Origin of the sequence: Enterobacter quasihormaechei (genome assembly GCF_004331385.1) — a bacterium.
Classification (GTDB): domain Bacteria; phylum Pseudomonadota; class Gammaproteobacteria; order Enterobacterales; family Enterobacteriaceae; genus Enterobacter; species Enterobacter quasihormaechei.
This window is the reverse complement of the sequence record NZ_SJON01000021.1, coordinates 1-57671: the sequence shown is the minus strand read 5'-3', so window position 1 is coordinate 57671 and position 57671 is coordinate 1. Positions and strand designations below refer to the sequence as shown.

Below are 57671 nucleotides of genomic sequence, written 5' to 3'. Positions count from 1 at the left end.
GAGCAAAATCATCCCGCACATCTACAGTTCAATTATCGACAAAGCCAGCGGTGATACGCGTCCGGAAGATGTGCGTACGCTGCTGGAAATGACGAAGAAACTGGTGAAGTAAAAGCCTGTCCCCTCACCCTAACCCTCTCCCCTTTGAGGAGAGGGCCGGGGTGAGGGGTGAAACACCGCACACACCCAAAGGAGCCACCATGCACACCCGTAACCTGCTCGTCGCTTCACTCTCAATGCTCGCCACCGCCGCTGTCGCCCAGACGCAATACGCCTGGGTGGGTACCTATAATCCGAACGGTGAAGGGCTGTACCGTTTTACCGTTGACCCGCAAACCGGCGCGCTCGATAACAAAACGCTGGTGAGCAAACTGCCGAATGCGGCGCAGTTGACCCTTTCGCAAGACGGTAAAACGCTGTATTTGGCAAGCGAAGTGGAGCAGGGCGTGGTGCAGGCGCTGCGCATCGGCGATGACGGCGCGCTGAGCGAACTGAATCAGGTGGCCTCCGGCGGCGCCGGGCCGGTGTATCTCTCCCTGACGCCGAACGGCAAGCATCTGCTGGTGGCGAACTACGTCAGCGGAACCGTCGCGGTGCTCCCCGTTAACGCAGACGGCAGCCTGGGCAACGCCACGGACACGCATCAGGATCGAGGCGAACCGGGCGCGGCGAAGCCGGAAGCTGCCGTTGAGGGCAGTTTCGCGATCAGCGATCATAACGGCCCGCATGCGCACATGATCGCCGCCGATCCGAGCGGGAAGTACGTTTTTTCCACCGATCTTGGTCTGGATCGTATCTATCAGTACCGTTTTGACGATCGAGCAGGAAAGCTGATCCCGAACGATCCGCCGTTTATCAGCGCCTCTTCGAAAGGCGCTGGCCCGCGCCACTTCGTCTTTACGCCGAAAGGCGATGCCCTGTGGCTGATTAACGAAGAGGCCTCTACGCTCACCCATTATGCGCTGGACAGCAGCGGCAGGCTAAAAGAGGGTAAAACCGTTTCAGCTCTGCCGGACGGTTACAAAGGCACCAGTTTTGCTGCCGGGCTGGCGCTAAGCGCCGATGGTAAACAGCTGTATGTCGCTAACCGTTTGCATAACAGCATCGGGCACTTTACCGTAACGGCAGAAGGGACGCTGACGCATCAGGACGATGTCTGGACGCGGGGTGACTATCCGCGCACCCTGACGCTCGATAAGCAGGGGCGCTGGCTGTACGTCATGAACCAGCGCAGCGACAACATTACCCGTTTCCGCGTGGCGCCGGACGGCAAGCTGAGCGCCGAGCCAGACTATACCCCGGTCGGCAGCCCATCCCAGATGGTCATTTCACCCTGAGCAGTAAGAGGACAACGACGTGCGATTTCCGAACCAACGTTTAGCGCAACTTTTCGATCTGTTGCAAAACGAGACGCTGCCGCAGGACGAGCTGGCGCAGCGGCTGTCGGTCTCCACGCGAACCGTCCGGGCGGACATCACTGCCCTTAACGCGCTGCTGGCAGGCCACGGGGCGCAGTTTATCCTGAGCCGCGGCAGCGGCTATCAGCTAAAAATTGATGACGCCCAGCGCTATCAACAATTGCAGGCCTCCCACCCGCGCGCGCTGCGCATTCCGCGAACCGGGCCGGAGCGCGTGCACTATCTGGTGGTGCGTTTTCTCACCTCGGCATTTTCCCTTAAGCTGGAGGATCTGGCCGACGAGTGGTTCGTCAGCCGCGCCACCTTGCAGAGCGACATGGTGGAAGTGCGCGAGTGGTTCCATCGCTACAACCTGACGCTGGAAACCCGCCCGCGCCACGGCATGAAGCTGTTTGGCAGCGAGATGGCGATCCGCGCCTGCCTGACCGACCTCCTGTGGGAGCTGGCGCAGCAGGACAGCCTGAACCCGCTGGTGACCGACGTGGCGCTGAATGCGGGCGTGGCGGAAAAGATGGTGCCGGTGCTGCACGATGCGCTGACGCGCCATCACATTCGTCTGACCGACGAAGGCGAGCTGTTCCTGCGCCTGTACTGCGCGGTGTCGGTGCGGCGCATCAGCGAGGGGTATCCGCTGCCGGAATTCCACGCGGAAGACGTGGAAGAGAACGTGCGCGAGGCGGCGAAGGATATCGCGGTAGCCATCCAGGAGCTGGCGGGCAAGGCGCTTGCGCCATCGGAAGAGAGCTGGCTGTGCGTGCACATCGCGGCGCGGCAGATCCAGGAGATTGCCCCCAGCGCGATTAACGCCGACGACGACGAAGCGCTGGTCAACTATATCCTGCGCTACATCAACACCCACTATAACTACAACCTTCTCAGCGACGCGCAGCTGCACGCGGATCTGCTCACGCACATCAAAACCATGATCACCCGCGTGCGCTATCAAATCATGATCCCCAATCCGCTGCTGGACAACATCAAGCAGCACTACCCGATGGCGTGGGATATGACCCTCGCGGCGGTGTCGAGCTGGGGGAAATACACGCCGTATGCGATCAGCGAGAACGAGATTGGTTTTCTGGTGCTGCACATCGGCGTGGGGCTGGAGCGCCACTACAACATTGGCTACCAGCGCCAGCCGCGCGTGCTGCTGGTGTGCGACGCCGGTAACGCGATGGTGCGCATGATCGAGGCGGTACTTCAGCGTAAATACCCGCAGATTGAGGTGACGCGCACGCTCACTCTGCGCGAGTACGAGCTTGCGGATGCCATCGGTGAAGACTTTGTGATCTCCACCGCTCGCGTGAGCGAAAAGTCCAAGCCGGTGGTGATAATCGCCCCGTTCCCGACCGATTATCAGCTGGAGCAGATCGGCAAGCTGGTGCTGGTGGACCGCACCCGCCCGTGGATGCTGGAGAAATACTTCGACGCGACCCATTTCCGCATTCTCGACAAGCCCGTTGATCGGCAAACGCTGTTCCGCGAACTGTGCGGGCAGCTTGAAAGCGAAGGCTTTGTCGGCGCGGAGTTTCTGGATTCGGTCATCGAGCGTGAAGCAATTGTCAGCACCATGCTCGGGGACGGCATCGCGCTGCCGCACTCCCTCGGCCTGCTGGCGCAAAAAACGGTGGTCTACACCGTGCTCGCCCCGCAGGGCATTCAGTGGGGGGATGAAACGGCGCACGTCATTTTCCTGCTCGCCATCAGCAAAAGCGAATACGAAGAGGCAATGGCGATTTACGACATTTTCGTCACTTTCCTGCGCGAGCGCGCGATGGCGCGCCTGTGCCAGTGCGAGGATTTTGCAGCGTTTAAGGCTGAGGCGATGGAGAGTTTGAGCCGGTTTTGAAGCCAGGCGGATAGAGGATATCCGCCTTCATTTACCGCAAATGATGCACAACCTGGTTGCTGCTGCCGCGCCAGATCAGCATAGGGTCTTTTAAATCCTGCACGAACTTGCCGTCCACCAGCACGTTAATCAGAGCCACCACTTCCTTCTGCTGCGCATTCAGCTCATCCAGCTTATAGCCCGTCCAGACCCAGATATCTTTTCCCGCGCACTCGCGGCGGATGCGCTTCACCAGCTTCAGTATATCCGGCACGTTTTGCGGATGGAGCGGATCGCCGCCGGAAAGGGAAATCCCCTGGCGTTTGATGCGCGTGTCGTTCAGGTCGTCGATGATGCGGTCTTCCATTTCAGCGGTAAACGGCATACCCGAGTTGAGGCGCCAGGTGCTTTTGTTGTAGCAGCCGGGGCACTCGTGAACGCAGCCTGAAACGAACAGGGTGCAGCGGGTGCCGGGGCCGTTGACGATATCGACGGGGTAGTACTGATGGTAATTCATAGCGGTTAACCAAGCCGGGTACAGTGTGAGTGCGGATTGTAGGCCCGGTAAGCGTAGCGCCACCGGGCATAAATATGGCAGTGGCTCAACCGATCTGCCCATTCCCCAGATGTTTCACCCGGCGCTTCACCTCTTCCTGCTTGCCGGCGTTAAACGGACGGGCATCCGGGCTGCCGAGATAGCCGCACACGCGGCGGGTCACGGAGACGCGGGCCGCATCGTGGTTACCGCATTTCGGGCAGGTGAAGCCCTTACTGGTGCATTCAAACTCACCGGTAAAGCCGCACTCATAGCACTCGTCGATTGGCGTGTTGGTCCCGTAATACGGCACGTGCTGGTAGCTATAGTCCCACACGTCTTCCAGCGCCTTCAGGTTGTGCTGGATGTTTGGGTACTCGCCGTAACAGATAAAACCGCCGTTCGCGATAGGCGGATAGGCCGCTTCAAAGTCAATCTTGTCGTACGGGTTCACCTTCTTCTCCACGTCGAGGTGGAAGCTGTTGGTGTAGTAACCTTTATCTGTCACCCCTTCAACAATGCCAAATTCGGCGGTATCCAGGCGGCAGAAGCGGTCGCAGAGGTTTTCGCTTGGCGTGCTGTACAGGCTGAAACCGTAGCCGGTTTCCTCTTTCCACTGGTCTACCGCATCGCGCAGGTGCTGCACAATCGCGATACCTTTCTCGCGCAGGGCCTCGCTGTCATAGATGTGCTTGTCGCCGAACAGCGCGTTGATGGTTTCGTGAATGCCGATATAGCCCAGAGAGATCGACGCGCGTCCATTTTTGAAGATCTCAGACACGTCATCGTCCGCTTTCAGGCGCACGCCGCAGGCACCTTCCATATAGAGGATGGGCGCAACGCGGGCTTTGACCCCTTCAAGGCGGGCGATGCGGGTCATCAGCGCCTTACGCGCCAGCTGCAAGCGCTCGTCCAGCAGCGTCCAGAAGGCCTCTTCATTACCTTTGACTTCCAGGGCGATGCGCGGCAGGTTAAGGCTGATCACGCCCAGGTTGTTGCGCCCGTCGTGGATCTGCTCGCCGTTTTCATCCTCGTACACGCCGAGGAAGCTGCGGCAGCCCATAGGCGTTTTAAACGAACCGGTGACTTTTACCACTTGGTCGTAGTTCAGGATGTCCGGGTACATGCGCTTGCTCGCGCACTCCAGCGCCAGCTGTTTGATGTCGTAGTTCGGATCGCCAAACTTGTGGTTCAGGCCGTCGCGGATGGCGAACACCAGCTTCGGGAACACCGCGGTTTTACGGTTTTTGCCGAGGCCAGAGATGCGGTTGCGCAGGATAGACTGCTGAATCAGGCGCGACTCCCAGCTGGTGCCCAGGCCAAACCCGAAGGTGACAAACGGCGTCTGCCCGTTGGCGGTGTGCAGCGTATTCACTTCATATTCCAGCGACTGGAACGCGTCGTAGCACTCTTTCTCGGTGCGGGAACGCGCATAGCCGTCCGCGTCCGGGATCTGCCACTCTTCCGCCGTCTTACGGTGCTTGTTGAAGCTCTCGGTCACGAACGGGGCCAGCACTTCATCGATGCGGTTGATGGTGGTCCCGCCATAAATGTGGCTGGCTACCTGGGCGATGATCTGCGCCGTAACCGCCGTCGCGGTAGAGATGGACTTCGGCGGTTCAATCTCGGCGTTACCCATTTTGAAGCCGTGGGTCAGCATGCCTTTCAGGTCAATCAGCATGCAGTTAAACATCGGGAAGAACGGCGAATAGTCGAGATCGTGGTAGTGGATCTCACCGCGCTCGTGCGCCGAGACCACGTCGCGCGGCAGCAGATGCTGACGGGCATAGTGCTTGGCGACGATACCGGCCAGCAGGTCGCGCTGGGTCGGGATCACTTTACTGTCTTTATTGGCATTTTCATTGAGCAGCGAAGAGTTGGTCTGCTCCACCAGGCCGCGGATCTCCTGGTTCAGGCGACCGCGTTTCTCTCGCTGGACGTCACGATCGTGGCGGTACTCAATGTAGGCGCGCGCCAGCTGCTTGTATGGCCCCGCCATCAGCTGGTTCTCAACCGCGGTCTGGATCTCGTTGATATCGACCTGGCTGCGTTCATGCATCTGGCTGCTAACGACTTCTGCGACGGTGGCGCAGTAATCTGCGTCATCGACTCCCGCTGCTTTAGCTGCACGCAGGATGGCTTCCTGAATGCGCTCTGATTTAAACGGCACTTTACAGCCATCACGTTTCATCACATGCGGTGTCATGATCACTCCATTTTAAAAACAGGTTATCCACAAAGGTGGGGAAGTATTCACCGGGCGTATTTCCCGCCGCGCCAAAGGCTTCCCGCGTTCCCAGCGTGTGTTATCCACAATTCCGGCCAGCGTAAGCGCCGTCTTGTTGTTGGAATTGTAGACGATAGATACAATATGTTGGGTTGGGACGCATTTTAAGTGCTACATATAGTGATTTGCATCAAACATGTTTGCGATTTTTTTGATTCAGAACAAAGTAAAAAGACGAGAGTACAAACGGCGGGCGTTGGAGCAATTGTAAATACGTGCAGGAAAAATCTGATTAATTATTCAACAAAAACAAGCGCTCAGCACGGCGTGTGCTGAGCGCTTCACGGTCAACTCGCCCCGCAGATCCAGCTCAACCCTGCCTGTAAAAAGGCTGCGGTAGCGATACTGCCCAGCACCACGGGGATGAGAAAGGAGCGGTCGGGGCCATCGTCCTGTTCTGGCGGTTCTTCAGCATTCAGGACGGACAATGCCTCTTCCCGGGTGCGCGCCGCCAGAAGCTGCTCCCGCACCCTGTCTTCCGTCAGCAGGCTGGTGAGCGACGTCAGCAGCTGCATATGGGTACTGCCTGCTTCCGCTGGCGGAATGGCGAGCAGAAAGACCATTCTCACCGCTTCATCACCGTCCAGGCCCGGCCAGCTTATCGGGTCGTCAAAGAGCGCCAGACAAAACGCCGCCTGCTGCACCGTCTCGGCTTTTCCGTGAGGGACCGCGAGCGCCTCGCCCAGCGCGGTAGGGCCTTCACTTTCGCGTTGTAAAACGCTCTGGATAAATGCCGCTTCATCGTTAATGATTTTTTGCCTGGCAAGCGGCTCGGCCAGCCAGCGGATCAGCGCTTCAGGCGTACGGTGCGGCGGATTGATAAAAACCAGATCGGGGTGCGTCAATGCAAGCAAGTTCATATTAAGCCTCAATCAAAAAATCGCATGTCGCGGAAGGGGAGATCGCCGTTACCGGTTGCACGGGCTCTTCCAGATAGTTGATCTGACGAAGCCCCGCCAGACTTGTCGGGACGGGAACCGACTGCGTGCCGGCGTTAAACACCCGGACGACCGTGCCAGAGGCCTGCTGCGCATGGGGCAGGGCAGAGAGAATGAGCGGCTCCGGCAGGCTCAATAATGAGAATTCTGCCGGAAGCCTGCGGTCGGGCAGACGCAACGAAAAGCGCTCAAGGCGGTGATCGAGCGTGTGTAGCGTTTGCCGCTGATAGGTGAAAGGCTGTCCCGCAGCCTGGTTTTCCAGCTGGCGAAGCGTGAGATGATCGGCGCTGACGGCCAGCGCGACGGTGAACGAGAAGCACAACGGTTTCAGCAGCTGCGCATCGGGGGTCTCGACCACCGTATTATTGATGCCGGACGCCCGGCCCGGTCGCCATTCGAGATCGTTGCGCCCGAGCACGCCCGTGGATTTAAACAACGTCAGGGCAATGGCAGCCGGCGCGCTGCCGATTATCTGAAATTCCTTCATGCCGCGGCTATTCACCACCAGCGCTTTGCCCGCTTCCGCAACAGCAATAATGCCTTCGGTGGTTTCGATATCCACGGGCATTTCGCGATAGTACTCTCGCCAGTTTTCTTCGTCATACCCCGTTTCGCGCTGGATTATCGCGAAGGGCTGCGAGGCGATAGCATGCCGGGTGTGAATATTGCTGCCGATCAGTAAACGTAGCCGGTGATCGCAGTGGCTGTTTTCCAGCGAACTGTCCACATACAGGTTCGGATCGTCTTCGCGTAATGTGCATTCCAGACGAAGGGATAGCGGCGTTCGGGCAGTATCCTGGCGTCCGGCGAGATCCGGCGGAAGAAACAGGGTGGCTTCAACGATCAGCTTTTCGATAAGCGGCGTTTTCAGGCAGTCGACAAGCGTGAAATGGTCGCATCGCGTCGGCGTATCGCCCGCAAGCGGTGAGAAATCGTAGCTGTCGCCCGCATCCGCACAGTCTTCAAGGGTAAAGAACGAGGGGATGCATCTGCCGCTGCGTTTGTCGTGCAGGGTGAGCGTTCCGTCGTCCAGCGTTAATCGATAATGCGCATTCTCTATCTCGCTGCCGGTTGTCTGTTCAGGCTGCCGGAAAGGCGCCGGGTCATCTTCAACGTTAATGCTGAGATAGCCGACCGGCGGCAGAACCGGTGTTTTCACAGCAACGTGCCAGCGATAATAAGGGGGAAGGGGCGTTTCACACTCGCCTTCGGCGTTAAGGGAGACTGCCGTTCCGCCTGGCAGAATGTCTCTTTTGAGGACGTCGAAGGGGATAGGCTGCCCCTGATATCTCAGGGCGATATTCTCAGCCCGGCTATAAAGTGTGGTTATCACCACGCGTCGCGTTGGGGTGCCCAGCGGGTTGAAAATCAGCAGGTCGCCTTCCCGAGCGCAGGCGGCGCTCAGGGTTTTTACCACCAGGTTCCACAGGCTGTGGCACAGCTGTTCGGTTTGCTCCAGCCGATGCAGAATATCGCGGTTGGTGGTATCGCTATTACAGCCGCCGATGGAGTCATGGGCATGGCTTCGCAACAGCTTCTTCCAGAGCGTATCGACCACCGAGAGGTTCACCGGGAGCCCCTGATGACGCGCCATGGCGATTGTCGGCTCCAGCTGTCGCAGGATGAACTGCTCAACATCATCATTTTTCTTTTTGATGTCGTAGCGCACGGATCCGATCGTTTTATGGATGCGGGTATAGCGCGGCGATTTCAGCTCTCCTTCCCAGCGTTCAAACTGTTCACGCTGCGCGCGCAGAATGTCGACGTAGCGCTCCAGCGAACTGATAACGTAGCGGTCTTCATTGGGGGAGTGTGCGCTGGCGATCTGTAGAATTTTCGGCAGAGCCGGGTCGATACTGACCTGATCGCCGCCACAGGGCAGCAGCAGGTCATTTATTCCGGCCCGCGAGCGCAGGAGATTGACCATCGGAAAGATTTTTCCCTGCAAATGGCTCGCGTCTGAAGAGATGTTTTTAGCCGCGCCGTAACCGAATGCCATCGCGCAGGCGATAACGGTCGCACCTGACGGCGCCCGCCACAGGAACTGGCTGCTTTTCGCCTGTCTGTCGTGATCGATGCCGCGCCAGAAGACGATGTTGTCGATATTGCAGCCCTGCAAAATCGTGGGCATTTGCGCATTGTGGCCGAAGGTGTCCGGAAGATACCCGACCTGCATGGCATGCCCCAGCTTACGGGCGGCGAAGATGCCGTACTTGAGATTGCGAATAATGGATTCGCCATGCACGTTGTAGGTGTCCGTCTGGGTATACCACGGCCCTACAAAGATCCTTTTTTCTGTGACCAGTTTTTCCAGCCTGGCGCGATAATCGGGATTGATGGCGAGAAAATCCTCCACTACCGCCATCTGCCCGTCAAGGTGGTAGCAGCTGTAAGCGGGGTCCTGCTCCAGCGTGTCGATGACGTCCGCAAAGTTATATGACGCCAGCACCATGCTGTCCTGATGGGTGAAATACCACTCCTGATCCCAGTGCGTATGGGCAATGACGTGGATCTGATTCATGACCTTCCCCTTAGCTGGCGTTCTTTGGGCTGACATAGAGCACGCCCAGAGCGCAAATCAGTGCGCCAGTAAAGACGCTCGCCAGGTAGCCCGCCACGTTGGTCGCCAGCGGCCAGCCCCAGATGGCTGGCAGCGGCAGCGTCTGCTTCACGCCAAGGGTGATGGCGACCAGCGCGCCGGCGACGGCACCGGCCATGAACACCGGGATCAGGCGTGGGTTTTTCAGGATGAACGGGATAGCGCCTTCCGAGATCCCAATCACGCCCAGCAATAACGAGGTGCTGCCAACGGTTTTCTCTTCCTGGCTAAAGACATCCGGTAGCCCAAAGCGGCCGTTAAGAAAAGCGGCAAAGCCGACGCCAATGGAAGGGATCACGATGGAGAGTTCGCGGGCGGTTAAATCAAACGTCTCGCTCATGCCATTCAGGCCGAGCGCGACTGAACCCGCCGCCTTATTGACCGGGCCGCCCAGGTCGAACGCGGTGCCTGCGGCGATCATCGTGGAATAGAATCCGCGCCCGGTGTCACCTGCCGAGGTAAAAAAGACCACCATCAGCTGGTTAAGCGAGCCGAAAATCGGGTTAATCAAATATTCCATGACCATCACCAGCGTTATCCCGGTGATCAGCGGGACGACCAGCATAGTTTTGATGGTGGTGAGCTGCTGGCGGACGTGAATGGAATCATTCAGCCAGCGCACCAGATAGCCCACGAAAAAGCCGATGCCAATCGCGCCGAAAAAGCCGGACGGCATAAAGCCTTCAATATCAAAGAAGCGTTTGTAGACCTCGTCTGACATGATGCCGCCGATAAGTCCGGGGATCAGCGCCGGTTTGCCGGCAATGGAAAACGCCAGATACATGGCGAAAACCGGATACATGAACTTAATGGTCATAAAGCCCACTTTATCCAGCACGCTGAACGGCGAATGGTCGATGTTGATAAATTGTCCGGTAATTTTGGCCGTCGCCATCATCAGCCCGCCCATGACCACAACCGGCAGCATATAGCTGATGGCCGCCATAATATGGCCGATAAAAATCTGGTAAGCCGAATGCTGGCGCTCGTCGTCGTCTGCTACGGAGGAGGCGGTGACGTTTTTTTCCATGGCCAAGGCCTGACGCAGATAGCGATCGGTATGCTTGATCAGCGCTTGCGTGCGGGTCTGAAGATGGGGAATGTTTTCAAAACGCTCGGCATCCTGAATGGGAACGTCGGTGGCCAGAATAATGGCCGTGGCGGAGGCGATATCCTGTTTTGTTAAGCGATTTTTTACGCCGTCGCTGCCCTGCGTTTCGACCTTAACCTCAATATTGTGCTCTTTAGCCCATGCAATAATTTTATTCGCGGCCATGAAGGTGTGTGCGATACCTGTCGGGCAGGCCGTCACCGCGACAACTTTTTGTTTCGTCATTGTCATAATTCCCTGGATGTGAAAACCGGGAAAGTATAAAGAGAACCTAAAACAGTTTTTAATGTTTGCTAATACTAATTACGTATCGTGATACGCGGCGCTGCATTATGTGAAGCGTCTTCCAGAGGCTATTTTTCTGTTATGTTAATATCATGCCGGGATTAAACAGGGTGTAATATATGAATTCATTTCAGGGAAGTGAACGTTTGATATTTGAATACATTCAGTATCATGCGTCTAATATTTCTAATATATCGGCAAAAGAGATTGCCCGGGATACCTTTACAACGACAACATCCGTTAATCGAGTGTGTAAAAAAATGGGCTATAAAAGCTATACCGAGCTTCGGTATCGTTTTTTACGCGATCATTTTACCCCAGCGCCTGCCGCCCCCGACGCTGGGCCGCACGCGGACGATATTGTGGCGGAGGTGTCCAGGCTGCTCACCCATTCCAGCCATATTTATCTGTACGCGCGCGGTGCTTCACTCACCAGCCTCAACTACCTGTCGCGTTTTTTATCCCTGGCGAGTCTGCCGCACCTCATTTTGAATGATATGCACCAGCTGACACGGGTATCGAAGGGGACGCTGGTACTGATCAGTAAATCCGGGGAGACGCAGTCGCTGATTGAAATGGCGCGTAACGCGCTGCGAAAAGGGTTAAAGATTATTGCGATTACCCGCGAGGGGTCGACGCTGGCGGCGATCTCATCGCTATGCTGGCCGCTAGTGATCGACATCAACGCGGTATCGCTGTATCAGCGGGAAGGACAGCTTGAACTGTTAAGCGCCGTGGACCGTATCGGCTGTAGGTTGCTACAGCACGATACGGTGTAGTCGGGCCGTCAGAGTTGCTTCACTATCCCCAGACGTACGGCATAATCATTTTCATGGTTGCCGTCATTGTTGATATAGGTTTTATCCAGTGACACCAGCTCAACGTAAGGCGTCCAGCCGTCGTCAAGGCTGTAGTTGAACGCGACGGTATGCTCCCAGTAGGTGTCATCCCCGGTTCCCTGATCGACGTTATCCTGCCAGCGGAAGCGTGGGTTATAGGATATACCGAATTTGCCAATGTTATAGGCGAACCAAATGTCGAACTGGTGTGACTGACGGCGGGTATAGCCGCTGCCGTCGAGTTCTTTGTCGCTGTGTGCGTCATTGATGGTGTTATAACGATAGCGGGCAGAGAGGTTCAGACCGTTATCGAACGCTTTCCAGCCCTGAATGAAGGGGCGATAGTGGGTATTACTGGGGGTGAAAACCGTCACCATGCCAGGCGCAACGGCAAAGCCATTGCCCAGATTGAAGCGCCAGCGCGTTTCAATCTCCTGTGCCGCCTCCGTTAATCCTTTGTCATCGGGGTTATTTCGGTCGGTATCACCAAAAAAAGTATCGTTGTGGTTTTGTGCAGCTTCAACGGAAAAGTAAAAACCGTTATCCGCCTGATGCATAACCTTAATACGTGAATCATTTACGTCAGAGCGCGTATTATGGCCAAAGCGAAGGTCGACGGACGTATTTCCGCACCATCCCTGTGTGCTCAATAATAATGCGCTAATACACGTTACTTTAATAATTGTCTTTTTCATCATGTCCTGCCGAGGTTATTAATTAGCAGGGCTATTTTTATTTTTGGCACGCCATGATGTAAAAGCTATCGTCGTACATTTAGCGTATCGCTAAACATAAAAAAAAGAGAGACAGCATGCTGTCCCTCCTGATATTTATTCCTGCACCCACCAGATGGCTTCAAACGGGCGCAGTTGCAGCGTATCGGGTCGGGAGGGAACCTCTTCATAGTTACTGAGCGCCACCCGCCATGCTCCCTCTACCGGGGCCGGCTGCCACTGCTGGCGCTCGCGGCTCAGGTTCGCCACCACCATCAGCGTTTGCCCCTGCCACTGGCGGCGATAGCACCACAGGGAAGGGTGCTCAGGCAGGAGATCCTCATAATCCCCCCACGTCAGCACCGACAGAGATTTGCGCAGGCGAATCAGCGACTGATAGGTGTAGAACACCGAACCGGGGTCGTCCAGCGCCGCGCGGGCGTTCACCGTTTCGTAATTATCACAGACGCCAATCCACGGTTCGCCTGCGGTAAAGCCCGCGCCGTGCGAGGCATCCCACTGCATCGGCGTACGGCCATTATCCCGGGATTTACTCGCCAGAATCGCCAGGAGTTCATCGGTATCGCGGCCGTTAGCCCGCTGTTCGGCGAACATGTTCAGGCTCTCCACGTCGCGGTAGTCGGTGATGCGGCTGAAGTGCGGGTTGGTCATACCCAGCTCTTCACCCTGATAGATGTACGGCGTGCCCTGCATGCCGTGCAGCACCATGCCGAGCATTTTCGCCGCCGCCACGCGGTGTTCACCTTCGTCGCCAAAACGCGACACGATGCGCGGCTGATCGTGGTTACACCAGAATAGCGCGTTCCAGGCTTTGTTGTGCATTCCCTGCTGCCAGTGGTGGAAGAGGGTTTTCAGCGCCACGAAGTCCGGCTTCGCCAGCGTCCACTTTTCGCCGCCGGGATAGTCCACCTTCAGGTGGTGGAAGTTAAAGGTCATCGACAGCTCGCGCCCGTCGAGCGCCGCGTACTGCTGGCAGTTCTCCAGCGAGGTGGAAGACATCTCGCCCACCGTCATCAGGTTGCGCGGGGTAAAGACGTCGCGGCTCATCTCCTGAAGATATTCGTGAATGCGCGGCCCGTCGGTGTAGAAGCGACGACCATCGCCGAAGGGATCGTCCGGGAAGGTTTGATCTTTCGAAATCAGGTTGATGACGTCGAGACGCAAACCGTCCACGCCGCGATCGGCCCAGAACTCGCACACTTTTTTCAGCTCGGCGCGCACCGCCGGGTTTTCCCAGTTAAGATCCGCCTGCTCCGGCGCGAAGAGATGCAGATAATACTGCTCGCTTTCGGCGTGCCAGCGCCAGGCGTTGCCGCCAAATTTCGAGCGCCAGTTGTTGGGAAGCACGTCCGGCGTGCCGTCGCGCCAGATGTAAAACTGGCGGTACGGACTCTCTTTGTTAAGCGATTCGCGGAACCAGGCGTGCTGCGTGGAGGTATGGTTAAAGACCATATCCAGCACGATGCGGATGCCGCGACCGTGCGCCTCGGCAACCAGCTCGTCAAAGTCGTCCAGCGTGCCGTAGGTCGGGTCGATGGCGGTGTAGTTCGCCACGTCGTAACCGTTATCCACCTGCGGGGAGATGTAGAACGGCGTCAGCCAGATGGCGTCAATGCCGAGGGTTTTCAGGTAGTCCAGGCGCTGCGTCACGCCGCGCAGATCGCCCGTGCCGCTGCCGGTCGTGTCCTGGAAACTCTTTGGGTAAATCTGATAGATAACGCCGTTCTGCCACCAGTGAGGAAGGGTATTCATAGTGCTTTCCTGCAAATGCGAAGGGGCGCAACTGCGCCCCGAAAGAGGGAATTAAACAATCTGCAACGTGCCCTGACGGAACTTACGCTGGTAAACCACGGTGGTCAGCACCATTGGGATGATAATCGCCACCGCCATGGCCAGCGCAAATACCTGCCAGAAAGCGGGCTGAATGGAGAGGATTCCCGGCAGGCCACCGACGCCAATCCCGTTCGCCATCACGCTATTCAGACCGCACAGCAGGCCCGCCAGACCAGAGCCGATCATCGCGCAGAGCATCGGGAAGCGGTACTTCAGGTTGATGCCGTACATCGCCGGTTCGGTGACGCCGAGGTAGGCGGAAATAGCCGCCGGAACGGAGATCTCACGCTCGTTGTGCTTACGGCTGACGATAATGATGCCGGTGACCGCAGACGCCTGCGCGATATTAGACAGGGCGATAATCGGCCAGACCGGCGTACCGCCGAGGCTTTGAATCATCTGCATATCGATGGCCAGCGTGGTCTGGTGTACGCCGGTGATCACCAGCGGAGCGTACAGGAAGCCGAACAGCGCGGCACCGATTGGCGCGAAGCTGCCGGTCATCAGGTGACGGACCGCGAAGGCCACGCCGTCGCCAATCATCCGGCCAAACGGACCGATAAAGGCATGCGCCAGGAACACCGCCAGGATCAGCGAGCAGACCGGGACCACCACCAGATAGAGGTAATCCGGCACGATGCGCTTCAGGCGCGTTTCAATAAAGCCCAGCGCCAGGCCCGCCAGCAGCGCCGGGATCACCTGCGCCTGATAGCCCACCTTGGCGATGCTAAACAGGCCAAAGTTCCACACCTCCGGCACCTGCTGACCAAGTAAGTAAGCGTTCATTAACTGCGGAGAGACCAGCGTAACGCCCAGCACGATGCCCAGAATCGGCGTGCCGCCCATCTTGCGCACCGCCGACCAGCAAATCCCGACCGGCAGATAGAAGAAGATCGCCTCGCCAATCAGCCACAGGAAGTCATAGATGCTTTGCAGCGCCGGGTACATCTGCGCCAGGGTTTTGCCGTCGCTCATCGGCACGTCGCCGATGACGTTACGGAAGCCCAGAATTAAGCCCCCGCTGATCAGCGCCGGCAGCAGCGGGAAGAAGATCTCCGCGAAGTGGGAAATCAGCTGCTCGTGCCATTTCATATTCTGGCGCGCCGCCTTCTTCGCCTGCTCTTTATCGGCGGAAGCGTGCCCGGTAGTCGCCAGCAGAGCCTGATAGTAATCGCCCACTTCGGTACCAATCACCACCTGGAATTGCCCGGCGTTGGTGAAGCAGCCTTTAACCATCTTGAGCTCTTCAATGGCCTTCGGATCGGCCTTGGCCGGATCGTTCAGCACGAAGCGCAGGCGGGTAATGCAGTGGCTGACGGTGGCGATGTTTTCGCGTCCGCCGACCAGGACGATAAGCCGATCGATATCTGCTTGTTTGACTTTACTCATCATGAAACCTCATGACCGGTTGATAGGGGTAATGACCTGAGCGCAAGCCTACTCTTTCAGCGTGACGGCGAAAATGGGAACGTTCCCGAAATCGGGCGGAGATCACAATAATCCCTTTAGCGGGGGCTATCTGGATGCGTTGCTTGATATGTGTTCAAGCGCGTGTATGCCCTTTGAGATTTATGTCTGTAGCTTACGGGCCTATGAGGAGAGTGATATAAAAAGATTCTCAATTCATGAGCTTAATTGTTAATGTTTTGAAGAAATACCGGGTCAATATCTTAAAAATACGTTTCCCAGACCTAAACGTGATCTGGTTGGAACATTCATATCGCGTACAGGCATAGGCTGCTTTCAAATGGTTAAAAGTCTGGGGCGCGTATGTACGGAAACAACGAGATCATCAGTTATCTACAGGCCAATAAAATACTTGCGTTAAAACTCGACCATGCTATTACAGGTGTGAGTGAGCAGGTTAAAAATCAGATAGATACGATAAGTAAAGGCGCGACTCGACTGTTGTATTACACCTCATGTTTCACCGATGAATACAATGAGGTTTGCCAGAGACAAAAGACTGAAGATATACGTTTCAGGGATGCCGTTTATAAGGTACTCAGTGGCGTTGATGTCGCCTATAACATGCTGCAAATCTACTTTGAGGAAATTTTCAAAAACAAAACCTCAGACCAATTAGAATACATCAAGCAGCGCCTGATGGCCGTAAATGTTCATGTTGCAGCAGTTACTCTTACAGGTGCCGGATTTACATTAGCTGTCGCCTCTTACGTTCGACTTGGTTTAAACCTCAGTCTCGAACTCAGCGCCATTGCAGGAACATGGGCATCCCGGGGTATTGCCCTTATAGGTTTTTATGGTGTAGTGCAGAAAGCCGCAGACAGTGCTTATCGCCTGCATGTTGAATTCCCTGCCTATTATTCTGCACTTTATGCGCAAGGACTGGAAATGCTCTATTTTCTCATTGAGCCGATATTTCATCAGGCGAACGCGATGAAAGCGCAATGGGCGTCGAATGACCAAATTGCAGACATCATTAGCAGGATGATCCAATAGTCATGCTGAACTACATAAAACGTTTTTTATGTTGGCAAGGGAGAACTTTCTTTTCAGTCTACGGCCCAACCGTGCTAACAATTATATTCGCCCTTATTCAGGCTCATTTCTTCCCTGGAAGCCCAGTCTGGCCAATCGGTGTTTTCTTCATTGCCGTAATGATTATTTTTGGCCGTTATATAAAAGGCTGAACACGCCAATAGTGATATCAACTAATAAGGAAATTACATGTCTACTCCCGCACACTTATGGCTTGAAGATGAGAACGGTTCGCCGGTTGTCGGTAGCTGCCTGATACCGCTGCGCCTGGGCTCTATTGAATTAAAATCATTCTCTCACGGTGTGACCATCCCGGTTGACCCCAGTTGGGGAAAACTCACTGGTACTCGTGTTCACCGCCCAATCACAATCATTAAAGAATTCGATCAGACAACGCCCCTTCTGTATCGTGCGGTGTGCGAAGGGCGAATAATGAAGAAAGCGACAATCAAAATGTACCGTATTTTGGATTCAGGGATCGAAGCCGAGTATTTTAATATCATTCTTGAAAACGTGAAGTTCACAACGGTTGCGCCATATCTGTCACCCAACGGCACGAGCAGTACTCATCTCGAAACGCTCGAATTGCGCTATGAGGCGATCACATGGAAGTATACGGAAGGCAATATCCTGTATCGTGATTCATGGAACGATCGCTGTTGTGCTTAATATCGAAAGAGATGGCGCAGGAGACGTTGATTCGCTTATTGATTTTCTTCTCCCTGCGCTTATTTTCCTTCCTGACACTTTCTACGACAGATGGGCAGGAATAACGATCTGACGCGGCTCTGCACGACCGTTGATCTGCTCGATCAGCTGCGCGGCAGCCTGACGGCCAGACTCGCCGTAGCCGGGGTCAACGCTGATAATCTCCGGGTGTAAGAACTTCATCAGCGGCGTGTTTCCCACGCTCGCTAATTGCAGCTCCCCGATGCGCTGCTCCTGCAAATATTTGCTCGCGCCTAATGCAAGGGTATCCGTGGCGCACACCAGGGCGGTGGTGTGCGGGGTTAGCACGCTGGCGACCTGCTCATATCCCTGCTTCATGCCCAACCCCGGCAGCGCGGCCACGGCAGGGAGGTTGTTTTTTTTACAAAATGCCAGATACGCTTCATGGCGACGCTTGCCGGTGGTGACGTCGGCATGCGGTACGCCGAGATAGCTGATATGCCGATGGCCCTGTTCATACAGGCGCTGCATCAGGATCACTATCGCTCCTTCGTCATCATAACAAACGGAGGCAAACCCGCTGGCGTCGCGCGCCAGCAGCACCAGCGACGGCTGCCAGGGCTTCAGCACGTCCTCTTTCAGGCCGGTAAACCCGAACAGCACCACGCCGTCAATGTTGCGGCGCTGAAGCATACCCAGATGCTCCTCCACCATTTGCGCGGAGAACTGGCTCTCCATCATGATCGGATCGTAGCCCTGCTCGTAAAAGGCGGGAAGCATGGTTTGTACGGCGAGGTTTTCGGAGAGGGAATCCAGACGCGAGACAATAATGGCGACCACTTTATCGCTCTGCCCGCGCATGGCGCGCGCGGAGCGGGAAGGGGAAAAACCGTGCTGATTCATCACCGCCTCGACGCGCTCGCGGGTGCGCTCGCTGACACCGCTTTCGTTGTTCAGCACGCGTGAGACGGTCGATTTCCCCACGCCGCTTAAACGCGCGATATCTTTAATCGTAAGGCGGTTCTGCATGCTGTATTCCCTGTAACAACGATAAAATGGTCAATTGAGCCTAATGCTATCCTGCGAATTCGCTATGGGCAAAGTCTGGTTTACGTTTGGTTTATTTGCAGGGCGTTATAATACCGCCCGATTAGCCACAAACGGTATGGTTAAATCTCTATACTGCGTGCCGAAACTCTACTTTTTACTTACCGGAGGCCACATGGATCCCGATCCCGTACCTCTCCTGACCAGGAGAAAACCTTCTTTCCGGTAAGCCAGCCTTTTGCTGTCTCACCGGCGTGAGGCAGCAACGTTCATACGTTCCTGCTTGTTAAATTAAGTGCCTGACAGGTAAGGCTTTGCCACGCCTGCGGGAAAGACTGCGTCCGCCTTTGCGGATGCGGGGGAATGACTATGCTGAAAAATATCACCCGGCAGCTGTTTACGCAGCTGAGCCGCCATCTGCCACGCCGCCTGATTGCGCGCGATCCGCTGCCAAATGCCAACACCATGGCGGGAGCGGCGATTCCCGCTTCCCTGACCGAGCGCTGCCTGAACGTGGCGGCGATGGATGAAAACGAAGTCTGGCGCGCCTTTGGCGGCCACCCGGAAGGGCTGAACGCGCAAGAAGTGTTAAAAAGCCGCGCGGAACATGGCGACAACCAAATCCCGGCGCAGAAACCCTCTCCCTGGTGGGTCCACCTGTGGCTCTGCTATCGCAACCCGTTCAACCTGCTGCTGACGGTGCTCGGAATTATCTCTTACGCCACTGAAGATCTGTTTGCCGCAGGCGTGATCGCCCTGATGGTGGGCATCTCCACGCTGCTTAACTTTATTCAGGAAGCGCGCTCCACCAAAGCGGCAGACGCCCTGAAGGCGATGGTCAGCAACACCGCGACCGTCTCGCGCGTGATTAACGATCTCGGCGAAAACGCCTGGGTTGAGCTGCCCATTGACCAGCTGGTGCCGGGCGATCTGGTGAAGCTGGCGGCGGGAGACATGATCCCGGCGGATTTACGCATCATCCAGGCGCGGGATCTGTTCGTCGCCCAGGCCTCACTGACCGGTGAATCCCTGCCCGTGGAGAAGGTCGCGCGGACCCGCGACCCGCAGCAGATGAACCCGCTCGAGTGCGACACCCTGTGCTTTATGGGCACCACGGTGGTCAGCGGCACGGCGCAGGCGATTGTCACCGCCACCGGCGGTAACACCTGGTTTGGGCAGCTGGCTGGGCGCGTCAGCGAGCAGGAGAGCGAGCCGAATGCGTTCCAGAAAGGCATTGGCCGCGTCAGCATGCTGCTGATCCGCTTTATGATGGTCATGACGCCGATTGTCCTGCTGATCAACGGCTACACCAAAGGCGACTGGTGGGAAGCGGCGCTGTTCGCGCTCTCCGTGGCCGTCGGCCTGACGCCGGAAATGCTGCCGATGATCGTGACCTCCACGCTGGCGCGCGGGGCGGTCAAACTCTCTAAACAAAAGGTGATCGTCAAACACCTCGACGCCATCCAGAACTTTGGCGCGATGGACATTCTCTGCACCGATAAAACCGGCACCCTGACCCAGGACAAAATTGTGCTGGAGAATCATACCGATATTGCCGGGAAGACCAGCGAGCGCGTGCTGTACAGCGCGTGGCTGAACAGCCATTACCAGACCGGGCTGAAAAACCTGCTCGACGTGGCGGTGCTGGAAGGCGTGGATGAAGAGTCTGCCCGCATGCTCTCTGGGCGCTGGCAGAAGGTGGACGAAATCCCGTTTGACTTTGAGCGTCGCCGCATGTCGGTGGTGGTCAGCGAGCAGCCGGACGTGCATCAGCTGATCTGCAAGGGGGCGTTGCAGGAGATCCTGAACGTTTCAACGCAGGTGCGCCATAACGGAGAGATCGTGCCGCTGGACGACACCATGCTGCGCCGCATCAAGCGCGTCACCGATAGCCTGAACCGTCAGGGGCTGCGCGTGGTGGCAGTGGCGAGCAAATTCCTGCCCGCGCGCGAGGGTGACTATCAGCGTATCGACGAATCCGACCTGATCCTCGAAGGTTACATCGCCTTCCTCGATCCGCCGAAAGAGACCACCGCCCCCGCGCTGAAGGCGCTGAAGGCGAGCGGTATTACCGTCAAAATCCTGACCGGCGACAGCGAGCTGGTGGCGGCCAAAGTGTGCTCCGAAGTGGGGCTGGACGCGGGCGACGTGGTGGTGGGGAGCGACATCGAAACGCTTTCTGACGACGAACTGGCGCAGCTTGCCCAGCGCACGACGCTGTTTGCCCGCCTGACGCCGATGCACAAAGAGCGCATCGTAACGCTGCTGCGTCGTGAAGGGCACGTGGTGGGCTTTATGGGCGACGGCATCAACGATGCGCCGGCGCTGCGTGCGGCGGATATCGGCATCTCCGTGGACGGCGCGGTGGATATTGCCCGCGAGGCGGCGGATATCATCCTGCTGGAAAAGAGCCTGATGGTGCTGGAGGAGGGCGTCATCGAAGGGCGTCGCACCTTCGCCAACATGCTGAAGTACATCAAAATGACCGCCAGCTCCAACTTCGGTAACGTCTTCAGCGTGCTGGTGGCGAGCGCGTTTCTGCCGTTCCTGCCGATGCTGCCGCTGCACCTGCTGATCCAGAACCTGATGTACGATGTCTCTCAGGTAGCGATCCCGTTTGATAACGTGGACGACGAGCAGATCCAGAAGCCGCAGCGCTGGAACCCCGCCGATCTGGGGCGCTTTATGCTGTTCTTTGGGCCGATCAGTTCTATCTTCGACATTCTGACCTTCTGCCTGATGTGGTTTGTGTTCCACGCCAACACGCCGGAACACCAGACGCTGTTCCAGTCCGGCTGGTTCGTGGTAGGGCTGCTGTCCCAGACGCTGATTGTGCACATGATCCGCACCCGCCGCATTCCGTTTATCCAGAGCCGTGCCGCGTGGCCGCTGATTGTGATGACGGGCATTGTGATGGCGCTCGGGATCGCGCTGCCGTTCTCGCCTCTTGCAGGTTACCTGCAACTTCAGGCGCTGCCGCTGAGCTACTTCCCGTGGCTGGTGGCGATCCTCGCGGGCTATATGGTGCTGACGCAGATGGTGAAAGGATTCTATGCGCGCCGATATGGGTGGCAGTAAGCTCATTTTGCCACAATCCAGACGTAGGCCGGGTAAGGCGAAGCCGCCACCCGGCATCTGGCTTTCCTCCCAAATTCAACAACCTGTGATCTCCGTCGGCGCATTCGCTTGACGACAATTTGTACGCATGTTAACAGAATGTTTTGCCTGTATTTGGCCCGTCAGATAAGGAACATTCATGTTACGGTACAGTCTCTTAACCGCCGGGCTTATGCTCGGCGCCTCCGCTTTTGCCGCGCCGGCAGGCGACCTTCCCCTGATGCCCTGGCCTGCGAAGGTTGAACGCCCGACGACTCAGGGCGCGCTGGTGCTTAACAATCAACTCTCCGTGAGCGTCAGCGGCGACGATCTGGGGGATGCGGTCAACCGCCTGCGCCAGCGCATTGCGCTGCAAACCGGCTGGACGCTACAGCCGCAGGCCGAAAAACCTGACAAGCCGACCATCCGCATCGCCATCGCTAAAAAGGTGAAGCCGCAGCCGCTGCCGGACAGCGATGAAAGCTATACCCTGAAGGTCGATGCCAACGGCGTGAACATCTCCGCCAACACCCGCTTTGGCGCATTGCGCGCAATGGAAACTTTGCTCCAGCTGATGCAGAACGGTGCCGAAAACACTTCGATTCCGTGGGTTACCATCGAAGATTCGCCGCGCTTCCCGTGGCGTGGGCTGCTGCTCGATTCGGCGCGCCATTTCATCCCGTTACCCGATATCAAACGCCAGATCGATGGTATGGCCGCGGCTAAGCTCAACGTTCTGCACTGGCATCTGACTGACGATCAGGGCTGGCGCTTTACCTCGAAGCGTTATCCAAAATTAACCCAGCTTGCCAGCGACGGGCTGTTTTACACCCCTGAGCAGATGCGCGAGATTGTGCGTTACGCTGCCGAACGCGGCATACGCGTGGTGCCGGAGATCGATATGCCGGGCCACGCCTCAGCGATTGCCGTCGCCTATCCGGAACTGATGAGCGCGCCGGGGCCGTACGCCATGGAGCGCCACTGGGGCGTGCTGAAGCCAGTGCTGGATCCTACCAAAGAGGCGACTTACACCTTTGCCGACGCGATGGTCAGCGAACTGGCGGCGATCTTCCCCGATCCGTATCTGCATATCGGCGGCGATGAAGTGGACGACAGCCAGTGGAAAGCGAACGCGGCGATCCAGCGATTTATGCGCGACAACAAACTGGCGGACAGCCACGCGTTGCAGGCGTATTTCAACCGCAAGCTGGAGACGATCCTTGAGAAGCATCACCGGCAGATGGTCGGCTGGGACGAGATCTACCATCCCGATCTGCCGAAAAGCATTCTGATCCAGTCCTGGCAGGGGCAGGACGCGCTGGGGCAGGTGGCGCAGAACGGCTATAAGGGCATTCTCTCAACCGGCTTCTACCTCGACCAGCCGCAGTCCACCGCCTATCACTACCGCAACGAAATTGTGCCGCAGGGGCTGAATGGCGTGGACGTGATAGCGGACACCGACAGCGTCCAGAGCTGGGCTTTCTCCATGCCGCGCCTGAAGGGCAAGCCGGTGGAAGGCAGCTTTACGCTGGTGAAAGGCGACGCCGGATGGCGCGGATTCATTGATTTTGCCGGGAAATCGCGTCGGGCGGTGAATAACATTCAGTGGCGTGGCGACAACCAGGTGACGTTTACCGTTGACACCTGGATGGGTGAAACGCGCCCGGTCGTTTCAGTTGCGAACGATAAGCTCAGCGGTTATTTCCTGGTGGGCAACGCGCGCTACCCAATCGACGGTTCGCGTCTGGACGAGGTGCCAAAAGGCATACCGCCCGTGGTGCCGGACCCGACGAACGAGGCCAATCTGCTCGGCGGTGAAGCCGCGCTGTGGGCGGAAAACGTGGTCGCGCCGGTGCTGGACATCCGCCTGTGGCCGCGCGCCTTTGCGGTGGCGGAGCGGCTATGGTCGGCGAAGGACGTGAACGACGTCGACAACATGTATACCCGGCTACAGGCGATGGACAGCTGGTCCACGGTGTCGGTTGGGCTACAGCAGCATACCCAGCAGCAGGTACAGTTCACGCGGCTGGCAAATAATGCGGATACCTTGCCGCTGCAAATCCTCGCCCAGGCGCTCGAGCCGGCGCAGTATTACACCCGCCAGCATCTCAAGTTCCAGGCCGGAAACTACCATCAGTTTGAGCCGCTCAACCGGCTCGCGGACGCGCTAAACGCTGAAAGTGCTACCGTGCGTCAGATGAATAAATGGGCCGACCGTCTGGTCAGCGACGCGGAAGACACGGAAAGCGCCGAGGCGCTGCGCCACGTCTTTAACCGCTGGCAGAACAACACCAGCGACGTGCTGGCCTTGAGCGAAAACAGCTATCAGCTGAAGGCCATCAAACCGGTGATTCAGGAGGTGGATAAGCTGGCCTCGATTGGCCTGAGGCTGACGGATCTGGTGGCGCGTCAGGGGACGCTGGACGACAAAGAGATCGCCTCGATCCAGAGCGAGCTGGACAGCGCGGCGAAGATTCAGGACGAAGTGGTGATTGCAGCGGTCTATCCGCTGGAGACGCTGCTACGCGCCACGCGGAATCAGTAACACCCATGCCCGGTGGCGTGTAGGCCCGGCAAACGAAGTGCCGCCGGGCGTAAAGGCTACTCAGTTCTTCAGAACCCATGCCTCTTTCCAGTGTGCGCCAACGCCTGGCTCATACTGGTTTGCGGTTGGGCTGTACTGTACGCAGTAGCCGCTGTACGGGAAAGGCTTACATTCGTAGGTCTTACCGTCTTTAGGCTGAAGTACCACGGTACCTGCCTTGTAAGACGCGATATTGTCCGGGAAGGTAAAGTCGTGGTGACCGGTGCTGTCCGCGGCTGCATCGCTTTCCAGCATCAGGTTCAGCACGTCCTGCGCGAACATCGTGCCGTCTTTATTGGTCGCGTAGTATTTCAGCATGTGGTGGCCGGCGGTTACGTCGGTCAGGGTCATGGTGACGTCCTGATTGCTGTTGTTCATGTCCTGCTTCAGGTAGCCTTTTTCCGCACCGTGGTGGTTCATCACGTGTGCTTCAAAATTCACGTCGCCCTGCGTATTCACGTGGAAGGTCACGGTCGCGTTGCCATGTTCGATTTTGCTGTATTGCAGATCGGTAACGGCGATGCTCTCACTCACCTGCGCTTTCTGCTCTTCATAAGAGATAGCAACGGACTGTAAGGTGCTGCCGTCTTTCACGAAGACGCTGTTAGCGCCGTGAACCGGGCTGATGTCACCGGCTTCATCCTTCACGCCGACGCGCACGTCGTGCTGCGCGGTGTTGATCTTCTGCGCCAGATCGTAGGACCACTGGTTAGCGTCGCCCTGCTCAGCAGAGCCGATGGTCATCTCGGTGCGCATGGCGGTCACTTCGCCGTGGGCGTCGAAGAAGCGTGCGATAACTTTATCGCCCACGTTCAGGTTATTACCGGCAATCTGGCCGCTCAGGGTTTTGCTCCACTCGGATACGATCGCAGGTGTTTCGTCCGGGGTCACGTTGCCGCCATTGCCGAAATCAACGTCGATAGCCTGATAGAAGCTGTTTGAAGTATCTGCAATTTCCCATACGCCGTAAATGACCTGATAGCCCGTGCGCTCAGGCACATTACAGGTCATGGATTTAGTTACGGCTGGCGCCTGGCTATTTCCGTTAATTGTACAGAACGGGGTTAATTCAAACTGATCGCGGGTTAGCGGCTTATTTGGGTCCCAGTTTTGTTTGGTAATGTAATAACGCCAGTTGGTGGTTTTGTGCGGCGCAGTATGGTGCCAGACAAATTCATGCGGGCCCGCGGTCATTGGGTTTTTAGTCCACGCATTCAGGCTCTGCTTATCCAGCTGAGAATATTGTGAGATACCCGCGCTGGCGAGGTGTCCGTCTGCTGGCTCTGCCCCGGTCGGGAAGCCGGAGGTTTTCTCTACGCTCTGCGGTTCATACTGTACGGAGCCGCAATCAATATTTTGACCCAGCTTACACATATAGGCGCGGCTGGCAGGAGATTCAATATATCCGTGGGCAAATGCGGAAGACGCAACGGTCAGTGTTGCGAGCGCAAGTGCGATTTTTGAAAGTTTCATTACTCATCCATAAAAAGAGAATATTACTAGGCGGGGGGATTCTAATAATCGGACAAGTAATATGTCATTTCGTACAGAGAGTAAAAATGGTCGCAATAATAAAGGCAGCGAGCGCTGCCTTTTATTTATTGAAATAAATTAGCGACGTACGGCGATCGCTTCAATTTCAATTTTCACGTCTTTTGGCAGACGCGCTACTTCCACGCAGGAGCGCGCCGGGAAGTTGGCGTTGTGCTCGGTGAAGAACGCTTCGTACGTGGCGTTAACGGTGGCGAAGTCGTTCAGATCTTTCACGAACACCGTCGTTTTGACGATATCACCCACCTTCAGGCCCGCAGATTCAACGATAGCCTGCACGTTTTCCAGCGACTGACGCGCCTGCGCCGCCACGTCGGCCGGCACTTCACCGGTTTTCGGGTTTACCGGGATCTGGCCAGAGGTGATGATCATGCTGCCCAGATCAACGCCCTGAACGTATGGGCCGATGGCCGCTGGTGCATTTTCCGTCGCGAGTACTTTGCTCATTTTTTCTCCAGAATTACAGCGTTAAGAATGTTCCCGGCCATTATAACAGCCGGGATTTCATTACCAACCTCAATTAGTTGGCCAGCACCACATAATGGGAAAACTCTTTTTCGCAGTATTTGCATTTGAGCGCGATGTCATTGGCGCGCTTTTTCACTGCAAAGCTGGAGGAAACCGGCTCGGCGTGGCTGATGCAGTTGCTGTTCGGGCAGACCAGCACGCTTTCGATGCGCTCCGGCAGGCTCGGGCGGGATTTGCCCACCACGTCGTAATCGTCGATGCGGTTAACCGTGGCGTCCGGCGCATACAGCGACAGCTGGTTGACCTGTTCGTCGGTCAGGAAGGTGTTTTCGATTTTGATCAGATCTTTACGGCCCATTTCGCCAGACGGCAGGTTCAGGCCGATGGTGATGCGCTGGTCGGTTTCGGTCAGTTTGAACAGCGTCAGCAGCTTAAAGCCCACCTGCGCAGGGATGTGGTCAATCACGGTGCCACGCTTGATGGCTTCAACCTGGAGTTTGTTATCGTGTGTCATGGTCGTCTCCCCTTACAGAGCTAATTCGCGATTCAGAACCAGTGCCAGTAACGCCTGGCGAGCGAAGATGCCGTTCCCGGCCTGCTGGAAGTACCAGGCGTGCGGCGTTTTATCCACGTCGGTGGCAATTTCATCGATGCGCGGCAGCGGGTGCAGCACCTTCATGTTGTCGCGCGCGCCGTCGAGGTCGCTGGCGCGCAGCACGAACTGCGCCTTCACGTTGGCGTATTCGGACGGATCCAGACGCTCTTTCTGCACGCGGGTCATATAGAGAATATCCACGTTGCCCACCACCTCTTCGATGCTGGCATGCAGGCTCCACGCAATGCCTTTCTCGTCCAGCATGTCGAGGATGTACTGCGGCATCGCCAGCGCGTCCGGGGCGATGAAGAAGAAGCGGTTGCCGCTAAATTTCGCCAGCGCCTGGGTCAGGGAGTGGACGGTGCGACCGTACTTCAGGTCGCCGACCATGGCGATGTTCAGGTTTTCAAGCGTGCCCTGGGTCTCCTGAATGGTGAACAGATCCAGCAGGGTCTGCGTCGGATGCTGGTTGGCGCCGTCACCGGCGTTCAGCACCGGAATGCCGCCGGAAAACTCGGTTGCCAGGCGCGCCGCACCCTCCTGCGGGTGGCGCATCACAATCGCGTCCACGTAGGTGCTGATCACTGAAATGGTATCCGCCAGGGTTTCGCCTTTTTTGCCCAGCGACGTGTTGCTGCTGTCCGAGAAGCCCACCACGCTCGCGCCCAGGCGGTGCATGGAGGTTTCAAAGGAGAGGCGGGTGCGCGTCGACGCTTCAAAGAAACAGCTCGCGATCACCTTGTGCTTCAGCAGCTCCGGCTGCGGATTGGCCTTCAGTTTTGCCGCGGTTTCCAGAACCAGTTCCAGCTCTTCGCGGCTGAGGTCGTTTATGGAAATGATGTGTTTTTGATAAAGCGGATTCATGTTTATCTCCTGACGCCGGGCAAAAAAAAGCCCCTCAAATGAGGGGCTCTGGGAATAGGTTTAGCAACGGGAAGAAAAACGGCAGGCCAGCGTCTGATTTCAGACGCGGTAAGACGTTATGTCGTACACGCTTGACCATGCTTCCTCCCGGCAAATTGTCGGGCATTATACGCAGCTCGTTTTTGGGATCAAGCGATTTAATGCACGCTTTACTCAATGCAAACGGTTCTTTATGAATATTAATGCATTCTGAGTAAATAATTAATTTGCTTGTGCACCAGCGCGGTACGCTTCACCACCCGGGGCGCGACCCAGACGATACTGCTTCCCGCCACCACGCCTAAAATTTCCGGTAACTGGTGATAATCCAGAATACGCGCCACCGCGCGGCCATATCCGGCGACGGTATGAATAAGGATAAATTCGCTATTGTGCTCCACGCTGACCACCATTTCGGAGACGGTGCGCGCGGCGTCGGGGGCAGGGCGCAGCTGGGGATTCAGCGAATAAATCTTTAGCCCTTTGGCATTGCGAATTTTTATGACGCCGAGCAGCTTGAGCAGACGTGAAACGGTGGACTGGCTGATGGTCTCAAAACCCCGCTCCTGCAAGTCGCGGCGGATCTCTTCCTGAGAGAGATAGCTCTTTTCCGCGATCAGACGCTGGCAGACCGTTAGCTGTAGTTGCTCTTTGGGAGAGTACTCTTCGTAATCCATCATAGTTCCCATATCAGTTCCCGAAATAACCGGTGGCACCGCACCGATCCGTAGGCCGGATAAGCGCAGCGCCATCCGGCAAATCACAACAACGCGCCCAGGCTTAACGCCACCATAATCACCACCGTCAAAATTCCCAGCAGCGGCGCGACCCATTTCAGATAACGCACGTAGGGCACGCGGGCGATAGCCAGCCCGCCCATAACAACGGCAGAGGTGGGGGTGATAAGGTTAACGAGGCCGGACGCCGACTGGTAAGCCGTAACCACCAGGTCGCGGTTGACGTTAGCGAAATCGGCAAGGGGCGCCATGATCGGCATCGTCAGAACGGCCAGGCCGGACGAAGAAGGCACAAGAAACGACAGCACCACCTCCAGCCAGTACATCACGTTAATGAACGCCACCGTCGACAATCCGGTGACCATCCCCTCGGCGCTGTGCAAAATGGTGTGGGTAATCATGCCCTTATCCATAATCACTACGATACCGCGCGCGATGCCGATAATCAGCGCGACGCCCAGCAAATCTCGCGCGCCGTTGATAAACGTCGACGTCAGCTCCTCTTCGCTCATGCGGGCAATAAGCCCAACGATGATGGCGCTGGCGAGGAACACCGCCGAGATCTCTGCCATCCACCAGCCCCGCACCGCCACCCCGTAGATCATCACCGCGAAAGCGAGGGCGAAGATCGCCAGGATGAGTTTGCGCACCGGGGTAAATTCCAGCGACTGCTCGCCCTTGTTGCCGAGAAAATGGGCGCGGTTCTCTTCCTGTTTATCCGCCACGATCGACAGCGACGGATCTTTGCGCACCTTACGGGCGTAGCGCATCACCCACGCCACGCAGATGATCCAGCCGATGACCAGTAGCGCGATGCGCAGCATGATCCCGTTGGTGAAGGGGATCCCGGCGGCGTTGGCGGCGATCACCGTCGCGAACGGGTTTATAGTAGAGCCGAGCGTGCCGATCCCCGCCCCGAGCAGCACGGTGGACGCGGCAACCACCGGATCGAACCGCGCCGCCAGCATCACCGGCACCAGTAAGGTATAGAAGGGCAGCGACTCTTCGGCCATGCCGTAAATCGTGCCACCTGCGGCAAACAGCGCCATCAGGATCGGGATCATCCACTCTTCGCGTCCGCGCAGCTTAGTGGTGACGCGCTCGATCCCGGCGTCAATTGCCCCGGTTTTGGTGACGATCCCGAGAAATCCCCCGATGATCAGAATAAACAGCGCGACGTCGATCGCCCCGGCCTGGCCGGATTCCGGATCGTACAGCCCGGCTATCGGGGCCATCAGCACCGACACCAGCCCCTGCGGATGCGATGCCACGTGCGCATAGGTGCCGGCAACCGGCACTTCTTTACCGAGCGCCTCGTTCATCGCCATATGGTACTGCCCGGCCGGAACAATCCACGTCAGCACGGCAACCACGGCAATCAGAAAAAAGAGAATGGTGTAAGCGGAGGGAAACTTGAACTTGCCCATGATGTTCTCCTGAAACCCGGCGCACCACGCGGCGCGCCGGGCGGTGATTAGTCGCCGAGTGTCGCCACCATGACCGCCTTAATGGTGTGCATGCGGTTTTCTGCTTCGTCGAAGACGATGGAGTTCGGTGATTCAAAGACCTCTTCCGTCACCTCCAGCCCCTTCAGGCCGTACGCCACCTCGATTTCGCGCCCCACTTTGGTGTGCTCGTTGTGGAATGCCGGCAGGCAGTGCATGAACTTGACGTTCGGGTTGCCGGTGGTCTTCATCACGTCCGCGTTGATTTGATACGGCTTCATCAGGCTGACGCGCTCGGCCCAGGCTTCCTTCGGTTCGCCCATGGAGACCCACACGTCGGTGTAGAGGAAATCGGTGCCGTGCACGCCTTCTTCCACGTCGTCGGTGAGGGTGATGCGCGCGCCCGTTTCTTTGGCGATGGCGCGGCACTGCTCAACCAGCCCGGCTTCTGGCCAGAAGGATTTGGGCGCCACAAGACGGATATCCATCCCCATCTTGGCCGCGCCGACCATCAGGGAGTTGCCCATGTTGTTCCGCGCGTCGCCCAGGTAGGCAAAGCTCAGCTCCGGCAGGGTTTTGCCCGGGGAGTGCTCCAGCATGGTCATCAGATCCGCCAGAATTTGCGTTGGGTGAAACTCGTCGGTCAGGCCGTTCCACACCGGCACGCCCGCGTACTCGCCCAGCTCCTCGACGATGGCCTGACCGTAGCCGCGGTACTCGATGCCGTCATACATGCGGCCCAGCACGCGGGCGGTGTCTTTCATCGACTCTTTGTGACCGATCTGCGACCCGCTTGGGCCGAGGTAGGTGACCTGCGCGCCCTGGTCAAACGCGCCCACTTCGAAGGCGCAGCGGGTGCGGGTGGAGGTTTTTTCAAAGATCAGGGCGATGTTTTTTCCGACCAGCGTCTGCTTTTCGCGCCCGGCTTTTTTGGCCGCCTTCAGCTCGATGGCGAGGTCGATCAGGTACTGAATTTCCGCCGGGGTGTAGTCCAGCAGTTTAAGAAAGTTGCGGTTTTTCAGGTTAATGGTCATGGGTAAATCCTTTTTAAATGTGAGTTCAGTTACGAATCAGCGTGCCTTTCTCGCCCGCCAGGATCTCCGCGCCGTCGGCCAGCGCGCCGATTCCGGCAATGCCGCCGCAGGCCTCAACAAATTCGCGGCAGGCGGCGACCTTCGGCCCCATCGATCCGGCGTCGAACGTCATGTCTTTAAGCAGTTCCGGCGTCACCTGCGCCAGCGGGCGCTGGGTCGGCTTGCCCCAGTCGAGGTACACCGCGTCGGCATCGGTGAGGATCAGCAGGGCATCGGCCTCGATCTGGCGCGCCAGCAGGGCGGCGGAGAGGTCTTTGTCGATCACCGCCTCAACGCCGCGATAGCCGTTGGCGTTTTCCACTACCGGCACGCCACCGCCGCCGTTGCAGATGACCAGGTGGTCACGCTGGATCAGCGCCGCGATGGCGTCGCTCTCGACGATGCGCTTCGGCTGTGGAGAGGGCACCACGCGGCGGAAATAGGCGCCGTCGGCCCTGAACGTCCAGCCTTTTTCTGCGGCCAGCGCTTTCGCCTGCGCTTCGCTGTACACCGGGCCGATGTATTTGGTCGGGTTGCTGAACGCCGGGTCGGCGGCGTCCACCTCTACCTGAGTGAGCAGAACGCTCACCTCGCGCTGCGGCAGATTGTTTTTCAGCGCCTGCTGGAGCATGTAGCCGATCATCCCCTGGCTTTCCGCGCCGAGAACGTCCAGCGGGTAGGGCGTCACTTTGTCGTAGGCGCTGTTCTGCAATGCCAGCAGCCCGACCTGCGGCCCGTTGCCGTGCACCAGCACCACGCGCCACTGTTCTGTTAATCCGGCGATGGTGCGGGCGGCCTGCTCGATGTTCTGACGCTGAATATCCGCTTCCAGCGGCTCGCCGCGCTTGAGCAGCGCGTTGCCGCCCAGGGCCACAACCAGAGTGGGTTTTCGTTCCATGATGGCTCCTTAAATTCCGTCGCGTTCCAGTGGGCAGCTCATGCAGCGCGCGCCGCCGCGACCGCGTCCCAGCTCGTCGCCGGGGATCGGCAGCACGGTGATGCCCGCTTTGTCGTACTTCTCGTTGGTCCAGACGTTACGCTCGTAGCCGATCACCACGCCCGGGCGGATGGTCAGGACATTATTGGCGTCGTTCCACTGCTCGCGTTCGGCTTCAAAGGCGTCGCCGCCGGTGGTGATCAGGCGGACCTGGTTAATGCCGAGGGCTTTCTCAATGGCGTGCAGCAGGTCGGTTTCTTGCGTGCGCAGCAGGCCGCCGCGTCCGTCCGGGGTGAGCGTCCAGCACTGGGCGTCTTTGCGCACCACTTCCGGATAGACGGAGAAGGTGTCCACGTCGATGTGGGTCATCACCGTGTCGAGGTGCATGCAGGAGCGGTGTTTTGGCAGCTCAACGGCAATCACGCGTTCGGCCTGACGGTGTTTAAACAGGCTGTTGGCGAGGAACTCCACGCCCTGCGGCGTCGTGCGCTCGGACATGCCGATTAATACCGCCCCGCGGCCAATTACCAGTACGTCGCCGCCTTCTAAGGTGGCGTGGTCGTAATTAATATTCTCGTCGCCGAAATACTTAATAAAATCGCCGTCGGCAAATGCCGGGTGCCAGCGATATATCGCGCGCAGATTATTGGTTTCACGCTGGCGGGCGGGTTTCGCCATCGGGTTAATGGACACGCCGTTATAAATCCAGCAGGAGGTATCGCGAGTAAATAAATGGTTCGGCAGCGGCTTCATAATAAAATCATTCGCCGTGTGGGTATCCACCACCATATTTTTAATGGCTGCCGGAATTTCGCCGTAGGTTAATCCCCCGCTTAATCGCCGCGCCAGTTCGCGGTGCGGCATATCCGCCAGCCAGCCGCGCACGTCGCCGGCAAAGGTTGGACCGAGGCGATAGTCGGAAATTTGTGTTTCAAGGAGCCAGGCTTTTGCTTTTGCAATATCAAGCGTTTGCGTGAGCAGGTCGGTCAACAGCAGGACTTCCACACCCTGTTCGCGCAGCGTGTTTGCGAAGATGTCATGCTCTTCACCCGCCCGTTCAACCGACAGTACATCATCAAATAACAGCTCCTGACAGTTTGAGGGGGTTAACCGCTTCAGGCTTAAATTAGGGCGGTGCAGCATAACGCTACGCAATTGACCAATTTCAGAACCGACGTAATGCTTTTCCATAATTATTCCTTTAACTGTTTTTCAGAATAAAAAGGGCATGCGCCATGTGATGTGTTTAATTACATGGCGGCTAAGCTCAATTGATTTCGTGATTTATAGTAGGCGCTTAAATAACGGTTATTGTGACATTGCTCACGCGAAAACCGATATTAAGGCGTTTGTTTTCATTTGCATGATTCGCATCAGATAATGATTAAATTGTTATTACTGGAGGATGAATAGCTAAGCGGAAACGGGTGGCATTATTTGAGGTTGTTATTATTTTGTAGAATCACATATTTGGAAATATTTAGTTATATTGTTGATTTTAAACGATAAAATATCAAGGTGAGAATGGCTATGCAATTAATGCAATTAACTATTTTGGACTTAAGAAAAATCAATAAATAATTATGGCGTTATAAAGGAAATAACCAGAGTGATAAAGTGTGATGTGGGCGCAGGTTTTGTGATTTAGGCTGTACTTTCAATTATTTATATTGATTCAGTGGCGAGAGTCGGGTGAGGTTATGCATAACCACTGCATAAATGCCTGACTGCAATTAACAGCAAATTAACACATTTCCCGATAAACATGCGCTTGCGCAAAAGTTGCCTAAAAAGGGGTGGCGAGGAGAGAACAATTTTCGTATAAAAGATGGAAATGAAACGGTGTTTTAATTTGAGGGCTATACCATGATTGTGGGCAACATTCATCATCTCCAGTCCTGGCTACCAGAAGAACTGCGCCAGGCCATTGAGCACGTTAAGGCGCACGTTACCGACGCGACGCCGACCGGCAAGCACGACATCAACGGCGACCGCCTGTTTTATCTGGTGTCAGAAGACATGACCCAGCCGTTCGCCGAGCGCCGCGCCGAGTACCACGCGCGCTATCTGGATATCCAGATCGTGCTGAAGGGTCAGGAAGGGATGACGTTCAGCACCCTGCCGCACGGTACGCCGGACACCGACTGGCTGGCGGACAAAGACATTGCGTTCCTGCCGGAAGGCGAGCAGGAGAAAACCGTGGTGCTGAGCGAAGGGGATTTTGTGGTGTTTTACCCGGGCGAAGTGCATAAGCCGCTGTGCGCGGTGGGGGAGCCGGCAAAGGTCAGAAAAGTGGTTGTTAAAATGCTGGTGGAGTAATTCTTTACCCCTCACCCTAACCCTCGCCCCTTTGGGGAGAGGGCCGGGTGAGGGGTTAGCGGACAATATGTGATCCAGCTTAAACTTCCCGCACTCCCTCCTCATCTCTCATTTACCTCTCCTTTTTCTGCGTCATAGTATGATCGTTAAATTAATGAACGCTGTTCTATAATGTAGAACAAAATGATTCAACAAGGAGATCTCATGCCGCAGTCCGCGTTGTTCACGGGAATTATTCCCCCTGTCTCCACCATTTTTACCGCCGACGGCCAGCTTGATGAGCAGGGCACCGCCGCGCTGATCGACGATCTGATCGCTGCGGGCGTTGACGGCCTGTTCTTCCTGGGCAGCGGCGGCGAGTTCTCCCAGCTTAGCGCCGAAGAGCGTAAAACCATTGCCCGCTTTACTATCGATCATGTCGATCGCCGGGTGCCGGTCCTGATCGGCACCGGCGGCACCAACGCCCGGGAAACCATTGAACTGAGCCAGCACGCGCAGCAGGCGGGCGCGGACGGCATCGTGGTGATCAACCCCTACTACTGGAAGGTGTCGGAAGCGAACCTGATCCGCTACTTCGAGCAGGTGGCGGACAGCGTCACGCTGCCGGTGATGCTCTATAACTTCCCGGCGCTGACCGGGCAGGATCTGACTCCGGCGCTGGTCAAAACCCTCGCCGACTCGCGCAGCAATATTATTGGCATTAAAGACACCATCGACTCCGTCGCCCACCTGCGCAGCATGATCCTCACCGTTAAAGCCGCTCATCCGCACTTCACCGTGCTGTGCGGCTACGACGATCATCTGTTTAATACCCTGCTGCTCGGCGGCGACGGGGCGATTTCGGCCAGCGGCAACTTTGCTCCGCAGGTGTCGGTGAATCTTCTGAAAGCCTGGCGGGATAAAGACGTGGCGAAAGCGGCTGAGTATCATCAGACCCTGCTGCAAATACCGCAGATGTATCAGCTGGATACGCCGTTTGTGAACGTCATTAAAGAGGCGATCGTGCTCTGCGGCCGCCCGATTTCCACGCACGTGCTACCGCCCGCGTCAGCGCTGGACGAGCCGCGTAAGGCGCAGCTGAAAACCCTGTTACAACAGCTCAAGCTCTGCTGAGCCGGACGATAACGATGACCATTGAAAAAATTTTCACCCCACAGGACGATGCGTTTTATGCGGTGATTACCCATGCAGCGGGGCCGCAGGGCGCGCTGCCGCTGACCCCGCAGATGCTGATGGAATCCCCCAGCGGCAACCTGTTCGGCATGACGCAGAACGCCGGGATGGGCTGGGACGCCAATAAGCTGACCGGCAAAGAGGTGCTGATTATCGGTACTCAGGGCGGTATTCGCGCCGGGGACGGGCGCCCGGTTGCGCTGGGCTACCACACCGGGCACTGGGAGATCGGCATGCAGATGCAGGCGGCGGCGAAGGAGATCACCCGCAACGGCGGGATCCCGTTTGCGGCCTTCGTCAGCGATCCGTGCGACGGGCGCTCGCAGGGCACGCACGGCATGTTCGACTCTCTGCCGTACCGCAACGACGCGGCGATCGTGTTTCGTCGTCTGATCCGCTCCCTGCCCACGCGCCGGGCGGTGATCGGCGTAGCCACCTGCGATAAAGGGTTGCCCGCTACCATGATCGCCCTGGCTTCGATGCACGACCTGCCGACCATTCTGGTGCCGGGCGGGGCGACGCTGCCGCCGACCGTGGGGGAAGATGCGGGTAAGGTGCAGACCATCGGCGCGCGCTTTGCCAACCACGAGCTCTCCTTGCAGGAGGCCGCCGAGCTGGGCTGTCGCGCCTGCGCGTCGCCGGGCGGCGGGTGTCAGTTCCTCGGCACGGCGGGCACCTCGCAGGTGGTGGCGGAAGCGCTGGGGCTGGCGCTGCCGCACTCCGCGCTGGCGCCGTCCGGGCAGGCGGTGTGGCTGGAGATCGCCCGCCAGTCGGCGCGGGCGGTGAGCGAGCTGGATAACCGCGGCATCACCACGCGCGATATCCTCACCGATAAAGCCATCGAAAATGCCATGGTGATCCACGCGGCATTCGGCGGTTCCACGAACTTACTGCTGCACATTCCGGCCATCGCCCACGCGGCGGGCTGCACTATTCCGGACGTAGAGCACTGGACGCGCGTCAACCGCAGGGTGCCGCGCCTGGTAAGCGTGCTGCCCAACGGCCCGGACTATCACCCGACCGTGCGGGCGTTCCTCGCGGGCGGCGTGCCGGAGGTGATGCTCCACCTGCGCGATCTCGGCCTGCTGCACCTGGATGCCATGACCGTCACCGGCCAGACGGTGGGCGAGAACCTCGACTGGTGGCAGGCGTCTGAGCGCCGTAAGCGCTTCCGCCAGTGCCTGCGCGAGCAGGACGGCGTGGAGCCGGATGACGTGATCCTGCCGCCGGAGAAAGCTAAAGTGAAAGGGCTGACCTCGACGGTCTGCTTCCCGACGGGCAACATCGCGCCGGAAGGTTCGGTGATCAAGGCCACGGCGATCGACCCGTCGGTAGTGGGGGAAGATGGCGTTTATCGCCACACCGGCCGGGTGCGGGTGTTCGTCTCGGAAGAGCAGGCGATCAAGGCCATCAAGCGGGAAGAGATCCGGCAGGGCGATATCATGGTGGTGATCGGCGGCGGGCCGTCCGGCACCGGCATGGAGGAGACCTACCAGCTCACCTCCGCGCTGAAGCATATCTCGTGGGGCAAAACGGTGTCGTTAATCACCGATGCGCGCTTCTCGGGCGTGTCGACGGGCGCCTGCTTCGGGCACGTGTCGCCGGAGGCGCTGGCGGGCGGGCCGATTGGCAAGCTGCGCGACAACGACATCATCGAGATTGCCGTTGACCGCCTGACATTAACAGGCAGCGTGAACTTTATCGGCACCGCAGATAACCCGCTGACGCCTGAGGAGGGCGCACGCGAGCTGGCAGGGCGGCAGACGCACCCGGACCTGCACGCCCACGACTTTTTGCCGGACGATACCCGGCTGTGGGCGGCGTTGCAGTCGGTGAGCGGCGGCACCTGGAAAGGCTGTATTTATGACACCGATAAAATCATCGAGGTAATTAACGCCGGTAAAAAAGCGCTCGGACTATAATTATTTTGTGAAATAAAACCGTCTGCGGAAAATAATCCGCGGACGGCTTTTTCGTGTCTGTAATTTATTATTTAAAACAACGGCTTGAGATATATCGTTGGCGTCACAAAAGCAAAATAACGTAATTCAGAAATAAGATATGACCATTGCTGGTTAATTGAGCAGCTCATTACACTCCATTAACACGATGTTGTAATTCAGCACACTACCAAAGGGTGTAATTCTGATGACGCAATTAACCATGAAAGACAAAATTGGCTACGGGCTGGGTGACACCGCCTGCGGCTTCGTCTGGCAGGCCACGATGTTCCTGCTGGCCTATTTCTACACCGATGTGTTTGGCCTGTCGGCGGGCATAATGGGCACGCTGTTTTTAGTCTCTCGCGTGCTCGACGCCGTGACCGACCCGCTGATGGGGCTGCTGGTAGACCGCACCCGCACGCGGCACGGCCAGTTCCGCCCGTTCCTGCTGTGGGGCGCCATCCCGTTTGGCATCGTCTGCATGCTGACCTTCTACACGCCGGACTTCTCCGCGCAGGGCAAAATCATCTACGCCTGCGCGACCTACATCCTCCTGACTCTGGTTTACACCTTCGTTAACGTCCCGTACTGCGCCATGCCGGGAGTGATCACCGCCGACCCGAAAGAGCGTCACGCCCTACAGTCCTGGCGTTTCTTCCTCGCCGCGGCGGGCTCGCTCGCCATCAGCGGCATCGCGCTGCCGCTGGTCAGCATCATCGGCAAGGGGGATGAGCAGGTGGGGTATTTCGGCGCCATGTGCGTGCTGGGGCTGACCGGCGTGGTGCTGCTCTACGTCTGCTTCTTCACCACCAAAGAGCGCTACACCTTTGAGGTGCAGCCGGGCTCGTCGGTGGCCAAAGATCTCAGGCTGCTGCTGGGCAACGGCCAGTGGCGCATCATGTGCGCGTTCAAGATGATGGCGACCTGCTCTAACGTGGTGCGCGGCGGGGCGACGCTCTACTTCGTGAAATACGTGATGGATCACCCGGAGATGGCGACGCAGTTTTTACTCTACGGCAGCCTCGCCACCATGTTCGGCTCGCTCTGCTCGTCCCGCCTGCTGGGCCGATTCGACCGGGTCACCGCCTTCAGGTGGATCATCGTCGCCTACTCGCTCATCAGCCTGCTGATTTTCTTCACCCCGGCCGAGCACATCGCGCTGATTTTCGCCCTTAACATCCTGTTCCTGTTCGTCTTTAACACCACCACGCCGCTACAGTGGCTGATGGCCTCTGACGTGGTGGATTACGAGGAGAGCCGCAGCGGGCGTCGCCTCGACGGGCTGGTGTTCTCGACCTACCTGTTCAGCCTGAAGATTGGCCTGGCGATTGGCGGGGCGGTGGTGGGCTGGATCCTGGCCTGGGTGAACTATTCCGCCAGCAGCAGCGTGCAACCGGTTGAGGTGCTCACCACCATCAAAATTCTGTTCTGCGTGGTGCCGGTGGTGCTCTACGCGGGCATGTTCATCATGCTGTCGTTCTACAAGCTCACCGATGACCGCGTGGAGGCCATCAGCCAGCAGCTGATCAAACACCGCGCGGCGCAGGGCGAGGCCGTACCCGACGCCGCGACAGCCGCATCCCATTAACCGGAGGCAACATGGAAATTACTAACCCGATCCTGACCGGCTTCAACCCGGACCCGTCCCTGTGCCGTCAGGGCGAGGACTACTACATCGCCACCTCCACCTTCGAGTGGTTCCCGGGCGTGCGTATCTACCACTCCCGCGACCTGAAAAACTGGTCGCTGGTCAGCACCCCGCTGGATCGCGTGTCGATGCTGGACATGAAGGGTAACCCGGACTCCGGCGGCATCTGGGCGCCGTGCCTGAGCTACGCCGACGGCAAATTCTGGCTGCTCTATACCGACGTGAAGATTGTCGACTCGCCGTGGAAAAATGGCCGCAACTTCCTCGTTACCGCGCCGTCCATCGAGGGGCCGTGGAGCGAGCCGATCCCGATGGGCAACGGCGGGTTCGATCCATCCCTGTTCCACGACGACGATGGGCGTAAATACTACCTCTACCGACCGTGGGGGCCGCGTCACCACAGCAACCCGCACAACACCATTGTGATGCAGGAGTTTGATCCGCAGACCGGAACGCTCTCGCCCGAGCGCAAAACCCTGTTTACCGGCACGCCGCTCTGCTACACCGAAGGGGCGCATCTTTATCGCCACGCGGGCTGGTACTACCTGATGGTTGCCGAGGGCGGCACCAGCTACGAGCACGCGGTCGTGGTACTGCGTTCCAAAAATATCGACGGGCCGTACGAGCTGCACCCGGACGTAACGATGATGACCAGCTGGCACCTGCCGGAGAACCCGCTGCAAAAGAGCGGCCACGGCTCGCTGCTGCAAACCCATACGGGAGAATGGTATATGGCCTACCTCACCAGCCGCCCGCTGCGTCTGCCCGGCGTGCCGCTGCTGGCCTCCGGCGGGCGCGGCTACTGCCCGCTGGGGCGCGAGACCGGCATCGCCCGCATTGCGTGGCGCGACGGCTGGCCGTACGTGGAAGGCGGCAAACACGCGCAACTAACCGTGCCCGGCCCGCAGGTGGCGGAGCAGCCCGCAGTCGCTCAGGGTAACTGGCGGGATGATTTCGACGGCAGCACGCTTGCTCCTGAATTGCAGACCCTGCGCATTCCGTTCGACGACACCCTCGGCTCGCTCACCGCCCGCCCGGGCTACTTACGGCTCTACGGCAACGACTCGCTCAACTCGACTTTCACCCAGTCGACCGTGGCGCGCCGCTGGCAGCACTTCACCTTCCGGGCCGAGACGCGGATGCAGTTCTCGCCGGTTCACTTCCAGCAGAGCGCGGGGCTGACCTGCTACTACAACAGCAAAAACTGGAGCTACTGCTTTGTGGATTACGAGGAGGGGCAGGGGAGAACCATCAAGGTGATCCAGCTCGACCACAACGTGCCGTCGTGGCCGCTGCACGAGCAGCCCATTCGGGTGCCGGAACATGCGGAGAGCGTCTGGCTGCGGGTGGACGTGGATACGCTGGTCTACCGCTACAGCTACTCGTTTGACGGCGAGACGTGGCACGCCGTGCCGGTGACGTATGAGGCGTGGAAGCTGTCGGACGATTACATCGGCGGGCGTGGCTTCTTTACCGGCGCGTTTGTGGGGCTGCACTGCGAGGACATCAGCGGCGACGGCTGTCACGCGGACTTCGACTATTTCACCTACGAGCCGGTATAGCCCAGCGCGCGTGAGAGCTCGAGCCCGGCCTGCTGAAGCTCCTCGCGGAAGCGGGCCAGTTCGGCGTCGTCCACGCGGGAGGTGAGCGTCGACAGGCTCAGGGCGGCAATCACGCGGGATTCGTGGTTCCACACCGGCACCGCCACGCAGCGCACGCCCTGCTCGTTCTCTTCGCTGTCCAGGGCATAGCCCCGCTCGCAGGTCTGCGCCAGGGCGGCCATTAAGGCTTCACGAGAGGCGAGGGTGGAAGGCGTAAAGGTGGTGTACTGATAGCCCTCCAGCAGGGCGTTCAGCTCGGCCTCGCCCAGCCAGGCAATCAACACCTTGCCGATGGCGGTGGCGTGAACCGGCAGGCGGCGGCCGATGCGCGAATAGGCGATGGCGGCCAGCTTGCCTTCAATTTTCTCGATATAGACCCCTTCACGCCCGTCCAGGATCCCCAGATGGGTGGTCTGCCCGGTCCGCTGTGACAGCTCCGTCAGCCAGCCTTTCGCCTTCTGGCGGATATCGATGGAGCCCACGACAAAATGACCGCGCTCGACCAGCTTCATGCCGAGGCGATATTTCCCGTTCTCCGGATTCTGATCGATATAGCCGTGAAGCTGGAGGGTTTTCAGCAGCGAGTGGAGGGTGCTCTTGCTCAGCCCCATCAGTTTGCTGATGTCGGTGATCTTAAGCTCGGTGGCCTGCTCGTTGAACAGGTCGAGGATCTGCAACGCACGTTCAACAGACTGAATAATCGGCATAATGCTGGCATGTCCACGCTGGAATGAAGGCGAAAACGTACCTTTTTCGGGGTGAAAAATCAATGAAGGGGAGCCGGTTTGCCCGGCGGCGCTTCGCTTGCACGGGCCTACGGGACTTGTAGGCCGGGTAAGCGCAGCGCCACCCGGCGGGAAAGGCGGCTATATTTTTGATGGGTGGCATCAATTGTTGTCCCGTGCGGCCACAGACTGGATTTTCCAGATTCCATCTTCTTTAACCATGCAATCAATGACTGTGTGCTGAGTCTTTTTGCCAAAGGTGATATTCACGTTTACACAAACTGGATCTGAATCATAAGAATCAATAGCCACATTCTCAGCCCAGTCCTCGCCGATATACTGCGATTTCATAAAAAAATCGGCCTCGTAAAACTCAGCGTCGGCATAACGGGGATCGGCTGCATGACGTAATTTTTTCATGGTGCTGGCCGTAACGAACTTATCGATTTCATTTCCCTGTTGGATGGGATAACGATCGTTGTTCACTTGTTTGACGTACCAACGATTGAACTCAAGGGCGCGCTGCATCGGTATCTGAAAATCTTCGGCCCCCAATGCTGCTGTGCTGAATAATACAATTAAGATGAGCTTATTCATATTAATAATGCCTGTATAAGGTGACGGCTGGCTGGAGTTGGCGATAGGTTGGCCCCGGGTACAGTGTTCTCTGTTTAAAATCTGAATACCAGGTTCCAGCGCCATCGTAAATACAGACATGCCCGTACTGATTCGGGCCGGGCAAGGCATCAATCACCGCGATATCCCCCTCTATGGGGGTGCCATAGACTTTTGTGAACCCTGCTTTTTCAAGAGAACGCCAGAAATCCTTAGCGTTTGCCCCTTCGATTTTAAGCCCTCCGGCTCGAATGGCGGCGGCGATTGCTCGAGCGCAATAGTGTCCTGTATGGGTTAGTGCGTGGCTACGGGCGTATGACACAGCTTCATGCTTATTCCATGACATAAAAAATCCTTATTAACGAAATGCAGCAATAAGGAAATATTACGCCGATAATATAAAATGTTTTGTAATGGATAATGTCCCAATATTAACCGTTATCTATCCAATAAATAATGGATAATGAAATTATAAATATATATTATGATTGATGGATATCTGTGGGGTGTATCAGGAAAATAATTTTTTATGCCAAAAGACTGGAAATGATTATCTGCTGAGAAATAATTCAGCAGATAATCACCATCTCAAAATGGGAGAGAGGATCACTCCCCAAGCGTCGCCACCATCACCGCCTTAATCGTATGCATCCGGTTTTCCGCCTGGTCAAACACAATGCTCGCCGCCGACTCAAACACCTCGTCCGTTACCTCCATCCCGCCATGCAGATCGAACTCCTTCGCCATCTGCTTGCCGAGCGTGGTCTGGTCGTCATGGAACGCGGGCAGACAGTGCAGGAACTTCACGTTCGGGTTGCCGGTCAGCGCCATCATCTGCGCGTTCACCTGATACCCCCGCAGCAGCGCAATCCGCTCCGCCCACTTCTCTTTGGCTTCGCCCATCGACACCCAGACGTCGGTATAGATAAAGTCCGCGCCCTTGACGCCCGCCGCCACGTCTTCCGTCAGAGTGATTTTGCCGCCGTGCTTTTCCGCCAGCGCGCTGCACTCCGCCACCAGGCTCTCTTCCGGCCAGCAGGCCTTCGGGGCCACCAGGCGCAGATCCAGCCCGGTCAGCGCCGCCGCTTCCAGCATCGAGTTGCCCATGTTGTTGCGCGCGTCGCCCGCGTAGACCAGCGTCATCTCGTTAAACGCCTTGCCCGGCAGGTGCTCCTGCATGGTCAGCAGGTCTGCCAGCAGCTGCGTCGGGTGGAACTCGTTGGTCAGCCCGTTCCACACCGGCACGCCCGCATACTGCGCCAGCGTTTCGACGACGTCCTGGCCGTGACCGCGATACTGAATGCCGTCGTACATCCGCCCGAGAACCCGCGCGGTGTCTTTAATTGACTCTTTATGCCCAATCTGGCTGCCGCTCGGCCCTAAATAGGTGACGCGTGCGCCCTGGTCAAATGCGGCAACTTCGAAAGAGCATCGTGTACGGGTCGAGTCTTTTTCGAAGATGAGCGCGATGTTTTTACCGGTAAGCTTCTGTACTTCCTTGCCATTTTTCTTATCGGCCTTGAGCTGTGCGGCAAGAGTCAGCAGAGAAGTGAACTGTGCAGGGGTAAAGTCGAGCAATTTCAGAAAGTGTTTCTTGTACAAATCGGCCATTTTATCCTCGCATGGCGAACGCCACGTATTGAATTAAAATTCACTTTATATGTGTAATTATTCATTTGCAACCCCGTTTTACAAATCTTTCCAACAAAGGTGGAGGCAAACCCATCCGTGTGTGAAAATAGAAGTATCTGCCGCACTTTAAAGAGGATTGAGCCATGGCAAACCCGGAATTACTGGAAGAGCAACGCGAAGAGACGCGTCTGATTATTGAAGAACTGCTGGAAGACGGTAGCGATCCGGACGCGCTGTACACCATCGAACACCATTTCTCTGCGGACGACTTTGAAGCGCTGGAAAAAATGGCCGTGGAAGCTTTCAAGCTGGGTTACGAAGTGACCGAGCCGGAAGAGCTGGAAGTGGAAGAGGGCGACACCGTCATCTGCTGCGACATCCTGAGCGAAGGCGCGCTGAAGGCGGAGCTGATCGACGCGCAGGTAGAACAGCTGATGAACCTGGCCGAGAAGTTTGAAGTGGAATACGACGGCTGGGGAACCTATTTCGAAGATCCGAACGGTGAAGACGGCGAAGAAGGCGACGACGAAGATTACGTCGACGAAGACGACGACGGCGTGCGTCACTAAGCGTTTCAGGCGGTGGCGCGCGCCACCGCTTTTTTCAAGGCAGAACCATGGATTACCCGCAGATACTCGCCCCCGTACTCAACTTCCTCCAGTGCCCGACCCCGCAAGCATGGATTGATAAAGCCCGCGACCCGGCGAACCTGCCGCTGCTGCTCACCGACCACATGGTGTGCGAGCTCAAGGCCGCTCAGACCGCGCTGCTGCTGGTGCGTAAATACGTCGCCGACGAAAGCGGTGCCGACGCGCTGCTCGAGTGGCTCAAGCCCTACGAACAGTTCACCTTTCGCGACGGTCCGGAGCCGGATTTCATCGCCCTGCACAAGCAGATTGGCAAAAGCGTAATGCCCAAAACCGACGACCCGTGGGGCCAGGCGCTCATCGACAGCATGGTACTGCTGATCAAAGAGGAGCTGCACCACTTCTGGCAGGTGCGCGAGGCGATGCTGGCGCGCGACATTCCGTACGTCAAAATCACCGCCAGCCGCTACGCCAAAGGGATGCTGAAGGAAGTGCGCACTCACGAACCGCTGACGCTGATCGACAAGCTCATCTGCGGCGCCTACATCGAAGCCCGCTCCTGCGAACGCTTCGCCGCGCTGGCCCCGTTCCTCGACGACGACTTGCAGAAGTTCTATCTCTCGCTGCTGCGCTCGGAAGCGCGCCACTATCAGGATTACCTGACACTGGCCCAGCAGGTAAGCGACGACGATATCTCACCGCGCATACAGCATTTTGGCGAAATTGAGGCCACACTTATCTCGACACCGGACCACGAGTTTCGCTTCCACAGCGGCGTGCCGGTGTAAACCGGCATAACGCAAGGATAAGGATGCGAGATGAAAAAAACGTGGATCAGTACGGTCATTGTTATTGTCGCGGCTGCCGCCGTGGCGTTCTGGGTCTTCTTCGACAGGCAGCGCGCTCCGGACGCGCAAATTGATACGGCCCTTAACGCGATGCCCGCCTGGCAGGTGATCAAGGAGCAGGAGCCTGTACTGCATCAGCGCATCCTCGACCAGATGGCCGCCCTGCAAAAGGCCGGCGAGCCGGAGCAGCACATTATCGACACCATCCAGCCGCAGATCCTGCATTTGCAGATGACGCGCCTGCAAAACGCCCCGGACGCCAACGTGGTGAACTACATGACCATCAACATGGAGCAGACCGCCGCCATTCAGAAGGTGAGCGACGATGCCTGCTTTCGCTTCCTCTACCCGATGGTGAAGGGCGGCATCAACCCGATGCGCATGCTGGATAAAGACCTGATGACCCGGCGCATGCAGGCCGATGCCGACATGATGCGCGCGGCCTACGGCAAAAATCGCCACACCGTGACCCAGGCCGAACGCGAGGCGGCAGTAGAGGATGTGCGGCCGATTATGAAGGAACTTGCCGATAAGTACGGCGAGGACATCCAGCTGTTGCAGATGCCGGAGAAGGCAGAAGGCAAGGAAAAGCTCTCCTGCGATATGGTGCAGGCGATGTGGGCGAAGGTGCTGGCGCTGCCGGAGCAGAAGGCGGCGGGTGTGATTCGGCTGGCGGTGTCTGAGCTGGAGTGACGAAGGTAGCTGGTTTTTTGGGCACTTAGAGTGGGTTTCGCGCGTCGTCGCTTGCATGGCGGCGCGCGACAGGTATAATCCACAACGTTTCCGCATCCCCTTCAGTGCCGAAGTGGCGAAATCGGTAGACGCAGTTGATTCAAAATCAACCGTAGAAATACGTGCCGGTTCGAGTCCGGCCTTCGGCACCATCGGAACATCAATAGACGTCAACGGACGTCTTTTTTTGTGCCTGAAATCCAGTATCCGCAAGGCTTCCCTCGCTTTTTCACTCAACCTAAGTCAACCTGATTCAATCTACATCAACTTACTGATGCGGGTACAACTGCGGGTATATCCCGGTTCGATAATGTTTGTACCCATACAGAACCCTTGAAAGGATACTCATCATGGCTCTGAGTGATGTGAAGGTTCGTTCGGCAAAGCCGGAAGCAAAAGCCTATAAGCTGACTGACGGTGAAGGTATGGTGTTGCTGGTTCACCCTAACGGTTCTAAATATTGGCGGCTACGTTATCGCTTCGGCGGCAAAGAGAAGATGCTGGCGCTGGGGAAATATCCCGAAGTCTCGCTGGCGGATGCCAGGGCACGCAGGGATGAGGCCCGTAAGCTATTAGCTAACGACGTCGATCCCAGTGAAAACAAGAAAGCGGTTAAGGTAGAGCAGGAGCAAGAGGCGATAACGTTTGAAGTGGTTGCCAGAGACTGGCACGCCAGCAATCAGAAGTGGTCGGCATCGCACAGTGCTCGTGTGTTGAAAAGCCTGGAAGATAATCTCTTTGCTGCTATCGGTAAGCGGAACATTGCTGAATTGAAGATTCGGGATCTTCTTGTACCCATTAAAGCTGTGGAGTCATCCGGGCGTCTTGAAGTCGCCGCCCGTTTACAACAGCGTACTACCGCGATCATGCGCTTTGCTGTACAGAGCGGTTTAATCGACTACAACCCTGCACAAGAAATTGCCGGTGCGGTTGCTACGGCAAAAAGACAGCATCGTGCTGCATTAGAACTTAACCGCATTCCTGAATTACTTCATCGTATTGATCACTATTCTGGTAGACCGTTAACCCGACTGGCGGTTGAACTCACTTTGTTGGTTTTCATCCGTTCAAGCGAGCTGCGTTTTGCCCGCTGGTCAGAAGTCGATTTTGAAACGGCCATGTGGACGATCCCTGGTGAGCGTGAACCACTTGAAGGCGTTAAGCATTCTCAGCGTGGTTCAAAGATGCGGACACCTCATCTTGTGCCTTTGTCGCGGCAAGCTTTAGCCATTATGGAAAAGATCAAAAGCGTGAGTGGGAATCGAGAGCTGATTTTTGTGGGTGATCACGATCCGCGCAAACCTATGAGTGAGAATACGGTGAACAAGGCTTTGCGAGTGATGGGCTATGACACGAAAACAGAAGTGTGTGGGCATGGTTTCAGGACCATGGCGTGTAGTTCACTGATAGAATCAGGCTTGTGGTCGAGGGATGCGGTAGAGCGGCAGATGAGTCACCAGGAGCGTAACACTGTGCGTGCAGCTTACATTCATAAGGCAGAGCATCTGGGGGAGAGGAGGCTAATGTTGCAGTGGTGGGCTGATTTTTTAGATGCGAATCGGGAAGCAACGACAGAGCCATTTAATTTTAGGGGGAAAAGTAAAAATAAATTGTAGGTAAATCAGGTGATTAAGTGATTAATACTGTCTTGGATGGCAATGTTTCTTGGTAGTACGTTACGTACTACTTGCTTGTCGTCATAAACATGATAATATTTACCCTATCGCATCGTAGTACGATGCGTACTACAGCGATAGGGGAGTGTTCATGTAGTGGCGCTACTGTTCACTCTCATTACTCTCGGAAAAGGCATGACCAAAGAGGAATGAAAAATATGAATACGAAAAAATACCAGCGTACTTTGACAAATGCAACTGTAAAAAAACTCCGTATGGCACCTTTAGCAATTTTCTTATACGTGGTGCCTGCCTTATCATTTCAAATGGATTTGGAAGTTCATTCAGGTGATATGAATATCAAGCAATCAATCATCTTAAAAACTAACTAAAACATAGGGGAGAGTTCTCTCCCCAAGGATAAACTATGAATGATATTGTTAAATTGGGAGAAATTGCAGACATACGTTTAGGTATGCCGTTTAAAACGGCTATAAACGACCTTGGTGATAAAGGTAAATGCTATTTAATCCAAACTAAAGATATTGATACAGAAGGGCTTTTACGTATGGATACTCTTGCCCGAGTATCCCCTCCAGTTGACCCTGAAAAACATTATCTTCAAGATGGGGACATTCTTCTACGTCTTCGGGGGCCAGTTTTTTCAGCCAGCATCTTTAGGAAAACAAAAGCATTGCCGGGCATTACGAGTAATCAAAATGCAATAATAAAGTGCAAAGAAAACAGTATATTACCTGACTATTTAAGGTGGTATATTAATTCATCTTTTGGACAGGCCTATTTTAATGAGGTGAGTGAAGGTACTAATATTACTAAAATTAATTTAAAAACCCTATCTAATATGAAAATTGAGCTGCCATCTCTAGATTGTCAGATTAGTATTTCTCGAATAATAAATAACTGGGAAAATCAAAGAGATATACATAGAAGAATTGTTGATAATGGTAATTTATTATATCAGCAAGTTTGCATTAACTTACTTACAGAAGGTGATTAATCGTGATTAAAGTTAATGAAAAAGAAATTAAGGAAATTGTTGGGGAGGTTTTAAATGTTTTCAGAGGACGTTTAGATACTACGTCTTCCTTTTATTATATTCTTCCTTTAATCTTTCTTAAATATATATCTGATCTAAATTATGAAATGAAAAGGGATGGAGTAGCTTACGAACACTCAAGAATAAAAAGAGTATTATCTAATGTCCCTGAAGATATGAGTTTCTATTCTATTTATTCTGAAATCAGAGAGGGATCTATTGGTGAAAGAATTAATAGAGCGTTGCATTTCTATGATGATGTTATTTTTCATTCATTCTATAAGTGTGATGGATCAATATTTAATGATATAGACTACACATCTGATAGACTCGGATCGAGAAAAGATAGAGATGTTTTATTAAGTGATTTATTGCATGCTCTCAATTCTGAAGGGTTTCAATTCAATAATTATGATAATGGAACACCAAGTATAGAGTTAATATGCAAAGTGTTATTCGAAAAAATAGCATTTGAAACAAATGCAAGGGGTAGTGACTTTTATACACCATATGGTGTTTCGGCGTTGTTATCTGAGTTGGTTTTACCCTTGGAAGGTGATTCGATTTATGATCCTGCCTGTGGGTCAGGCTCCCTTTTATTAAGCACTATCCAGAAAATACCGAATAGTAATAAACTGCAGGACTATAAGGTATATGGACAAGAAATTTTAAAATCCTCATGGAATATTTCGTATATTAATATGTTCTTACATGGAGTTTACGAATGTGAAATAAAATGGGGAGATATTTTTATCAATCCACAATTTCAAGATCATAAAGGAGAATTGGAGAAATTTGATGTTGTAGTTTCAAATCCACCATTCTCTGTGTCCAATTGGGGGTATGAAGAAGCTTCTAGAGACAGGTTTGGTCGTTTTGCTCTAGGAATGCCTCCACAATCCAAGGCTGATTATGCATTTATCTTGCATATGATTGCTTCTATGAAGGATCACACAGGTAGAATGGCAGTTGTGGTCCCACATGGCGTTTTATTTCGAGGCGCAAATGAAGCTCTGATTCGACAAAATTTAATTAAGAAAAATTTATTAGACGCCGTTATTGGCCTTCCTGAACGTTTGTTTGCCTCAACTAATATAGCAACCGTTATTTTAATATTTAGAAAGAACAAAGTGGATTCAAACGTTTTGTTTATAGATTCAACGATGCTTTTTGAAAATTCAAAAGGGCGGAACTATATAACAGACGAGAATATCAAAAAAATATCAAAGGTTTTCTACGAAAGACAAGGTTTAGATAATTTTTCCCATGTTGCCTGTTTAAGTGAGATTGAGGCTAATGACTATAACCTTAATATTACTAGATATGTTAAACGTACAGAGAAAGTCCAGAATATGGATCTGTATTCTTTAATTGATGAGCAAAATAAATTACAAGAAGAGTTGAGTTTTTTAGAAAAAGAAATGAAATCGTATATCCGTTTTTAAGTGTTCGGTTGGTACCGATAGGTACCAGCCTTATTTAATTTTTTTAAATTATATGTCGATTTTAATATGACCAGTGATTATAAGCCAAGGGCATTTTATTCAACTTAGCTCTGTATTCACGCCAGTTTGGCAAGTGAATACTCATCAGGCCGATAAAACGCTCATTGTGCTTGCGTTCGTGTAGATGAACCAGCTCGTGAACCACAATGAATTCAAGGCATTCAGGTGGTTTTTTTACCAGTTCGAGATTGATCCAGATACGTGCGGTCTGTGGGTTACAGCTTCCCCATTTAGTCTTCATTCGTTTGATGCCAACATAACTGGCTTCAACTTTAATTTCCTGCTGCCATTTTGCCATTAACTTAGGCAGTCTTTGTTTTAAAATACCGCGATACCACTGGTTGAGAACAGCTTCCCGCTGGGCCGTATCATAATGTGGAGGTACTTTCATGCGTATCCAACCACCCTGAAGTTTCACTTCAGGGGGCTTATCTACTAAAACTACATCCAGCCGATATCCTCTTCCCCAAAGGTAGTGTGTTTCGCCACTACACATTTCTCGTTCACTCTGGCGCGGCTGAGCCTGAAATTGTGCTTGCTGCTGTCGGATCCATACTAGCCTTCTGACAACAGCCATCCTGATAGCTGTGTCTGACAGAGAGACGGGAGCTGATACTCTTACTCGGCCGTCCGGAGGCAGTACACTGATATGCAAGTTTTTGATTGGCTTACGCTGCAAATCGAGAGTGAGCTCACCAAAGGTAACCAATGGCATCAGCGATACTCCTTCTGTGCCTTCACCAGGGCCATTACATCTGCGACCGTCACTGAATAACCTTTGATCTCTTCCGCGATAGCGAAACTAATCTCGCGTTCTTTAAAACGATCCCCATACCAGTCGGCCTTTTTGGTATGACGGACTGCAGCATCTATCTTTATCACCAAGATTTCATCCTGCCCGAGGTTGTCAAACAACGCTTTCTTGGCGAGGGTATCAATACTTGCTGGATAAGTACTTTTACTACCTGACTGCGGATGTTTAACCTGCTTCGCCAGTTCACGTACGTGCTCCAGATACTCCTGATAGGAGATCGCTTGTTGACGACGAAGTGCGATCAGTTCATCAAGCAACACCGACATTTTTTCGTAGTATTTCGGGTTTACTGGGTTTTCATCAACAATGGTTCTGCGAACGTTATTTTCAATCGCTTCAGCCATCGCCTCCTGGTTGCCACGCATGTCGGCTGGAAGTCCATCCAGTGCTTCTTCTCCGCGTTCAATAATCAACTCAAGCAGTCCTAGTTCTTCAAAATCCATAAGGGTTTCACTAGGATCGGCATCCACCCAAAGATCCAGCATCTGCCGCATCCCTGGCTCGAATTGCTTCATGTCCACGAAATCGCCACTGGCTATTTTGATTTCATCCCGGACTTTTGTATAAAACTCAACATCAATGCGGATTTGATTTGCCTGCTGCTCACTATAACCAGCATCTGTTAGCTCACCTGCCAGATTGGTAAAAGCACGGATAAGCTTCGCCACGGATTGATACAATGTTAGACGTAAAGCTTCTTTCTCAGATAACTCCTCTATTGACGCCCCTGATTCCCCACAGAAATAATGCTGATAATCAAGTTGATTGCGTGGCATTTTTACTGGTTCGCATAGGGTGCGAACGGCATCCAGAGCACCATCAAGATCGATTTTGGCTTGTTGCAAACGATCTTTCAGTAACCCGGCTACATCTTCTTTGTCGTAGCCGTCAAAGGCTTCTGCGGTGTAGTCCTGAACTGTTTTTTCCAATGAGCGGAAAAGGTCTTTATAGTCTACAATATAGCCGTATTCTTTATCTTCACCATCCAACCGGTTAACGCGACATATCGCCTGGAAAAGGTTGTGATCGGCCATTTTCTTGTCGATATAGAGGTAAGTGGCTGACGGGGCATCAAAGCCAGTCAATAACTTATCAACGACTATTAGAAGGCGCATCTGGCCCGGTTCTTTGATGAAGCGTTGTTTGACCTCTTTTTCGAAATCACTCACACGTTTGGCTGCTTCAGCCTCTGGTTGTTCAAAATATTCCGCAAGCATTTTGCGGTAGATGTTGTACTTGGCTAGTTTCTCAGTCAGTCCTTCACCGCTCTCTTCGCCTTTAATCTCACTGGCATTTGGCTGGTAGCTCGTCACAATCGCACATTTACCGGCAAAACCTGCGTCACTAAACATCTCATAGCATTTGCAGGCCTGATAGACGCTGGAACAGACCAGCATGGCGTTACCTCGGCCATCGGCGAGCCGTGGTTTTTGTTCAAAATCGAGAAGGATGTCAGCCACAATCTGTTCCAGTCGCGAGCGGCTCGATAACAGCTTCTGCATCGAAGCCCATTTCTGCTTGAGTTGCTGTTGGCCAAGGCGAGAAAGTTTAGATGTCTTAGCATCAAACCACTGGTCGACTTTTTTCTGAGATTTGACCCGCTGATCAATGTCACGAGCTTCGTAGCGCAGGTCCAGTACAACCCCATCATTGACTGCTTCATCAAATTTATAAGTGTGGATATAAGGCCCGAAGACCTCCACTGACTTCTTCTTATCTTTCTTCATCAGCGGGGTACCGGTGAAACCGATAAATTGTGCATCTGGCAAAATGCTTGTCATTGCCGAATGCAATTTGCCGGATTGGGTTCGGTGGCACTCATCCACAAACACGAATAATTTTCCCTTCGGGCTAAAATCGGCAGGGATATTTCGTTTCATTTGTTCGATAAAATCGTCCGTGTCAGCGTCTTTGTCATCCTCCTCCTGACGACCAAATTTATGTACTAGCGAACATATAAGCCAGGGTTTAGTTTGATTCAGGCGTGCCACGAGATCCGCGCCGCTCCGGGTGCGAAGGATGTCTTCTTCCACGCCGTTAAACACTTTCTCAATCTGTTCATCAAGTTCTGTACGGTCGGTAATGATCAAAACTCGGCTGTCGGTAATATTTTCTCTGATCCACTTTGCAAGCCAAACCATTGTAAGACTTTTACCGCTGCCCTGGGTATGCCAGATAATCCCGCCTTCATTGCGTTGAATAAACGGTTTTGTTGCAGTGACGCCAAAATATTGGTTATGACGGCAGGTTTTTTTCACTCCAGCATCGAAAACGATAAAGTCGTGGATCAATTCCAGCAGGCGCTGTTTATTGCATATCTGAGCCAGGTGACGATCAAGCATGTTGGTGTGAGGTGATTCGGCGGCTTCTTTCCATTGAAGGTAATATTTCTCCGGCGTTTCGATTACACCATAGCGAAGCCCTTCTAAATCATTACCGGCCATCACCAGTTGGATAGTAGTGAAGAAGTTGCGGATGAAGGCTTTTTGCTGATTATCGAGGTTTTGGCGGATACCCTCTGAAACTGACACTGTAGAACGTTTTAGCTCAATGACACCAAGCGCAATACCGTTAACATACAGCACCAAATCCGGGCGCTTTTTATTTTCACCGTTGTAGGTCACTTCTTCAGCTATAGCAAAATCATTGGCTTCTGGATTTTTCCAGTCCACCAACCACACGGTTTGATTCTGCTCACCAGCACCTTCTTTATCCTTCACGCCGTAGCGTAGCAGGCGATACACCTCTTTGTTTGCATCATAGAGGATGCGGCCTTCACCGAGGCTTGCGGCTCGATCCAGCTGCCGTAGTGCTCTGGCTATTAGTACTTCTGAAACGCCGCGTTTTGTTAACCAGGCAGAAACTAAGCCTGGTTCGATGTTCCGGTTGTCTTCTCTTTTGTGCCAGTTACCAAGATAGTGATAACCGAGATGTTCGGTGAATAACTGGATAACACGTTTTTGTGTCATGAGTTCACGTTGGCCAACACTGTTCATAACACCTCCCTTAATACGCTATCACTACCATCGACACTGCTTAACACTGCCAGCATTTCCGCTTCGTGAGAGGCGATTTCTTCTTCCCCCCACTGATTGTTATTCTTCATCAGCTCGATCATGGCGAGCAGTTTCAGACTATCAATTTCATTCCGTTCGAGACTCGCTTCGAAGTGCTCTTGCTTTTGTTTTGGCTGGAAATTACTCAGTCGCGAATTCTTGCTGTGGCTAATCAGACTGAGGTTGCCGAAGGTATGCAACGATGTATCTGGTAATGTCCTATAGCCATCCATGGGGTGCTGGGGATAGAAATGCTCTACTGAACTCCGGAAGGTAAATTCGAAACGTTTGACTACTTCAGCTTTATGTCTGTCACGGCACCAGAGTAAGTAGTCCAGGTAATTGAATACCAGGTTGTTTGCTATCATCCCAAAGCGCATCTTCTTCTTAATCTTGTCCGACAGTACCACAGGTTGGAGATGTAGCTCTTTACCGTAGATAATCTCAAAATATGATTTTGGTTCTTGTTCTGCCAGGAAGTTTTGAAAGACAAACGAGGAGGCGAGATGCTCCAGATACCCGAGGTACTTCCTTGCATCTATCTGGTTTTCAGCGGAATGGGCATTAAACAGATAGTACAAAGCTCCATTCAACCAGTGTTTATAAACCAGAGTAGGGGTTGAAACGTGGAATGCGGAAAGCAGCATCAAAATCTGTCGGTTGATGCTGGTACTGTTACCCTCATCTTCATTAAACGTATTGATATAACTGGTACTCTTCTCCGAATACCAACGCAGGCCCTTCAAACTCCAGCCATCGCTACCTTTGGCGAACTCTCGTTTTATCACGAACTGATCAAAAAGATATTTGCATTTGAGAAGTGCAAAGACAAAATCCTGTACTGCTTTAACCGGGTCATTCTGCTTTAACAGCCGAAGTTCGAACTGTTCGATTAATTGTTTATCGTCAAGCGGAACATCTACTCTGTTCTTGCCTATGTTGCTGCAGACACGCAAAACATGGAGCAGGAAGTTGGAGAAATTGATAACACTATTAAAACGCTCTGAGCTACCTTCATCTTCTTCACCTCTATCACCACTGAAGGTTGAAGATGACTTGATAATGTTAGCCAGTGTGCGGTTTGTTTGGTTTTCTCTTGTGCCAAGCTCCGAAGCCGATGGGACAAGCATGTCAGCCAGGGAATTAAAATCAGTGGGCACAAATTGCCCCCAATTTTCCTGCCCAAATAATTGATGACGTTCGGCTGGTGTAAAACCGTACTGGACATAACGTTCCATGTTGGAGCAAGCATCCCAAACTCGTGAGAGGGTGTTCAGGCTGCTCTGCCGAGCTTGCTGGTCCGTTATCTCGTTGAGCACAGCCATCAGTCGCGCTTTCACCACTTCATGTTTTTCAAGTTGCTCGCCTCGGTTGTTCATCACCTCAAAAAAATGATTGAGGTCGGTATCAGCAGGCACTTCTATTCGGGCAATTTGTACATGGTCGAACAGATAGGTACAAAAATGAGTTAATGAGTCACCAACTAATTTCAAGTCGCGTAGAACCTTGCCAATAAGTTCGTAGCCTTTGATCAGCCCTTCATTAAATTCCTTGCTCCGCAGTTTATGTGGTTCGACGCCTTGCCAGAGCCGAGCAAAGGTTTCGCCAGACTTAGGTCTGCTCTCAAACCCTAAGTTAATCCCTTGGTACCAGCTCATATCCAGCGTGGGTCCCGCATGTTTTTTTAACCAGTTAGCAAGAAGGGATAAGGTCGTGAAACGTTGCTGCCCGTCGATTATCTCTGCGTCCCCTTCAGGACGAGTGAACACGACTAACGTACCGATGTAGTAAGTTTGAGGGTATAGGCTATGCAGGCATTTTTGTTGGTAGTCGAGTATGTCCTGCACAAGTTGAGTGATCTCCCCCTCTCCCCAGGCATAATTACGCTGGTACATGGGGATAAGGTAACGAGATGCATCACCCAGTAATGATCTGACCGTAAAGGATGCTACCTTTGCATCACTCATAGTAGTTCATCTCCTTGAATAGCCTCACCAGCTCGTCTTGCTCATGGTTACCGGTACGGCGGTTATTATTATTTTCTGAAGCCCGAATTGTGAGTAATGGTATAGATAGCACATCACCAGGTACTCTGGCTTCTTTGATTATTCGGAATAGATTATTTTCCAGTACGTACTTATCCATAGTCGCTAGCTGTACCACCTGCTGTCGGATTCGGCATCTGTAGGCCCAGATAAAGCTTTTTTCAATCGCTGCAGATAACGACTGCCCACCAAATTTGTCGATATAAAAGATCAGAGCGCAATCAAACATAGTGCGTATATATTGATCCCCTGTTCGATGGCGATTTCTATAGCTATTTAACGTTCTTAGTATCCGGGCTGCCATTTCACCAAGGACTGTGCCCTGAATCATTAACGACTTTTGAGTGTGAGTGCTGACATGCTCACTTGTGATAATTGCCGATACCTGTTGCTGGTAGTGTTCCGCCATTTCGAAAAAGCGTCTTCCATTGATAATCATCTGATCGAGATGGAAAGGGAAACGCATTTTCTGGCCATCAATCTTGCGCTGGTATTGATTGTTATAGTCATCCACAAAATGGTGAGCCATACGCAAAGATTCCACATAAGGGAACTGACCTATCTGATCAAGGTTGATCCCTTTAAATAGGCCGACTTCATTCTTACCAAAGAAACGCGCTGAATTTCCCTGCGACCACTGACGTACCCTGTAGAGATAAGATGCGAAAAGATTAGCCAGGTCATCGCTAGGTAATCCTTCCCAATGGGCAACGGATACAGCTTTTAATTCTACCTCATGGCTGGCGAATTCACGTAGATGGAAGGCTTTAAGCAGATCGTGAGGATCCAGATCCCGCCCACGGGCATTTTGTGAGTCGAAGAACTGAAAGGCTTCAGAAAGGTCAGTCAGCACAAAGACCACCAACTGGCAGCGGTTGAGGAGAAAATCAATATGTTGCTCGCTGAATTCTCGATGGCTAACCCTACGTTTTAGCTCCTGATAATTCTGGTACAGATTGTATTCCGATACCTGACTGGCAAAGCGTTGTCGTCCCATAAAACCTTCAACGGAGGGCTTTAGCTGGGTTAGCGCTTCCTGCAAATCCTGACGTTCCAACTCAGCAAGTCGGGTTTCGATAATGGCCCATACTGCCAGCATTAATGTCAAAGTTCGTTGCTGACCATCGACGATATCCAGTCTATGTTCTTCATTGCTCTCAGGCTGATGAAACACTACTGAGCCCAAGCGGTAGGCCGATTTATCGAGATGACTGTTTATGTCCGCAAACAGTTCGCTGATATTTTTTACCGTCCATTTATAAGGACGCTGATAGGCCGGAATGGTTACGTCAGTCAGGCTCAGTAGACCCTTGACCGACAGAACTGTCTTATCAAGGGCATGTTTCATGGCTGCTGTTCCAACGGTAAACGGATACGGCCGGTCAGCAGCTGCTGCATCATGCCCTGTTTTATATCGCGGAACTTGGCGAGTTTTCGTTCTAGCGCTGTGAGCTCAGCATCCATATCTGAAAGAATGGTGGCTATGGCGGTTTGCTCTTCTACCATATTAGGAATATATAATGGAATCGTTCTCAGTAGCCCGGCGGTATAACTTAGCTGCTTAGTCCCTTGGCAATATTTAAATGCCAATGCCTCACCATTGTATACATACCAATGATAGAGATATGCTGAAAGCAACTTTTCATTTGGATAAATAGCCATGCAAGATTGGTTTGTCGCTGCAGGTTGTCCAACAATCCCACACGCTCCTCTCGTACCCGCAGCCTCCAAACCAGTAATA

At 54.7% G+C, this 57671-nt stretch carries 49 protein-coding genes, 1 tRNA gene and 1 pseudogene (1 of these 51 running past the window's edge); 22 read left to right on the top strand and 29 right to left on the bottom strand.

The genetic code is table 11. The features are described from left to right. The 3 genes from dagF to E0L16_RS19965 all read left to right on the top strand — a co-directional run. Positions 1-112, top strand: partial view of a 2-dehydro-3-deoxy-phosphogluconate aldolase gene (dagF, locus tag E0L16_RS19975; protein WP_131638029.1) — the 3' end only. 629 nt of this gene lie to the left of the window's left edge; only the last 112 of its 741 coding nucleotides appear in the window; the start codon falls outside the window, past its left edge; the stop codon is at positions 110-112. A gap of 88 nt (positions 113-200) precedes the next feature. Beyond that, a complete protein-coding gene (locus tag E0L16_RS19970; protein ID WP_131638027.1) occupies positions 201-1337 on the top strand; it encodes a lactonase family protein in 1137 nt (378 codons plus the stop codon). A 19-nt stretch (positions 1338-1356) separates the two neighbouring features. After that, positions 1357-3267, top strand: coding sequence for a BglG family transcription antiterminator (locus tag E0L16_RS19965; protein ID WP_131638025.1), 1911 nt, complete (start codon positions 1357-1359; stop codon positions 3265-3267). A gap of 31 nt (positions 3268-3298) precedes the next feature. Here E0L16_RS19965 and nrdG read toward each other — a convergent pair whose 3' ends face one another. From nrdG to E0L16_RS19940, 5 genes are all read right to left on the bottom strand, one after another. Continuing rightward, entirely contained in the window at positions 3299-3763 is a 465-nt protein-coding gene (gene nrdG, locus E0L16_RS19960) for an anaerobic ribonucleoside-triphosphate reductase-activating protein (protein WP_131638023.1), read from the bottom strand. Between the two features lie 85 nt (positions 3764-3848). Beyond that, on the bottom strand, positions 3849-5987 hold the full coding sequence (nrdD, locus tag E0L16_RS19955; RefSeq protein ID WP_131638021.1) for an anaerobic ribonucleoside-triphosphate reductase: 2139 nt from the start codon (positions 5985-5987) through the stop codon (positions 3849-3851). Positions 5988-6355: 368 nt separating this feature from the next. Continuing rightward, positions 6356-6928: a fructose PTS transporter subunit IIA gene (locus E0L16_RS19950; protein WP_063867214.1), complete on the bottom strand. Its 573-nt coding sequence runs from the start codon at positions 6926-6928 to the stop codon at positions 6356-6358. A 1-nt stretch (position 6929) separates the two neighbouring features. Continuing rightward, entirely contained in the window at positions 6930-9527 is a 2598-nt protein-coding gene (locus E0L16_RS19945) for a glycoside hydrolase family 38 N-terminal domain-containing protein (RefSeq protein WP_131638019.1), read from the bottom strand. Positions 9528-9537: 10 nt separating this feature from the next. Next, entirely contained in the window at positions 9538-10941 is a 1404-nt protein-coding gene (locus tag E0L16_RS19940) for a PTS fructose transporter subunit IIC (RefSeq protein ID WP_131638017.1), read from the bottom strand. A gap of 179 nt (positions 10942-11120) precedes the next feature. On the opposite strand from E0L16_RS19940, the gene E0L16_RS19935 reads away from it, so the two are divergent. Continuing rightward, positions 11121-11780 carry a MurR/RpiR family transcriptional regulator gene (locus tag E0L16_RS19935; RefSeq protein ID WP_131638015.1) on the top strand — a complete coding sequence of 220 codons (660 nt, stop codon included), beginning with the start codon at positions 11121-11123 and terminating at the stop codon, positions 11778-11780. 8 nt (positions 11781-11788) lie between these two features. On the opposite strand, the gene E0L16_RS19930 is transcribed toward E0L16_RS19935, so the two are convergent. From E0L16_RS19930 to treB, 3 genes are all read right to left on the bottom strand, one after another. Beyond that, the gene (locus E0L16_RS19930) at positions 11789-12535 is read right to left on the bottom strand and encodes an oligogalacturonate-specific porin KdgM family protein (RefSeq protein ID WP_131638013.1); all 747 of its coding nucleotides are present in this window, start codon (positions 12533-12535) and stop codon (positions 11789-11791) included. A gap of 135 nt (positions 12536-12670) precedes the next feature. Next, a complete protein-coding gene (gene treC, locus E0L16_RS19925; protein ID WP_131638011.1) occupies positions 12671-14326 on the bottom strand; it encodes an alpha,alpha-phosphotrehalase in 1656 nt (551 codons plus the stop codon). Positions 14327-14377: 51 nt separating this feature from the next. Further along, positions 14378-15796, bottom strand: coding sequence for a PTS trehalose transporter subunit IIBC (gene treB, locus E0L16_RS19920; protein WP_180979069.1), 1419 nt, complete (start codon positions 15794-15796; stop codon positions 14378-14380). 381 nt (positions 15797-16177) lie between these two features. Between treB and E0L16_RS19915 the strand changes: the two genes are divergently transcribed. Then, complete coding sequence (locus E0L16_RS19915) at positions 16178-16870, top strand: hypothetical protein (protein WP_131638010.1); 693 nt, start codon at positions 16178-16180, stop codon at positions 16868-16870. A gap of 228 nt (positions 16871-17098) precedes the next feature. Further along, positions 17099-17578, top strand: coding sequence for an Hcp family type VI secretion system effector (locus E0L16_RS19905; RefSeq protein WP_064910239.1), 480 nt, complete (start codon positions 17099-17101; stop codon positions 17576-17578). An 81-nt stretch (positions 17579-17659) separates the two neighbouring features. Here E0L16_RS19905 and treR read toward each other — a convergent pair whose 3' ends face one another. Beyond that, positions 17660-18607 (bottom strand): trehalose operon repressor TreR, encoded by a 948-nt coding sequence (treR, locus tag E0L16_RS19900; protein ID WP_063867230.1) that lies wholly within the window; start codon positions 18605-18607, stop codon positions 17660-17662. A 387-nt stretch (positions 18608-18994) separates the two neighbouring features. Here treR and mgtA point away from each other — a divergent pair, with 387 nt between their 5' ends. Continuing rightward, entirely contained in the window at positions 18995-21703 is a 2709-nt protein-coding gene (gene mgtA / locus E0L16_RS19895) for a magnesium-translocating P-type ATPase (RefSeq protein WP_131638008.1), read from the top strand. 178 nt (positions 21704-21881) lie between these two features. Then, entirely contained in the window at positions 21882-24266 is a 2385-nt protein-coding gene (locus E0L16_RS19890; protein ID WP_131638006.1) for a beta-N-acetylhexosaminidase, read from the top strand. A gap of 60 nt (positions 24267-24326) precedes the next feature. On the opposite strand, the gene gbpA is transcribed toward E0L16_RS19890, so the two are convergent. The 5 genes from gbpA to E0L16_RS19865 form a co-directional block, all read right to left on the bottom strand. Beyond that, complete coding sequence (gene gbpA / locus E0L16_RS19885; RefSeq protein ID WP_129741575.1) at positions 24327-25778, bottom strand: N-acetylglucosamine-binding protein GbpA; 1452 nt, start codon at positions 25776-25778, stop codon at positions 24327-24329. Positions 25779-25916: 138 nt separating this feature from the next. Beyond that, on the bottom strand, positions 25917-26303 hold the full coding sequence (gene ridA / locus E0L16_RS19880; protein WP_126543197.1) for a 2-iminobutanoate/2-iminopropanoate deaminase: 387 nt from the start codon (positions 26301-26303) through the stop codon (positions 25917-25919). Positions 26304-26376: 73 nt separating this feature from the next. Then, positions 26377-26838 (bottom strand): aspartate carbamoyltransferase regulatory subunit, encoded by a 462-nt coding sequence (pyrI, locus tag E0L16_RS19875; RefSeq protein ID WP_010427352.1) that lies wholly within the window; start codon positions 26836-26838, stop codon positions 26377-26379. Between the two features lie 12 nt (positions 26839-26850). After that, on the bottom strand, positions 26851-27783 hold the full coding sequence (gene pyrB, locus E0L16_RS19870; RefSeq protein ID WP_063867237.1) for an aspartate carbamoyltransferase: 933 nt from the start codon (positions 27781-27783) through the stop codon (positions 26851-26853). A 34-nt stretch (positions 27784-27817) separates the two neighbouring features. After that, positions 27818-27922 carry a pyrBI operon leader peptide gene (locus E0L16_RS19865; RefSeq protein ID WP_022646880.1) on the bottom strand — a complete coding sequence of 35 codons (105 nt, stop codon included), beginning with the start codon at positions 27920-27922 and terminating at the stop codon, positions 27818-27820. Here E0L16_RS19865 and E0L16_RS19860 point away from each other — a divergent pair. After that, positions 27902-28019 (top strand): annotated as a pseudogene (locus E0L16_RS19860) (hypothetical protein). The gene E0L16_RS19865 and the pseudogene E0L16_RS19860 sit on opposite strands and share 21 nt — an antisense overlap. Positions 28020-28022: 3 nt before the next feature. On the opposite strand, the gene E0L16_RS19855 reads toward E0L16_RS19860, so the two are convergent. The 5 genes from E0L16_RS19855 to arcA form a co-directional block, all read right to left on the bottom strand. Next, complete coding sequence (locus E0L16_RS19855) at positions 28023-28502, bottom strand: arginine repressor (protein ID WP_028015317.1); 480 nt, start codon at positions 28500-28502, stop codon at positions 28023-28025. 80 nt (positions 28503-28582) lie between these two features. After that, positions 28583-29986 (bottom strand): YfcC family protein, encoded by a 1404-nt coding sequence (locus E0L16_RS19850; RefSeq protein WP_131638004.1) that lies wholly within the window; start codon positions 29984-29986, stop codon positions 28583-28585. Between the two features lie 47 nt (positions 29987-30033). Further along, positions 30034-31038 (bottom strand): ornithine carbamoyltransferase, encoded by a 1005-nt coding sequence (gene argF / locus E0L16_RS19845; RefSeq protein WP_131638002.1) that lies wholly within the window; start codon positions 31036-31038, stop codon positions 30034-30036. 25 nt (positions 31039-31063) lie between these two features. Continuing rightward, positions 31064-31975: a carbamate kinase gene (locus E0L16_RS19840; RefSeq protein ID WP_131638000.1), complete on the bottom strand. Its 912-nt coding sequence runs from the start codon at positions 31973-31975 to the stop codon at positions 31064-31066. A 9-nt stretch (positions 31976-31984) separates the two neighbouring features. Continuing rightward, on the bottom strand, positions 31985-33205 hold the full coding sequence (arcA, locus tag E0L16_RS19835; protein WP_131637998.1) for an arginine deiminase: 1221 nt from the start codon (positions 33203-33205) through the stop codon (positions 31985-31987). A gap of 675 nt (positions 33206-33880) precedes the next feature. Between arcA and E0L16_RS19830 the strand changes: the two genes are divergently transcribed. The 5 genes from E0L16_RS19830 to E0L16_RS19810 all read left to right on the top strand — a co-directional run bounded on the left by E0L16_RS19830 (position 33881) and on the right by E0L16_RS19810 (position 40659). Next, on the top strand, positions 33881-34333 hold the full coding sequence (locus E0L16_RS19830; protein ID WP_131637996.1) for a YhcH/YjgK/YiaL family protein: 453 nt from the start codon (positions 33881-33883) through the stop codon (positions 34331-34333). A gap of 204 nt (positions 34334-34537) precedes the next feature. Next, positions 34538-35446 (top strand): 2-keto-3-deoxygluconate aldolase, encoded by a 909-nt coding sequence (gene yagE / locus E0L16_RS19825; RefSeq protein WP_131637994.1) that lies wholly within the window; start codon positions 34538-34540, stop codon positions 35444-35446. Between the two features lie 14 nt (positions 35447-35460). Continuing rightward, positions 35461-37428: a xylonate dehydratase YagF gene (gene yagF / locus E0L16_RS19820; protein ID WP_131637992.1), complete on the top strand. Its 1968-nt coding sequence runs from the start codon at positions 35461-35463 to the stop codon at positions 37426-37428. 226 nt (positions 37429-37654) lie between these two features. Then, positions 37655-39037, top strand: coding sequence for an MFS transporter (locus E0L16_RS19815; RefSeq protein ID WP_131637990.1), 1383 nt, complete (start codon positions 37655-37657; stop codon positions 39035-39037). An 11-nt stretch (positions 39038-39048) separates the two neighbouring features. After that, complete coding sequence (locus E0L16_RS19810) at positions 39049-40659, top strand: glycoside hydrolase family 43 protein (RefSeq protein ID WP_131637988.1); 1611 nt, start codon at positions 39049-39051, stop codon at positions 40657-40659. Here E0L16_RS19810 and xynR read toward each other — a convergent pair. From xynR to argL, 5 genes are all read right to left on the bottom strand, one after another. After that, positions 40644-41405: a DNA-binding transcriptional repressor XynR gene (gene xynR, locus E0L16_RS19805; RefSeq protein ID WP_131637986.1), complete on the bottom strand. Its 762-nt coding sequence runs from the start codon at positions 41403-41405 to the stop codon at positions 40644-40646. The genes E0L16_RS19810 and xynR overlap by 16 nt on opposite strands. Positions 41406-41585: 180 nt before the next feature. Continuing rightward, positions 41586-42020 carry a DUF3828 domain-containing protein gene (locus tag E0L16_RS19800; protein WP_131637984.1) on the bottom strand — a complete coding sequence of 145 codons (435 nt, stop codon included), beginning with the start codon at positions 42018-42020 and terminating at the stop codon, positions 41586-41588. A 1-nt stretch (position 42021) separates the two neighbouring features. Beyond that, the gene (locus E0L16_RS19795) at positions 42022-42384 is read right to left on the bottom strand and encodes a hypothetical protein (RefSeq protein WP_047742969.1); all 363 of its coding nucleotides are present in this window, start codon (positions 42382-42384) and stop codon (positions 42022-42024) included. Positions 42385-42644: 260 nt separating this feature from the next. After that, positions 42645-43649 (bottom strand): ornithine carbamoyltransferase, encoded by a 1005-nt coding sequence (argF, locus tag E0L16_RS19790; protein ID WP_063450855.1) that lies wholly within the window; start codon positions 43647-43649, stop codon positions 42645-42647. Continuing rightward, the gene (argL, locus tag E0L16_RS22255; RefSeq protein WP_242672237.1) at positions 43619-43714 is read right to left on the bottom strand and encodes a putative translational regulatory protein ArgL; all 96 of its coding nucleotides are present in this window, start codon (positions 43712-43714) and stop codon (positions 43619-43621) included. Before argL ends, argF (E0L16_RS19790) begins: the two co-directional genes overlap by 31 nt. Before the next feature lie 99 nt (positions 43715-43813). On the opposite strand from argL, the gene rraB reads away from it, so the two are divergent. The 8 genes from rraB to E0L16_RS19755 all read left to right on the top strand — a co-directional run bounded on the left by rraB (position 43814) and on the right by E0L16_RS19755 (position 49955). Further along, positions 43814-44239 carry a ribonuclease E inhibitor RraB gene (gene rraB, locus E0L16_RS19785; RefSeq protein ID WP_017694625.1) on the top strand — a complete coding sequence of 142 codons (426 nt, stop codon included), beginning with the start codon at positions 43814-43816 and terminating at the stop codon, positions 44237-44239. Positions 44240-44286: 47 nt separating this feature from the next. Continuing rightward, positions 44287-45045, top strand: coding sequence for a tRNA isopentenyl-2-thiomethyl-A-37 hydroxylase MiaE (gene miaE, locus E0L16_RS19780; protein WP_131637982.1), 759 nt, complete (start codon positions 44287-44289; stop codon positions 45043-45045). A gap of 30 nt (positions 45046-45075) precedes the next feature. After that, complete coding sequence (locus E0L16_RS19775; RefSeq protein WP_131637979.1) at positions 45076-45798, top strand: topoisomerase II; 723 nt, start codon at positions 45076-45078, stop codon at positions 45796-45798. A 106-nt stretch (positions 45799-45904) separates the two neighbouring features. Next, a tRNA-Leu gene (locus E0L16_RS19770) sits at positions 45905-45989 on the top strand. 198 nt (positions 45990-46187) lie between these two features. Next, entirely contained in the window at positions 46188-47453 is a 1266-nt protein-coding gene (locus E0L16_RS19765) for a tyrosine-type recombinase/integrase (protein WP_131637977.1), read from the top strand. Between the two features lie 218 nt (positions 47454-47671). Continuing rightward, a complete protein-coding gene (locus E0L16_RS22075; RefSeq protein WP_165498430.1) occupies positions 47672-47845 on the top strand; it encodes a hypothetical protein in 174 nt (57 codons plus the stop codon). A 35-nt stretch (positions 47846-47880) separates the two neighbouring features. Beyond that, positions 47881-48471, top strand: coding sequence for a restriction endonuclease subunit S (locus E0L16_RS19760; protein WP_131637974.1), 591 nt, complete (start codon positions 47881-47883; stop codon positions 48469-48471). A 2-nt stretch (positions 48472-48473) separates the two neighbouring features. Continuing rightward, on the top strand, positions 48474-49955 hold the full coding sequence (locus E0L16_RS19755) for an N-6 DNA methylase (RefSeq protein ID WP_242672236.1): 1482 nt from the start codon (positions 48474-48476) through the stop codon (positions 49953-49955). Between the two features lie 61 nt (positions 49956-50016). On the opposite strand, the gene E0L16_RS19750 is transcribed toward E0L16_RS19755, so the two are convergent. The 5 genes from E0L16_RS19750 to E0L16_RS19730 form a co-directional block, all read right to left on the bottom strand. Continuing rightward, complete coding sequence (locus E0L16_RS19750) at positions 50017-50730, bottom strand: M48 family metallopeptidase (protein ID WP_131637970.1); 714 nt, start codon at positions 50728-50730, stop codon at positions 50017-50019. Next, positions 50730-53825 (bottom strand): type I restriction endonuclease subunit R, encoded by a 3096-nt coding sequence (locus tag E0L16_RS19745; protein WP_131637968.1) that lies wholly within the window; start codon positions 53823-53825, stop codon positions 50730-50732. The genes E0L16_RS19750 and E0L16_RS19745 overlap by 1 nt, the downstream gene beginning before the upstream one ends. Continuing rightward, on the bottom strand, positions 53822-55852 hold the full coding sequence (locus tag E0L16_RS19740) for a DUF262 domain-containing protein (RefSeq protein WP_131637966.1): 2031 nt from the start codon (positions 55850-55852) through the stop codon (positions 53822-53824). The genes E0L16_RS19745 and E0L16_RS19740 overlap by 4 nt, the downstream gene beginning before the upstream one ends. Further along, a complete protein-coding gene (locus E0L16_RS19735) occupies positions 55845-57278 on the bottom strand; it encodes a DUF262 domain-containing protein (protein WP_131637964.1) in 1434 nt (477 codons plus the stop codon). The genes E0L16_RS19740 and E0L16_RS19735 overlap by 8 nt, the downstream gene beginning before the upstream one ends. Then, on the bottom strand, positions 57275-57671 hold a 397-nt coding region (locus E0L16_RS19730), incomplete at its 5' end, for a restriction endonuclease subunit S (RefSeq protein WP_207388513.1). The genes E0L16_RS19735 and E0L16_RS19730, both read right to left, overlap by 4 nt.

Bases quoted from the DNA above. Each gene is read 5' to 3' on its own strand.
- E0L16_RS19970 (WP_131638027.1), top strand. From the start codon at position 201: ATGCACACCCGTAACCTGCTCGTCGCTTCACTCTCAATGCTCGCCACC.
- nrdG (WP_131638023.1), bottom strand. From the start codon at position 3,763: ATGAATTACCATCAGTACTACCCCGTCGATATCGTCAACGGCCCCGGC.
- nrdD (WP_131638021.1), bottom strand. From the start codon at position 5,987: ATGACACCGCATGTGATGAAACGTGATGGCTGTAAAGTGCCGTTTAAA.
- E0L16_RS19950 (WP_063867214.1), bottom strand. From the start codon at position 6,928: ATGAACTTGCTTGCATTGACGCACCCCGATCTGGTTTTTATCAATCCG.
- E0L16_RS19945 (WP_131638019.1), bottom strand. From the start codon at position 9,527: ATGAATCAGATCCACGTCATTGCCCATACGCACTGGGATCAGGAGTGG.
- E0L16_RS19940 (WP_131638017.1), bottom strand. From the start codon at position 10,941: ATGACGAAACAAAAAGTTGTCGCGGTGACGGCCTGCCCGACAGGTATC.
- E0L16_RS19935 (WP_131638015.1), top strand. From the start codon at position 11,121: ATGAATTCATTTCAGGGAAGTGAACGTTTGATATTTGAATACATTCAG.
- E0L16_RS19930 (WP_131638013.1), bottom strand. From the start codon at position 12,535: ATGAAAAAGACAATTATTAAAGTAACGTGTATTAGCGCATTATTATTG.
- treC (WP_131638011.1), bottom strand. From the start codon at position 14,326: ATGAATACCCTTCCTCACTGGTGGCAGAACGGCGTTATCTATCAGATT.
- treB (WP_180979069.1), bottom strand. From the start codon at position 15,796: ATGAGTAAAGTCAAACAAGCAGATATCGATCGGCTTATCGTCCTGGTC.
- E0L16_RS19915 (WP_131638010.1), top strand. From the start codon at position 16,178: ATGTACGGAAACAACGAGATCATCAGTTATCTACAGGCCAATAAAATA.
- E0L16_RS19905 (WP_064910239.1), top strand. From the start codon at position 17,099: ATGTCTACTCCCGCACACTTATGGCTTGAAGATGAGAACGGTTCGCCG.
- treR (WP_063867230.1), bottom strand. From the start codon at position 18,607: ATGCAGAACCGCCTTACGATTAAAGATATCGCGCGTTTAAGCGGCGTG.
- mgtA (WP_131638008.1), top strand. From the start codon at position 18,995: ATGCTGAAAAATATCACCCGGCAGCTGTTTACGCAGCTGAGCCGCCAT.
- E0L16_RS19890 (WP_131638006.1), top strand. From the start codon at position 21,882: ATGTTACGGTACAGTCTCTTAACCGCCGGGCTTATGCTCGGCGCCTCC.
- gbpA (WP_129741575.1), bottom strand. From the start codon at position 25,778: ATGAAACTTTCAAAAATCGCACTTGCGCTCGCAACACTGACCGTTGCG.
- ridA (WP_126543197.1), bottom strand. From the start codon at position 26,303: ATGAGCAAAGTACTCGCGACGGAAAATGCACCAGCGGCCATCGGCCCA.
- pyrI (WP_010427352.1), bottom strand. From the start codon at position 26,838: ATGACACACGATAACAAACTCCAGGTTGAAGCCATCAAGCGTGGCACC.
- pyrB (WP_063867237.1), bottom strand. From the start codon at position 27,783: ATGAATCCGCTTTATCAAAAACACATCATTTCCATAAACGACCTCAGC.
- E0L16_RS19865 (WP_022646880.1), bottom strand. From the start codon at position 27,922: ATGGTCAAGCGTGTACGACATAACGTCTTACCGCGTCTGAAATCAGAC.
- E0L16_RS19855 (WP_028015317.1), bottom strand. From the start codon at position 28,502: ATGATGGATTACGAAGAGTACTCTCCCAAAGAGCAACTACAGCTAACG.
- E0L16_RS19850 (WP_131638004.1), bottom strand. From the start codon at position 29,986: ATGGGCAAGTTCAAGTTTCCCTCCGCTTACACCATTCTCTTTTTTCTG.
- argF (WP_131638002.1), bottom strand. From the start codon at position 31,038: ATGACCATTAACCTGAAAAACCGCAACTTTCTTAAACTGCTGGACTAC.
- E0L16_RS19840 (WP_131638000.1), bottom strand. From the start codon at position 31,975: ATGGAACGAAAACCCACTCTGGTTGTGGCCCTGGGCGGCAACGCGCTG.
- arcA (WP_131637998.1), bottom strand. From the start codon at position 33,205: ATGGAAAAGCATTACGTCGGTTCTGAAATTGGTCAATTGCGTAGCGTT.
- E0L16_RS19830 (WP_131637996.1), top strand. From the start codon at position 33,881: ATGATTGTGGGCAACATTCATCATCTCCAGTCCTGGCTACCAGAAGAA.
- yagE (WP_131637994.1), top strand. From the start codon at position 34,538: ATGCCGCAGTCCGCGTTGTTCACGGGAATTATTCCCCCTGTCTCCACC.
- yagF (WP_131637992.1), top strand. From the start codon at position 35,461: ATGACCATTGAAAAAATTTTCACCCCACAGGACGATGCGTTTTATGCG.
- E0L16_RS19815 (WP_131637990.1), top strand. From the start codon at position 37,655: ATGACGCAATTAACCATGAAAGACAAAATTGGCTACGGGCTGGGTGAC.
- E0L16_RS19810 (WP_131637988.1), top strand. From the start codon at position 39,049: ATGGAAATTACTAACCCGATCCTGACCGGCTTCAACCCGGACCCGTCC.
- xynR (WP_131637986.1), bottom strand. From the start codon at position 41,405: ATGCCGATTATTCAGTCTGTTGAACGTGCGTTGCAGATCCTCGACCTG.
- E0L16_RS19800 (WP_131637984.1), bottom strand. From the start codon at position 42,020: ATGAATAAGCTCATCTTAATTGTATTATTCAGCACAGCAGCATTGGGG.
- E0L16_RS19795 (WP_047742969.1), bottom strand. From the start codon at position 42,384: ATGTCATGGAATAAGCATGAAGCTGTGTCATACGCCCGTAGCCACGCA.
- argF (WP_063450855.1), bottom strand. From the start codon at position 43,649: ATGGCCGATTTGTACAAGAAACACTTTCTGAAATTGCTCGACTTTACC.
- argL (WP_242672237.1), bottom strand. From the start codon at position 43,714: ATGAATAATTACACATATAAAGTGAATTTTAATTCAATACGTGGCGTT.
- rraB (WP_017694625.1), top strand. From the start codon at position 43,814: ATGGCAAACCCGGAATTACTGGAAGAGCAACGCGAAGAGACGCGTCTG.
- miaE (WP_131637982.1), top strand. From the start codon at position 44,287: ATGGATTACCCGCAGATACTCGCCCCCGTACTCAACTTCCTCCAGTGC.
- E0L16_RS19775 (WP_131637979.1), top strand. From the start codon at position 45,076: ATGAAAAAAACGTGGATCAGTACGGTCATTGTTATTGTCGCGGCTGCC.
- E0L16_RS19765 (WP_131637977.1), top strand. From the start codon at position 46,188: ATGGCTCTGAGTGATGTGAAGGTTCGTTCGGCAAAGCCGGAAGCAAAA.
- E0L16_RS22075 (WP_165498430.1), top strand. From the start codon at position 47,672: ATGAATACGAAAAAATACCAGCGTACTTTGACAAATGCAACTGTAAAA.
- E0L16_RS19760 (WP_131637974.1), top strand. From the start codon at position 47,881: ATGAATGATATTGTTAAATTGGGAGAAATTGCAGACATACGTTTAGGT.
- E0L16_RS19750 (WP_131637970.1), bottom strand. From the start codon at position 50,730: ATGCCATTGGTTACCTTTGGTGAGCTCACTCTCGATTTGCAGCGTAAG.
- E0L16_RS19745 (WP_131637968.1), bottom strand. From the start codon at position 53,825: ATGAACAGTGTTGGCCAACGTGAACTCATGACACAAAAACGTGTTATC.
- E0L16_RS19740 (WP_131637966.1), bottom strand. From the start codon at position 55,852: ATGAGTGATGCAAAGGTAGCATCCTTTACGGTCAGATCATTACTGGGT.
- E0L16_RS19735 (WP_131637964.1), bottom strand. From the start codon at position 57,278: ATGAAACATGCCCTTGATAAGACAGTTCTGTCGGTCAAGGGTCTACTG.